Source organism: Acutalibacter intestini, from assembly GCF_034334985.1.
GTDB lineage: Bacteria > Bacillota > Clostridia > Oscillospirales > Acutalibacteraceae > Acutalibacter > Acutalibacter intestini.
On record NZ_JAWXXL010000012.1, the window covers coordinates 1 to 55,361 of the forward strand.

General features: G+C 54.5%; 59 protein-coding genes and 4 pseudogenes (1 of these 63 running past the window's edge). 36 read left to right on the forward strand and 27 right to left on the reverse strand.

Annotated features, from left to right (window positions below; all coding sequences use genetic code 11):
- The 11 genes from U8U68_RS10325 to U8U68_RS10375 all read left to right on the forward strand — a co-directional run.
- On the forward strand, positions 1–1,737 hold a 1,737-nt coding region (locus U8U68_RS10325), incomplete at its 5' end, for a VaFE repeat-containing surface-anchored protein (RefSeq protein WP_322200732.1).
- A 72-nt stretch (positions 1,738–1,809) separates the two neighbouring features.
- The gene (locus U8U68_RS10330; RefSeq protein ID WP_322200733.1) at positions 1,810–2,148 is read left to right on the forward strand and encodes a DUF3852 domain-containing protein; all 339 of its coding nucleotides are present in this window, start codon (positions 1,810–1,812) and stop codon (positions 2,146–2,148) included.
- A 112-nt stretch (positions 2,149–2,260) separates the two neighbouring features.
- A complete protein-coding gene (locus tag U8U68_RS10335) occupies positions 2,261–2,650 on the forward strand; it encodes a hypothetical protein (protein ID WP_322200734.1) in 390 nt (129 codons plus the stop codon).
- Positions 2,651–2,686: 36 nt separating this feature from the next.
- Positions 2,687–3,622 (forward strand): conjugal transfer protein TrbL family protein, encoded by a 936-nt coding sequence (locus U8U68_RS10340; RefSeq protein WP_322200735.1) that lies wholly within the window; start codon positions 2,687–2,689, stop codon positions 3,620–3,622.
- A gap of 13 nt (positions 3,623–3,635) precedes the next feature.
- Positions 3,636–4,019 (forward strand): hypothetical protein, encoded by a 384-nt coding sequence (locus U8U68_RS10345; RefSeq protein WP_322200736.1) that lies wholly within the window; start codon positions 3,636–3,638, stop codon positions 4,017–4,019.
- Entirely contained in the window at positions 4,016–4,282 is a 267-nt protein-coding gene (locus U8U68_RS10350; protein ID WP_322200737.1) for a hypothetical protein, read from the forward strand. Before U8U68_RS10345 ends, U8U68_RS10350 begins: the two co-directional genes overlap by 4 nt.
- A gap of 100 nt (positions 4,283–4,382) precedes the next feature.
- A complete protein-coding gene (locus U8U68_RS10355) occupies positions 4,383–4,973 on the forward strand; it encodes a hypothetical protein (RefSeq protein ID WP_322200738.1) in 591 nt (196 codons plus the stop codon).
- Positions 4,970–5,782: a class B sortase gene (locus tag U8U68_RS10360; RefSeq protein WP_322200739.1), complete on the forward strand. Its 813-nt coding sequence runs from the start codon at positions 4,970–4,972 to the stop codon at positions 5,780–5,782. Before U8U68_RS10355 ends, U8U68_RS10360 begins: the two co-directional genes overlap by 4 nt.
- Positions 5,783–5,806: 24 nt before the next feature.
- Complete coding sequence (locus U8U68_RS10365; protein WP_322200740.1) at positions 5,807–7,624, forward strand: TraG/VirB4 family ATPase; 1,818 nt, start codon at positions 5,807–5,809, stop codon at positions 7,622–7,624.
- Positions 7,569–8,489: a DNA cytosine methyltransferase gene (locus U8U68_RS10370; protein ID WP_322200741.1), complete on the forward strand. Its 921-nt coding sequence runs from the start codon at positions 7,569–7,571 to the stop codon at positions 8,487–8,489. Before U8U68_RS10365 ends, U8U68_RS10370 begins: the two co-directional genes overlap by 56 nt.
- Positions 8,482–9,060 carry a hypothetical protein gene (locus U8U68_RS10375; protein WP_322200742.1) on the forward strand — a complete coding sequence of 193 codons (579 nt, stop codon included), beginning with the start codon at positions 8,482–8,484 and terminating at the stop codon, positions 9,058–9,060. The genes U8U68_RS10370 and U8U68_RS10375 overlap by 8 nt, the downstream gene beginning before the upstream one ends.
- A gap of 2 nt (positions 9,061–9,062) precedes the next feature.
- On the opposite strand, the gene U8U68_RS10380 is transcribed toward U8U68_RS10375, so the two are convergent.
- A complete protein-coding gene (locus tag U8U68_RS10380; RefSeq protein ID WP_322200743.1) occupies positions 9,063–9,311 on the reverse strand; it encodes a hypothetical protein in 249 nt (82 codons plus the stop codon).
- 67 nt (positions 9,312–9,378) lie between these two features.
- Positions 9,379–9,600, reverse strand: coding sequence for a flavodoxin family protein (locus U8U68_RS10385; protein ID WP_322200744.1), 222 nt, complete (start codon positions 9,598–9,600; stop codon positions 9,379–9,381).
- Between the two features lie 86 nt (positions 9,601–9,686).
- Here U8U68_RS10385 and U8U68_RS10390 point away from each other — a divergent pair, with 86 nt between their 5' ends.
- From U8U68_RS10390 to U8U68_RS10450, 15 genes and pseudogenes are all read left to right on the forward strand, one after another.
- On the forward strand, positions 9,687–10,037 hold the full coding sequence (locus tag U8U68_RS10390) for a hypothetical protein (RefSeq protein WP_322200745.1): 351 nt from the start codon (positions 9,687–9,689) through the stop codon (positions 10,035–10,037).
- A gap of 18 nt (positions 10,038–10,055) precedes the next feature.
- Positions 10,056–10,754 (forward strand): hypothetical protein, encoded by a 699-nt coding sequence (locus tag U8U68_RS10395; protein ID WP_322200746.1) that lies wholly within the window; start codon positions 10,056–10,058, stop codon positions 10,752–10,754.
- An 11-nt stretch (positions 10,755–10,765) separates the two neighbouring features.
- Positions 10,766–11,050, forward strand: a complete 285-nt coding sequence (locus U8U68_RS10400; RefSeq protein WP_322200747.1) for a DUF6809 family protein — start codon at positions 10,766–10,768, stop codon at positions 11,048–11,050.
- 103 nt (positions 11,051–11,153) lie between these two features.
- Complete coding sequence (locus U8U68_RS10405) at positions 11,154–11,354, forward strand: DUF6103 family protein (RefSeq protein ID WP_322200748.1); 201 nt, start codon at positions 11,154–11,156, stop codon at positions 11,352–11,354.
- Between the two features lie 126 nt (positions 11,355–11,480).
- Positions 11,481–12,071: a Fic family protein gene (locus U8U68_RS10410; protein WP_322200749.1), complete on the forward strand. Its 591-nt coding sequence runs from the start codon at positions 11,481–11,483 to the stop codon at positions 12,069–12,071.
- A gap of 159 nt (positions 12,072–12,230) precedes the next feature.
- Positions 12,231–12,590: a hypothetical protein gene (locus U8U68_RS10415; RefSeq protein ID WP_322200750.1), complete on the forward strand. Its 360-nt coding sequence runs from the start codon at positions 12,231–12,233 to the stop codon at positions 12,588–12,590.
- Positions 12,587–12,883 carry a hypothetical protein gene (locus U8U68_RS10420; protein ID WP_322200751.1) on the forward strand — a complete coding sequence of 99 codons (297 nt, stop codon included), beginning with the start codon at positions 12,587–12,589 and terminating at the stop codon, positions 12,881–12,883. Before U8U68_RS10415 ends, U8U68_RS10420 begins: the two co-directional genes overlap by 4 nt.
- An 11-nt stretch (positions 12,884–12,894) precedes the next feature.
- A pseudogene (locus U8U68_RS10425) lies at positions 12,895–13,317 on the forward strand (ArdC family protein); the annotation flags it as partial.
- Between the two features lie 268 nt (positions 13,318–13,585).
- Positions 13,586–13,819: pseudogene (locus U8U68_RS22355) on the forward strand (reverse transcriptase N-terminal domain-containing protein); the annotation flags it as partial.
- A gap of 17 nt (positions 13,820–13,836) precedes the next feature.
- Positions 13,837–14,403 (forward strand): group II intron maturase-specific domain-containing protein, encoded by a 567-nt coding sequence (locus U8U68_RS22360; protein WP_367575807.1) that lies wholly within the window; start codon positions 13,837–13,839, stop codon positions 14,401–14,403.
- Between the two features lie 79 nt (positions 14,404–14,482).
- Positions 14,483–14,698: pseudogene (locus U8U68_RS10435) on the forward strand (type IV secretory system conjugative DNA transfer family protein); the annotation flags it as partial.
- A 744-nt stretch (positions 14,699–15,442) separates the two neighbouring features.
- Positions 15,443–16,276 (forward strand): reverse transcriptase domain-containing protein, encoded by an 834-nt coding sequence (locus U8U68_RS22630; RefSeq protein WP_437124423.1) that lies wholly within the window; start codon positions 15,443–15,445, stop codon positions 16,274–16,276.
- Positions 16,234–17,148, forward strand: coding sequence for a reverse transcriptase domain-containing protein (locus U8U68_RS22635; RefSeq protein ID WP_437124424.1), 915 nt, complete (start codon positions 16,234–16,236; stop codon positions 17,146–17,148). Before U8U68_RS22630 ends, U8U68_RS22635 begins: the two co-directional genes overlap by 43 nt.
- A gap of 309 nt (positions 17,149–17,457) precedes the next feature.
- Positions 17,458–17,955 (forward strand): annotated as a pseudogene (locus U8U68_RS10445) (type IV secretory system conjugative DNA transfer family protein); the annotation flags it as partial.
- Positions 17,956–18,052: 97 nt separating this feature from the next.
- Positions 18,053–18,325: a helix-turn-helix domain-containing protein gene (locus tag U8U68_RS10450; protein WP_322200752.1), complete on the forward strand. Its 273-nt coding sequence runs from the start codon at positions 18,053–18,055 to the stop codon at positions 18,323–18,325.
- A gap of 190 nt (positions 18,326–18,515) precedes the next feature.
- Here the strand turns inward: U8U68_RS10450 and U8U68_RS10455 are convergent, their stop codons facing one another.
- Entirely contained in the window at positions 18,516–19,742 is a 1,227-nt protein-coding gene (locus U8U68_RS10455; protein ID WP_322200753.1) for an IS110 family RNA-guided transposase, read from the reverse strand.
- Between the two features lie 268 nt (positions 19,743–20,010).
- On the opposite strand from U8U68_RS10455, the gene U8U68_RS10460 reads away from it, so the two are divergent.
- Positions 20,011–21,054 (forward strand): group II intron maturase-specific domain-containing protein, encoded by a 1,044-nt coding sequence (locus U8U68_RS10460; RefSeq protein ID WP_322200754.1) that lies wholly within the window; start codon positions 20,011–20,013, stop codon positions 21,052–21,054.
- Between the two features lie 52 nt (positions 21,055–21,106).
- Here the strand turns inward: U8U68_RS10460 and U8U68_RS10465 are convergent, their stop codons facing one another.
- The 9 genes from U8U68_RS10465 to U8U68_RS10505 form a co-directional block, all read right to left on the reverse strand.
- Positions 21,107–22,216 carry a hypothetical protein gene (locus U8U68_RS10465; RefSeq protein ID WP_322200755.1) on the reverse strand — a complete coding sequence of 370 codons (1,110 nt, stop codon included), beginning with the start codon at positions 22,214–22,216 and terminating at the stop codon, positions 21,107–21,109.
- Positions 22,213–22,986: a carbohydrate ABC transporter permease gene (locus U8U68_RS10470; RefSeq protein WP_322200756.1), complete on the reverse strand. Its 774-nt coding sequence runs from the start codon at positions 22,984–22,986 to the stop codon at positions 22,213–22,215. Before U8U68_RS10470 ends, U8U68_RS10465 begins: the two co-directional genes overlap by 4 nt.
- A complete protein-coding gene (locus U8U68_RS10475) occupies positions 22,983–23,846 on the reverse strand; it encodes a carbohydrate ABC transporter permease (protein WP_322200757.1) in 864 nt (287 codons plus the stop codon). The genes U8U68_RS10470 and U8U68_RS10475 overlap by 4 nt, the downstream gene beginning before the upstream one ends.
- A gap of 17 nt (positions 23,847–23,863) precedes the next feature.
- The gene (locus U8U68_RS10480) at positions 23,864–25,246 is read right to left on the reverse strand and encodes a hypothetical protein (protein ID WP_322200758.1); all 1,383 of its coding nucleotides are present in this window, start codon (positions 25,244–25,246) and stop codon (positions 23,864–23,866) included.
- Between the two features lie 63 nt (positions 25,247–25,309).
- The gene (locus U8U68_RS10485; protein WP_322200759.1) at positions 25,310–26,692 is read right to left on the reverse strand and encodes a hypothetical protein; all 1,383 of its coding nucleotides are present in this window, start codon (positions 26,690–26,692) and stop codon (positions 25,310–25,312) included.
- Positions 26,693–26,797: 105 nt separating this feature from the next.
- Positions 26,798–27,109 carry a hypothetical protein gene (locus U8U68_RS10490; RefSeq protein WP_322200760.1) on the reverse strand — a complete coding sequence of 104 codons (312 nt, stop codon included), beginning with the start codon at positions 27,107–27,109 and terminating at the stop codon, positions 26,798–26,800.
- Positions 27,110–27,493: 384 nt separating this feature from the next.
- Positions 27,494–28,801, reverse strand: coding sequence for a sensor histidine kinase (locus U8U68_RS10495; RefSeq protein ID WP_322200761.1), 1,308 nt, complete (start codon positions 28,799–28,801; stop codon positions 27,494–27,496).
- On the reverse strand, positions 28,801–29,532 hold the full coding sequence (locus U8U68_RS10500) for a LytR/AlgR family response regulator transcription factor (RefSeq protein ID WP_322200762.1): 732 nt from the start codon (positions 29,530–29,532) through the stop codon (positions 28,801–28,803). The genes U8U68_RS10495 and U8U68_RS10500 overlap by 1 nt, the downstream gene beginning before the upstream one ends.
- Before the next feature lie 58 nt (positions 29,533–29,590).
- Entirely contained in the window at positions 29,591–29,959 is a 369-nt protein-coding gene (locus tag U8U68_RS10505; RefSeq protein WP_322200763.1) for a helix-turn-helix domain-containing protein, read from the reverse strand.
- Positions 29,960–30,088: 129 nt separating this feature from the next.
- Here U8U68_RS10505 and U8U68_RS10510 point away from each other — a divergent pair, with 129 nt between their 5' ends.
- The 3 genes from U8U68_RS10510 (at position 30,089) to U8U68_RS10520 (ending at position 31,169) form a co-directional block, all read left to right on the forward strand.
- Positions 30,089–30,256: a hypothetical protein gene (locus tag U8U68_RS10510; RefSeq protein ID WP_322200764.1), complete on the forward strand. Its 168-nt coding sequence runs from the start codon at positions 30,089–30,091 to the stop codon at positions 30,254–30,256.
- A 103-nt stretch (positions 30,257–30,359) separates the two neighbouring features.
- Complete coding sequence (locus U8U68_RS10515; RefSeq protein ID WP_322200765.1) at positions 30,360–30,500, forward strand: hypothetical protein; 141 nt, start codon at positions 30,360–30,362, stop codon at positions 30,498–30,500.
- A 6-nt stretch (positions 30,501–30,506) separates the two neighbouring features.
- On the forward strand, positions 30,507–31,169 hold the full coding sequence (locus tag U8U68_RS10520) for an Rpn family recombination-promoting nuclease/putative transposase (RefSeq protein ID WP_322200766.1): 663 nt from the start codon (positions 30,507–30,509) through the stop codon (positions 31,167–31,169).
- Between the two features lie 272 nt (positions 31,170–31,441).
- On the opposite strand, the gene U8U68_RS10525 is transcribed toward U8U68_RS10520, so the two are convergent.
- Positions 31,442–32,497: a radical SAM family protein gene (locus U8U68_RS10525; protein ID WP_322200767.1), complete on the reverse strand. Its 1,056-nt coding sequence runs from the start codon at positions 32,495–32,497 to the stop codon at positions 31,442–31,444.
- A 475-nt stretch (positions 32,498–32,972) separates the two neighbouring features.
- On the opposite strand from U8U68_RS10525, the gene U8U68_RS10530 reads away from it, so the two are divergent.
- The 4 genes from U8U68_RS10530 (at position 32,973) to U8U68_RS10545 (ending at position 36,438) form a co-directional block, all read left to right on the forward strand.
- Entirely contained in the window at positions 32,973–33,242 is a 270-nt protein-coding gene (locus tag U8U68_RS10530) for a hypothetical protein (protein ID WP_322200768.1), read from the forward strand.
- Between the two features lie 313 nt (positions 33,243–33,555).
- On the forward strand, positions 33,556–34,623 hold the full coding sequence (locus U8U68_RS10535; RefSeq protein ID WP_322200769.1) for a zinc-binding metallopeptidase family protein: 1,068 nt from the start codon (positions 33,556–33,558) through the stop codon (positions 34,621–34,623).
- A 514-nt stretch (positions 34,624–35,137) separates the two neighbouring features.
- On the forward strand, positions 35,138–35,626 hold the full coding sequence (locus U8U68_RS10540) for a deoxycytidylate deaminase (protein ID WP_322200770.1): 489 nt from the start codon (positions 35,138–35,140) through the stop codon (positions 35,624–35,626).
- The gene (locus U8U68_RS10545; RefSeq protein WP_322200771.1) at positions 35,623–36,438 is read left to right on the forward strand and encodes a heparan-alpha-glucosaminide N-acetyltransferase; all 816 of its coding nucleotides are present in this window, start codon (positions 35,623–35,625) and stop codon (positions 36,436–36,438) included. Before U8U68_RS10540 ends, U8U68_RS10545 begins: the two co-directional genes overlap by 4 nt.
- A gap of 47 nt (positions 36,439–36,485) precedes the next feature.
- Here the strand turns inward: U8U68_RS10545 and gluQRS are convergent, their stop codons facing one another.
- The 10 genes from gluQRS to U8U68_RS10595 all read right to left on the reverse strand — a co-directional run bounded on the left by gluQRS (position 36,486) and on the right by U8U68_RS10595 (position 49,274).
- A complete protein-coding gene (gluQRS, locus tag U8U68_RS10550) occupies positions 36,486–37,406 on the reverse strand; it encodes a tRNA glutamyl-Q(34) synthetase GluQRS (protein ID WP_322200772.1) in 921 nt (306 codons plus the stop codon).
- Positions 37,407–37,747: 341 nt separating this feature from the next.
- Positions 37,748–39,001 (reverse strand): competence/damage-inducible protein A, encoded by a 1,254-nt coding sequence (locus U8U68_RS10555; protein WP_322200773.1) that lies wholly within the window; start codon positions 38,999–39,001, stop codon positions 37,748–37,750.
- On the reverse strand, positions 38,998–39,726 hold the full coding sequence (locus U8U68_RS10560; protein ID WP_322200774.1) for an alpha/beta fold hydrolase: 729 nt from the start codon (positions 39,724–39,726) through the stop codon (positions 38,998–39,000). Before U8U68_RS10560 ends, U8U68_RS10555 begins: the two co-directional genes overlap by 4 nt.
- Before the next feature lie 5 nt (positions 39,727–39,731).
- Complete coding sequence (locus tag U8U68_RS10565) at positions 39,732–40,601, reverse strand: GNAT family N-acetyltransferase (protein WP_322200775.1); 870 nt, start codon at positions 40,599–40,601, stop codon at positions 39,732–39,734.
- A gap of 163 nt (positions 40,602–40,764) precedes the next feature.
- On the reverse strand, positions 40,765–41,940 hold the full coding sequence (thiI, locus tag U8U68_RS10570; protein WP_322200776.1) for a tRNA uracil 4-sulfurtransferase ThiI: 1,176 nt from the start codon (positions 41,938–41,940) through the stop codon (positions 40,765–40,767).
- On the reverse strand, positions 41,937–42,626 hold the full coding sequence (locus U8U68_RS10575) for an HAD family hydrolase (protein ID WP_322200777.1): 690 nt from the start codon (positions 42,624–42,626) through the stop codon (positions 41,937–41,939). Before U8U68_RS10575 ends, thiI begins: the two co-directional genes overlap by 4 nt.
- 454 nt (positions 42,627–43,080) lie before the next feature.
- The gene (locus U8U68_RS10580; protein WP_322200778.1) at positions 43,081–44,223 is read right to left on the reverse strand and encodes a cysteine desulfurase family protein; all 1,143 of its coding nucleotides are present in this window, start codon (positions 44,221–44,223) and stop codon (positions 43,081–43,083) included.
- 5 nt (positions 44,224–44,228) lie between these two features.
- Positions 44,229–45,254, reverse strand: coding sequence for a D-2-hydroxyacid dehydrogenase (locus U8U68_RS10585; protein ID WP_322200779.1), 1,026 nt, complete (start codon positions 45,252–45,254; stop codon positions 44,229–44,231).
- Between the two features lie 342 nt (positions 45,255–45,596).
- Positions 45,597–47,516, reverse strand: coding sequence for an NAD(+) synthase (locus tag U8U68_RS10590; RefSeq protein ID WP_322200780.1), 1,920 nt, complete (start codon positions 47,514–47,516; stop codon positions 45,597–45,599).
- Between the two features lie 153 nt (positions 47,517–47,669).
- The gene (locus U8U68_RS10595; RefSeq protein WP_322200781.1) at positions 47,670–49,274 is read right to left on the reverse strand and encodes a VanW family protein; all 1,605 of its coding nucleotides are present in this window, start codon (positions 49,272–49,274) and stop codon (positions 47,670–47,672) included.
- A gap of 413 nt (positions 49,275–49,687) precedes the next feature.
- On the opposite strand from U8U68_RS10595, the gene U8U68_RS10600 reads away from it, so the two are divergent.
- Positions 49,688–50,815: an MGDG synthase family glycosyltransferase gene (locus tag U8U68_RS10600; RefSeq protein WP_322200782.1), complete on the forward strand. Its 1,128-nt coding sequence runs from the start codon at positions 49,688–49,690 to the stop codon at positions 50,813–50,815.
- Complete coding sequence (locus U8U68_RS10605) at positions 50,812–51,513, forward strand: DNA alkylation repair protein (protein ID WP_322200783.1); 702 nt, start codon at positions 50,812–50,814, stop codon at positions 51,511–51,513. The genes U8U68_RS10600 and U8U68_RS10605 overlap by 4 nt, the downstream gene beginning before the upstream one ends.
- 411 nt (positions 51,514–51,924) lie before the next feature.
- On the opposite strand, the gene argS is transcribed toward U8U68_RS10605, so the two are convergent.
- The 4 genes from argS to murI all read right to left on the reverse strand — a co-directional run.
- On the reverse strand, positions 51,925–53,610 hold the full coding sequence (argS, locus tag U8U68_RS10610; RefSeq protein WP_322200784.1) for an arginine--tRNA ligase: 1,686 nt from the start codon (positions 53,608–53,610) through the stop codon (positions 51,925–51,927).
- Between the two features lie 195 nt (positions 53,611–53,805).
- Positions 53,806–54,372, reverse strand: a complete 567-nt coding sequence (locus U8U68_RS10615) for a hypothetical protein (protein ID WP_322200785.1) — start codon at positions 54,370–54,372, stop codon at positions 53,806–53,808.
- Positions 54,369–54,803, reverse strand: a complete 435-nt coding sequence (locus U8U68_RS10620; protein ID WP_322200786.1) for a YwiB family protein — start codon at positions 54,801–54,803, stop codon at positions 54,369–54,371. The genes U8U68_RS10615 and U8U68_RS10620 overlap by 4 nt, the downstream gene beginning before the upstream one ends.
- A gap of 66 nt (positions 54,804–54,869) precedes the next feature.
- A protein-coding gene (gene murI, locus U8U68_RS10625) for a glutamate racemase (protein WP_322200787.1) crosses the window boundary here: on the reverse strand, positions 54,870–55,361 show its 3' portion. The gene runs 318 nt beyond the window's last position; 492 of the gene's 810 nt are visible here — the last part of the coding sequence; its start codon lies off the right edge, out of view — the gene reads right to left on this strand; it ends in the stop codon at positions 54,870–54,872.

Genomic DNA, 55,361 nt, shown 5'->3' on the forward strand with positions numbered 1-55,361 from the left:
AAGCTGGAGGTCTGCACCCATGCCGATATTGAGGACAAGGACCAGACTGTGACCTTCAGCGAGAAGCCGGAGATTAAGACCACGGCTACCGTAAACGGTGAGAAAAAAGTGGAACCCAAAGGAGAAATCACCATCACCGATACGGTCAGCTACACCGGCCTGACCCCCGGCAAGACCTATAAGCTGTCCGGCGTTCTCATGGACAAGGGCACAGGCGGCAAGTTGCTGGTGGACGGTAAGGAGGTCACCGTCGAGAAGGAGTTCACCCCTGAGAGCGCCAGCGGCACAGAGGAGATCACATTTACTTTCGATTCCTCTGCTCTGGCTGGCAAAGCCGTGGTCGTGTTTGAAACGCTGTACCATGAGGGCAAGGAAGTGGCCGTTCACGCTGACATCAACGACGAGGGCCAGACCGTAGAGTTCACCACCCCAGACAAGCCGGAAATCAAAACTGAGGCTACGGTAAACGGCGAAAAAGAGGTTGACCCCCTGGAGGAAGTCACCATCATCGATACGGTCAGCTACTCCGGCCTGGTCCCCGGCAAGCCTTATAGAATCAGCGGGATTCTCATGGACAAATCCACCGGGGAAAAACTGCTGGTGGATGGCAAGGAAGTTACCGCTGAAGTTGAGTTCACTCCTGAAAATGCCACCGGCACGGTGGAGATTCCCTTCACCTTCAATGCCTCCACACTGGCCGGGAAGTCCATCGTGGTCTTTGAAACCCTGTACCAGGAGGACGTGGAGGTGTTCGTCCACGCCGACATTAACGACAAGAGCCAGACCATCACCATCCGCGGCCTGGGCGTGCTTATCATCAAGAAAACTGCCGAGGACAACTTTGTGGAGGGGATCTCCTTCCTTATCACCGGCAAGAACTACTCCAAGAAGTTCAAGACCGATAAAAATGGCGAAATTCGTGTGGAGGGCCTGGCCCCCGGCGAGTATACCGTCACGGAGATCTCCGACAAGGTAACCGCCCGGTATGAGATCCAGGAAGGCAAAACCGTTACGATCACCACCGGCGACCTTGCCGAAGTGAAGTTCCACAACAAGCTGCTCCGGGGCCAGATCGTGGGCCGCAAGACCGATACCGAGGGAAATCCTCTGGAGGGCGTACTCTTCGGACTGTTCCCCAAGGACGCCAAGGAATTCACCCAGGAGAAGGCTGTGGCTACCGCAAAAACCGATAAAGCAGGAAAGTTCCAGTTTGACAAGGTACCCTACGGCGGCTGGCAGATCGTGGAGCTGGAGCCGCTGCCCGGCTATGTGCCTCTGGATGATTCCATTAAGGTCACGGTTGACAGCAGCACGGTCACCTTGGAGGATATTGAGAACGCCAAGACTCAAATCGTCATTTCCAAGGTGGATTCCGTCACGGGCAAGGAGCTGACAGGGGCCAAGCTGGAGATCCGGGACAAGGACGGTAAAGTCCTGGAAAGCTGGACCACAGACGGCAAACCCCACACCATGGACCGGCTCCCCGCCGGGGAGTATGTTCTGCACGAAGCCAGCGCCCCCAACGGCTACCTGCTGGCCGAGGACGTGAAGTTCACGGTCAAGGACTCGGACGAGGCCATCACCGTGGTCATGAAGGACAGGCCCAAGGACCATCCCGGAACCCCCAACACCGGCGATACCGGCTGGCGGCTGGCCCTGGCGGTGTTTGGCGTGAGCCTGGGCGGCGTGGTACTCTCTCTGGTTATCAGCAGAAAGAAGAAAAAGGGACAGGACTGATTATAACCTGCGGGAAGCCCTTCGCCGGAGCGGCGGAGGGCTTTTCCCTTATATCTCCAAGGAGGAAAATCTATGCAGAAAAGAATGAAAAGGCTGCTGTGCCTTTTGGCTGTTGTCATACTCACCATGTGCTGTTTTGCCTTGCCCGCTGCGGCGACCGGCGACGTGGCCGGGGCCGTGCAGTCCACCTGGACCTCGGCACAGGCCCAGATCAAGGCCATTGTAAACAATGTGGTATTCCCGGTCATTGACGTGGTGCTGGTCATCCTGTTTTTCGTCAAGGTGTCCACCTCGTATTTTGAATACCGCAAACATGGCCAGTTTGAGTTCGCCGCGCCTGCCATCCTGTTTGCCTGTCTGGTGTTCACCCTGACCGCCCCCCTCTATATCTGGGGCGTTGTGGGGATATAACGCCATGAGCGGGCATATCGAGGGAAGGGCCAGAGGGCCTCCTGACCGATAGCAGGAAACACAAACTCCAGTATACTATATCTATTAAATGAAAAGCGAGGTTAAAATCAACATGAATTTCTACGAAAAAGAACTCCGCGCTATGTTCGAGCGCGACCATACCATCAAGGATAAGCAGTTCGCCGGGCGGGTGCTGCTGGGCCGTTTGGGGGACAAGCTGCTGGTCAAGGTCCAGTTCATCCCCTCCCTGGCAGCCGACCACTACAACGCCCTCCAGGTCATCCTTCTGAACCGGGGCAAGGGTTTTGTGGACAAAGAAAACTTCCTGTTCCGGGACCTGATCGGCCCCCAGCGCCGGGAGGATCTGGGCGAGGTGGAGCCCCATGTGTGGGAATACGGAAACAAGCCTGCCTGGTTTATCCCTATCACCGAGGCCCAGCGCCGGAAGATTGCGGACACGGTCCTGGGTTACATTCGGCTCTTCCAGAGCGAGAACACCTAACGAATAAACATACGAAAAACGAAGGGGGCAATCAAAATGTTAGACTGGCTGGGAGGGCTCATCGGCAGCTTTGGCGGGGCCTTGGGCAATGTGTTCTCCACCTTTGGAGAGGGCATTGTGGACTCCATCTGGGACGGGCTGGTGGAGTGGATGCTCAAGTCCTTTTACGGCACCATTTCCGATGTGTTCACGCAGATCGGCGGCATGGGGGCGGAGATATTCGATTTGAGCTGGATCGTGGCCTCGGTCCGGCTGTTCGCCTGCCTGGGCTGGACCCTGTTCGCGGTGGGCATGATCGTGGCGGCGTTCGACCTGGCGATTGAGTACCAGAATGGCCGGGCCAATGTGAAGTCCACGGCGCTCAATGTCCTCAAGGGCTTTTTTGCCGCGAATCTGGTGACACTGGCGCCGGTGGAGCTGTACAAGTTCTGCATCAACCTGCAAAATGTTTTTCTCAAGGATTTGGCCGGGAGCTTTGTGGGAACAGTGGATTTCAACCTGGGGGACGTGGCCCTCAAGGTGCTGACCAGCGTTTTCGGGGGACCCACAGGGGTGGTACTCAACGGATTGTTCCCGCTGTGTATGCTCATAGGCTTATCTTATTGTGTGCTTAAGGTGTTCTTCTCGAACATAAAAAGAGGGGGCATTCTCCTGATTCAAATGGCGGTTGGCACCCTCTATCTCTTCTCTGTCCCGCGGGGTTATACGGACGGGTTCAACCAGTGGTGCAAGCAGATCATCGCCCTGTGCCTGACAGCCTTTCTGCAGACCACGCTCCTTTTCCTGGGCCTGCTGACGTTCCACGACAATATGCTTTTGGGGCTGGGGGTTATGCTGGCGGCTGGCGAGGTGCCGAGAATCGCCCAGCAGTTTGGGCTGGACAGCTCGGTTAAGGTCAACATGATGAGCGTGGTTCACGCTACCAGCACCGCCGTGAATATGACCCGAAATATCGCTCGGGCGATTGCGTAACAAGGAGGCCCACATGAAAAAGAATAATGAAATGGAGAGCCAAGACCTGCGGGTAGACAATGACATCCAAGTGTCCGAAGATGGACACTCCATCATTGCGTACCTGGAAACCTGGTTTGACGTGGAGCGCAAATTCGGCGTTGACCTGTCTGCGGAGGACGCCTGGTTGAATCTGAATGCCATGTACGATCCCTTTGCGGACAAGCTGGTAATGGCCTATGAGGTCAGCACCGATGATCATTCCGAGGTTCATAATTATACGCCCACTGAGAACGAGTCCGCGCTGGTTAAGGCCATGATAGCAGAAAAAATTCAGGAGCTATATAATCAGACGCCCCAGGAGTTCTGCCGGGAAGTCCAACAGGAAGATCATTTACAAATGGAGGAACAGACATGACCCAATACATCTACCCACAAAACCTCAAGGCCACAGCCAACCTGTGGCTGTGGAGCCTGCGGGATTTCGCCACAGCCTGTGTGGGGCTGTTGCTTTCTGTACTGGCGCTGACGCAACTGGGGCTGATTTCGCCCTTTGCCCTGACCGTGGCCTACGCGTTTTTGTCCATCCGGCTGGAAGAGATCACGGTGCTGGATTATGTGCGCTACGCAGGGAACTTCCTCCTGTTCAGTCAACAGGAATACACATGGAGGGCAGCGTAACCAGCAGCAAGTATGCTGCGCACCCAATCCGCGCACAAAATAATTTATTATCATTAAGCATGAGGCCCGCGTCACAGGTCTCATGTTACAGGAGGGTTCAATGAGGCAGAAAAAGAAAAAAGGCAACTCTACCCGCGCCCTGCTGGGCCTGGAGGGGTTCACAAACTATGGCATACAGACCGCCGGTGGGGAGCTGGCGGTTTTTCTTGTGCAGCCCACCAATATCTCGGTGCTGTCCCACGCTAATGTGGAGATCAAGATTAGGCATCTGCTCATGGTGTTCTCCGCCCATCCGGGCCTGGAGATCTCCTGCCTGGATTCCTGCCAGCGGTTTGACGATAACAAGCGGTTCATCAAGCAGCGTCTCCGGGAGGAAGAAAATCCGGCAGTGCGGCAGGTTCTGGAACAGGAGGGCGGCTACCTGGAATCCAAGCAGATCGAGATGTCCACAGCCCGGCAGTTCCTGTTTGTGCTGCGGTTCACCAAGGGGGAAAAGCCGGAGCAGGTGTTCCAGGCCATTAACCTGACGGAGAAGACCATCTCGGAGCAGGGCTTTGAAGTGCGCCGCATGGACCGGGAGGACCTCAAGCGGGTGCTGGGGCTGTACTTTGGCACCAGCATGACCGGAGAGGCGGTGGAGGACGTGGACGGCATCAAAAACTTTAACTTGGATAGGAGGCCGGATAGTTGAAGAAAGGTATCAAAGTATTGATAGGATTTGTGCTGGCGATTGCCCTGGCAGGTTCGGGATTCTGGCTGGTGCATCGGTTCATTGAGTCCAAGGAACAGCAGGCGAACTTCCGGGAGCTGGCTGAGTCGGTGTTATTGGAGCAGCCCTCCTCTTCTCCACCATTAACGGAGCCGGATGGAGCGTCCTCCAAGCCATCGCCAGCAGACCCTATGAGTCCCGCACAGGCCACACCCGCCCCAAGCCCATCGCCGGAGGTTCTGCACGATTTGGGGGCGCTCAAAGAGAAAAACGCTGAATGTGCCGGCTGGATCAGGGTGCCGGGGACGGATATCGACTACCCTTTCATGTGGACGCCGGAGGACCCGGAGCGCTATCTCCGGCGGGACTTCTACGGAAATTACTCCGATTATGGGGTACCCTTTTTTGACCACCGCTGTGACCTTTCCAGCGACAATCTCATCCTCTACGGCCACAATATGTTCGATGGGACCATGTTCACCGACCTGCTGTGGTATCGGGAACGGGAGTACATGGAGGATCACAGTCAAATCATTCTGGAAACGCCGGAAGGTGCGCGGGAGTACCGGGTGATTGCTGTGTGCCAGGCCAACTCGGTGAAATCAAAGTTATACCGGCACATCAATTTTACCGATGCGGCTGGCAAGGCTGACTTTCTGGACGCTGTTCGAGAGGACAGCGTCTTTTTTGCCGGCGCGGACAGCAAGGCCGGGAAATTCATCACTCTGTCAACCTGCGATGTGTCCCGGAGAAATGGCCGGGTCGCTGTGGTGGGCGAGCTGGTACAATAACATTCAAAACCAACAGGAGGCCATATGTTTCAGAAGAAAAAGAAAGACAGCCCGGAGCAGTTGGAGGCCATCGCGGTCAAGGATTTCTTTGACATGATTTTGCCCGGCGTGGTGAAGTTCATGAGCGACCACTACATCTGCGGGGACGCCTACTGCTGCGTGTGGGCCATCCGGGAGTACCCGCCCAGCACCGAGGCCCAGGCCATCCTCTCCCAACTGGCCGACCGGTCCAATATTACATTGCGGGTGTATAACCGGCTGGTGGACAGCATGGAACAGAGGAAGATCATCCAGAACGCTACCCGGCGAAATAAGCTCATGTCCGGGGGCACGGATGTGCAGGAAACTTTGGAGGCTGAGAATAACCTCAAGGATGTAATCGAACTGCTGGCCAACCTCCGCAAGAACCGGGAGCCGCTTTTGCACTGCGCGGTATACATGGAGCTGAAAGCCCCTTCTCTCCAAAAGCTGAAGGAACTCCAGTCGGACGTGCTCATGGAGCTGACCCGCTCCAAAATCAACATCGACCGGCTGAACCTCCGGCAGAAAGAGGGATTCCTCTCTGTTACACCCTTTGGGGCCAACCAGTTCGGGACCCAGTTCGAGCGGGTGCTGCCTGCCTCGGCGGTGGCGAATCTGTACCCCTTTAACTATTCCGGCAAGACCGATCCCCATGGGTTCTACCTGGGCCGGGACAAGTTCGGCACCAATATCCTCACCGACTTCGACCGCCGGGCCGATGACAAGACCAACTCCAATATCCTTATTTTGGGCAACTCCGGCCAAGGCAAATCACACTTGCTCAAGGGCATTGTTTCCAACCTCCGGGAGTCCGGGAAGTCCATTATCCTCATGGACGCGGAGTCCGAATACCAGGATTTGACCAACGCCCTGGGCGGGTGTTACCTGGATTTCATGACCGGCCAATACGTCATTAACCCCTTGCAGCCCATGAAGTGGGAGGGGGATTCAGAAAGAGAAATTGACGACGAGAACACCCCGGAGACCTTCCGCAAGACCAGCGCCCTGTCCCGGCATATTTCCTACCTCAAGGACTTTTTCCGGGCCTACAAGGATTTCTCCACCATACAACTGGACACCATTGAGTTCATGCTCCAAAAGCTGTACCGCAGGTTTGACATGGACGACCACACCGATTTTTCCTCTCTGCCCCCGGACCGGTTTCCCACCATGTCCGATTTCTATGACTTGCTGGAGGACGAGTACAACCTCTACGACCAGAAGAAAAAGAACCTGTTCACCGAGGAAACCCTACAGGAGATATGCTTGGCGCTGAACTCCATGTGCGAGGGGGCCGAGGCACGATTTTTCAACGGCCATACCAATATAAAGGATGACAAATTCCTTTGCTTTGGGGTCAAGGACGTGCTCAACACCAACAAGAGCCTCAACAGAGGACGGACAGCTCAGTCTGTTCGCCCAAGATGGTGCGTCTGGGAGAACGTCCCTGGCGCATATTCCAGCGGGGAGCCGCCCGGCGAGGATTTCCGCATTGTCCTGGAGTCCTTTGCCGGAATTGGCTGCGGTTCCGTATCTGTCCCTCGACCTGACTCCGGGAAGTGGAAATCTGCTGGGCGAATTTTACTGGGAGATACTTTCTCCCTGGCGTGGCGGACTTTGGACGCTCAATACTGGTCCGTCCCCCAGAGACGTGCGCGTGTGTACCTTATCGCAGATTTTGCAGGCCCATGTGCTCCCCAAATACTATTTGACAAAAATGGCTTGTTTGGGGATACTACGCAGGGCCAGGGAACGTGGGAAACCCTTGCCGCCACAACTGGAGACAGCGCTGAAGATACAGGCCAGGCTGATACCTCTTGAGATTCCCCCAAGGCTGCCCCAGGCATTTCATAACAACCAGCGGGAGGAAGTCATTGACCTGGGGGAAACAGCCGGAGCGCTTATGGCCACGACGAATATGCAGATGCAGACCTTTGTGTCCCAAGAGCAGCCCACTAATAAGGAAAGCACACTCCTGGCCTTTGCCATAAACCAGCGCAAGGAAGTGCGTGATCTGATAAATGTATCAGCCGCGCTTACCGCAAGCCAGGGTACGGAAATGCAGACCTTCATATCCGAAAAGCCGTTTACTGCCGGGTTCTGTGCCGGGGCCGGGGCCAAGGCTGGGAGCATTGGCTACACAGAAGAAGTGGCGCCAACCCTCAAGGCAAGCCCCAGCGGGAACATGATGCCCTCGGTGCTGTGCCTCAACGACCAGGGCGGCGGGAATATGGACCTTTCAGTGGAGTATGCCGGGACCCTCCGCGCCCAGGAGCATGGGCATCAGCCGCTGGTGTTTGAGAATCACGGCCAGGATTCCCGGTTTACAGGGCCTGTAGACATAGCGCCCTCCATCTGCGCCGGGGCTGGCGAGGGTGGAAACAACTTACCGTTTGCATTAGAGCAGGAGGTGATTGGGACCCTATGCGCCAGAGATTACAAGGGCGCGGATAATATTTATACAGAACAGAACAAGCTGGTGGTGGAGGGGCCACTTCTCATCAGGCGGCTGATCCCACTGGAATGTGAATTGCTGCAGGGATTTCCTTCCGGCTGGACGGAAGTCCCTGGAGCCTCGGATACCGCAAGGTACAAAGCCCTGGGCAACAGCATCGCCGTTCCCTGTGCGGAGTTTATCCTGGGCGGGATTGTAAAATACTTGGAAATGGAGGTTCTGTGTGGCTAAGAAAAATCAGGAAAACCCGCTGGAAGAACTGGAAAAAGCCTATACCCAATGGCAGCGGCTCTATGAAAACGGCGGCTCCGACCCTTTCTGGCCGGACGGCGTAAACCTCAATCTGGTGAGAAATCACATCATCTACTACAAAGGGCAGATCAAGGAAACCTGTCCTCTCTACATGGCGGATGAGATATATTTGAGAGATCTGCCGCCGGAAGTGGATCAGAACTACATGGCCAACACGGATAAAATCCGGGAACAGGCCCGGCAGTCACTAGGGGCATATCTGGCTGACCCCAACTACCAATACCTCCTACGCCACCGGGATAGCCTATCCCCAAAACAGAGCAAGGAACTGTGCGTAGGCGCTGTGCTTGGGTATGTGGCAGGGCTCCAGAAATCAATCGCCCAGGACAATCTGGTGGAGATGCGCCGCCACCGGGAACCGGAACGGTACCTGGAATCATTCCGGGACTGCGCGGAGAGGGTGCGGCAGGCGCTGGAATCCGCTGAACCTAATCTGTTTACTGTGGCGGCAGAAGAAAGTGATGAACTTGATATGGATATGACAATGTGATATTACAGTGCCCGGCCCAACTCATACGCCCTATGTACAGCCTCCTCACAGGTCTGCCCGGTGACAACTATCGGCTCCATCCTCTCAAAACCCCAGCCGTCAAAGGGTCGGAGCAGCGCCTCGTAATTGGCACGGTACTCTGGATTATCCGGCGCGCCTTGTGCGAAAATGGGGTACAGTTTTTTGCCTGGCCCAATCCTGCACTTCGCCTCCGGGCCCACACGGTCATGCAGGCAGAAATGGCGGTTCATGAACGACCACGCCTCACCCTGGGGGTAGCCCATATAAATTCCAGCGCCGAACACCACCGCGCCAGCGTCAGGAAGGGCATCGAAATAGGGCCGCAGAGCGTCCTGCTGGGCACAGAAACCGTCCAGCTTTTTTGCAGGTGTGGCAGCCTGTGCAGCCGCTTAACCCCTTGCCGATGGGTACCAGCAGAACCTCGTGGCCCGCCTCCTCCGCGCCTTGCAGGAAAGCTTTCACGGCCCTTTGGGAAAGGCTCTTGGGCAGACAGCTGCACGTTACGCCGATAATTTTCATGATGACATTCCTCCATGAAAACACTGTAAGTTACACAAAATTATAACATGGCGCAGCTATCGTGTCAACGCAAAGGAGTTGCTTATATGAGCGATCTAGGCCAACATATGGAGGCCATATCGTGTTTCAAGGAGAAGATCGCGTCCAACTGGCAGGCGTATCGTGAAAAGCTGCTTGCTCTGCCCAAAGAGGTCCTGAACGACAGGGCGGAAGAAATTGCCGCCGTAAAACTCAGCCGGGAGGTGCTGACCAGCCCCAGCCTTTCCAGGAACGACTTGGACTATCTGGTCCGGTTCTCCGATCCTCTCCAGGTGGTCGCCGAGAGCTGGCTCAGTGAGCAGGACGGAGATCAGAGCGCAGCTCTCGACCATGCGCTGTGGGAGCTGCGGGACCGGCAGGACGCAGAGCAGTTGTATGAGATGAAGCAGACCATGTAAAATAGGAGTGATCAAATCATGCAGATCGACAAAAGAAAGGTCAGGGCCGCTTATCTTAACAAATTGAAAGACAGTTGGCAGAAATATAATTCCTGGCTGGAGAACGCCTCCTCCCCCGTTCTAAGAGAGCGTTCCCGGGAGATCGCGGCGGTCCGGGCCTGCTATGACGCCCTAGCCAAAGGTCCAGCCAGCAAGGAGGAAATGCTCTATCTCCTCCGTTTCCGCGACCCGCTGATGGCCGTAAAACACGTTTATCTGACCATGCAGGAGGACGTGCTGGCAGAGGACGTGTTCGAGGTGGTTTCCGTTATGCAGGACGTTCCGGATACAGACTCGCACTTTGCCTTGGACGAGGAATGGGCAGAGCGGGACGACCCGGAGCTGCGGAAAGCCTTTCGGGAAAAGGTGGAGAGGTGCTGGAACTGGTTCTGCGATGACATCCAGGACTGTACCCCTCTGGAGCTGCTGAACCGGGCCAGGAAACTGGAGGCCGCAAGGACCAGCTACATCCTGCTGAAGAAACCGGCGCTGCCCTTGGAGTGCATACAGTATTTGATTCGGTTCAAGGACCCGCTGAGAGTTACCTATGAGGAATGGCTGGAGTCAACCGCTATGTACGGAGCAGGTGTGCGGTTCGGCATAGAGCTGATGCTGGAGCTTCCCAGGGCGGCAAGGGTCAGGCCGGTGATTCGGCTGCGGGTTAAGAAAACGCAATGAGGTGATCAGCTATGTCTGAAAAGAAGTCCTTGTTGGATAGTCTCTATGATGGCGAGATATTCCCTGCTGAGGACATCGTGCCCCAATCGGACGAGTATCAGGAGGCCGTGGACAAGCAGAGCAGGATACAGAGCAGACTGGAATCCAAGCTGCCAGAAAAGCATCATGCGCTGCTGGAAAGGTTTGTGACCGCCATAGAATGCACCCACACCATTGAACTTCGGCAGACCTATGCCGAGGGGGTCCGCTTTGGGTTCCGGCTCATGCTGGAAACGCTCTGCGGCAGGGACAAATAAAGCTGCTTATAGACCACGGCATGGACTTTGAGGCGTTCGCCTTCCAAGTCAAGGGGCAGGACAGTAAGGAAATATCAGAGCAACTAAGATTGGAGCTGTTAAAATGGAAATCAGCATTACAGTCCAGATGGACAGCGAACGCTATAAGGCGTTGAAGAAATACCTCAAGCGCAAGGCCAACTCCACTGTGGAGCAGGAGCTGGAATACGCATTGACCCGCCTTTACGACAAGTACGTCCCGGTTACGGTGCGGGAGTATTTGGAGGAAGGAGACGAGGACGCCGGCGAGGAAAGCGGGGACTGACATGGAGGCAATTAGCAGAGAGTTCGCCTTCCATGATCTGACACAAAAATAAGTCAAGAAGGGGGACGGAGAGATCCGCTCCCCTTCTCTTTATTCCAATAAAAAACGAAAGGAGCCAAGACCCCAATGGAAACCTACGATAAAATTCTGGCCATGTGGAGGACCCACAAGCTGGAGGTTGGCGCTGACATTGACCGGGCGCTGGATAATTTCAAGACCAGCTTTGCCTTTCAGTCAGGGCGGCTGACCAACCCTCAGATCACCTATCACGACACCGTGAGCATCTTTGAGAAGGACAGCGTTGCCGAGTACACTGGCTTGGTGCGCTCCCTGTTGGAACAGCGCAATCAACGGCTCTGCTATGAATATACCCGCGCCAAGCTGGTGGAGCGGGCGCTCCTGGACATTCCCTTGGTGCTGGAGGTCCACAAACTGCTCACCAATGGCACCTATAATCAAAGTCACTATATCGACAACGGCGAACGCCCCGGCGAGTTCAAGAAACACGATTACGGAGTGGGCCTGCATGAAGTGGGCGTTCCCGCCAGCCGTGTGGAGCGGGAGGTGGGAGATCTGCTGGGCGAGGTCAACGGCTACACAGGCCCGTGGACCCTTATGGCAGCGGCCTACCTCCACGCCCGCTTTGAGCACCTCCACCCCTTTGCCGACGGCAATGGCCGGGTAGGGAGGACGCTGGTTAACTACTACCTTATGTAGGGGTTGCGGTTCTGGATTTTTGAGATTTTAGGGGTTGCAGACCTCGAAAATGGCGGTATTTCAAGCGTTGTTCCGGGGTTGCGCCCCAGAAGGAGGTGAGCGGCAATTTCACTGCCAAAAGGAAAGGTCAAGTTCGCGTTATGGGTCAGGCCGGAAACAATGGACCGGGTAACCGAGTGGTATCAGCAGCTTGACTGCATCAGCAAGTCGGAGTTCATTGAGAAGGCCGTCCAGTTTTACGTCAGCCATCTCACGGCGGAAGACGGCGGCAGCTATCTCCCCCACGCCTTCCTCTCCACCATGAAAAGCATTGTCAGCGAAAGCACCCGGCGCATCTGCAATATCCTCTTCAAGCTGGCGGTGGAGCTGGCTATGCTCATGAATGTGATCGCCGCCACCCACAGGATCGACCGGGAGACTTTGGACAGGCTGCGGGGGGAGTGCATAAAGGAAGTCAAAAAGACTAACGGCAGTTTTACGCTGGATGACGCCGTGGAATGGCAGGAAGGAGGCAAATGAACAACACTGGCCCATTAAATTACAGAGGGGGTGAACAGATGGAAGAATTATTGTGGGAGATCATTAAGAAAATCCATGGAGAGTTCCTTGAGAAAATTCGTGGAGAGGTCCAGGAGATTATAAATAAAGAGTTCGATGAACTCTTCGAGAGCATGGCTGAAGAAACCGATGACTATACAAATATCACTATGCAAACTGAGGAGAAAAATAATGTCCAAGCCCCATCTGAACAGCAGACAACCGAGGAAAACGTAGAGCAGGAAGAGGACATAGGCCCTGCCATGCTTATGTGAGGAGGGATTAAATGAGAGGAACTCCTATCGAGCTTACATCAGATAATTACGCCGGCCGGCTCAAAGAGATCACCGACCGCTTGGAGCAGGGGGTCGCAGATTTGTTTGACAGCGACCGATACAAAGAGTATCTCCGGGTGATGTCCCGGTTCCACCGCTACAGTTTCAACAACACTCTGCTGATTGCCATGCAGTGTCCGGGGGCCACCAGGCTGGCTGGACTCCAGAGTTGGAAGAAGTTCGGGCGGCACGTTAAGAAAGGCGAGAAGGGCATCAAGGTGATTGCGCCCACGCCTTTCAAGAAAACTGTGGAGGAAGATGGAGAGGAAAAGGAGGTCGTGGTGCCGCGCTACAAGGTGGTATCCACATATGATGTGAGCCAAACCGAGGGAAAGCCTCTGCCGGAGATCGCCAGCACCCTCACCGGCAGCGTGGATAGCTAAGGTGTGCCGTTGGGGGTGCGGGTAAAGGAACATGGAAAAAGCGAACGCTGCCCTGTAATGGGGCGGATAGGGATTGAATCGTAAAATATTCGACAACATTATCCCACGCGAAAGCGGGCAGACTTCCATGCGGTCTTTCTTTACAAGAGAACTTACAGAATTTTCGAAAGGAGAAAAGCAAATGGACAGGAAACTGTGTGCATCTCTTGACGGCGCTGGCCCGTGGTCTGAAATCGATTGAGACTATGCGGAATCTGCCGTTAGAAAACTGCAAGCACGTATTGTAAAGGCTCAAAAGGAAGGCAGGACCGGCAGGGTGAAAGCCTTGCAGCGACTACTGACCACATCCTTTTTCGCCAAAGCTCTGGCGGTGAAAAGGGTGACGGAAAGCACAGGAAAACGAACTGCCGGGGTAGACAGTGAAATATGGTCTACACCCAAAATGAAGTATGAAGCAATTTTCAGACTGACGCAAAAAGGTTACCATGGCTGATTCGCAAGCTGAATCCCATGATTCGCGGCTGGGTCAATTACCAGCGGTTCAATGTGTCTGCTGTGGCGTTTGAATATGTAGATTATCAAGTGTTCAAATGTCTGTGGGCTTGGTGCAGGCGCAGGCATCCAAAGAAAAGCAAGACATGGATAGCCACAAAATATTTCCACCGTATCGGCAACCGCAGCTGGACATTTTCCGTTCCTACAAAGCAGAAAATGAGCAATAGGGAAACTCTCTATATCCGGCTGATATATGCAACAGATACGGATATTATCCGCTTTACAAAAATCCGCAACCGTTCCAATCCATTCGATGCGGATGACCAAGAATATTTTGAAAAACGCAACACCGAGAAAATGCGCAATAGTCTGAAGGGCAGAAAGATATTGGCGAAACTCTTCCGCCAGCAGAAAGGTTTGTGTCCTGTTTGCGGAAAGAAAATCACCGTGGACACGGGATTCCAGGTTTACGACGATAAAGAAAATCGCCAAAACCCCAAGCAAATGCTTCATCCGGAATGCTATAGAAAGGTTCGTAAAAATGATGTTTCCTTTGAGCCGGTTCCCGAAGGGGAGCTTTGAAAGGCTTGAGCCGTATGAGGGGAAACTCTCATGTACGGTTCTTAGGGGAGGCTCCGGCAGTAATGCCGGGGTCTTACCCGACCAAATCCTGTGCTTCGATACAGAGATAGATGCCGAGCGGTTTTGCAACGAGAAGTGTGCCGTGTTCGTTATTTTACCGGAGGAAAACCCTAATTCGTTTTTTATGATTTCGCTGATCATCCAGCAGCTCTACCGGGAGATTCTTTCTGTTGCCGATGAAAACGGCGGCAAGCTGAAAAACAGGTGTATTTTCTTCTGCGACGAGTACGGCACCAGTGCGACACGTTTCTAAGTGAAAAGCTTAGACACAGGTTTAATTGAGCAGAAAATTGAAAGGAGTTTCTATGAAGGACTTGTAGAACTGATATCCCGATAGGTGGAATGAAGGAGTAACGCCCCCAAACGCCTACCTTGAAACTGCGACAGGCGGGGAGCCGTGCAATAGGCGCTCTGTCTGAGAGCTCGCAAAGTCGGCAGAAGTTTGTCCAAACAGGGCTGTTGTAATTTAGCCGCTGTGGAAACCGGCCTGGAGACAGGCTGTGCAGATGATATGCCGGAGGTCTATAAAATACCCATGGTGAGAATGTCTTTTAAGACTGACGAAACCCCGAATGAACGGCTCTAGACGTATGGGCGGCAGAAATGCCGCTGCCGTATAATTGCGGTGTATGTGAGGGTGAGTAAAATTTCGTACTATGAAAGTCCTTACACTATTACAGGTAGTGTCCAGCATACAGGGCCAAAGGGCAGCCTAAAGGTATATGTACAGATAGGGATATCGGAACGTGGAAAGGCCGGAGCATGGAGCGGATTGCACCGCTGTGAAATGCTGGCAGGGAATCCATAACCTGCCTTTGTCCGGTTGAGAGTGATGCCACAGTACCTGTGAAGCGGCGATAACAAGCCGTGGAGGGATAGGCATTAGTCGTATTATGTGAACAAAATAAAGTTCGATTCATTTCATAGGTTCGAGTAAGACTAAGAAAAGCCGACTTCCCTTTGGAGGTGTTGGCTGACTATGGCAACAAACAAAAAACCGAAAAAGCAAAAGCTAAGAAACGCGGAATATTATGACCTTCAATCTGTGTTCGACAGACTGTATTCAGAAAGCAAAGGTGGCAAGGTGTTTACTAAAATTATGCCGCTGGTACTTTCCGAAAACAACATCCGTCTTGCTTACCGCAACTTGAAAAAGAACAGCGGGTGCAAGACAGCGGGGACAGATAAAAAGACCATCAAAGACCTTGAAACGTGGAAAGAGCCCGACCTGATACACTATGTGCGCAAACGCCTGGAATGGTATGTCCCCCAGCCTGTTCGTCGGGTGGAAATACCCAAAGATAACGGCAAAACACGTCCGCTGGGTATACCCACCATCATGGACAGGCTGATACAGCAATGCTTCCTGCAAGTGCTGGAGCCCATATGTGAAGCAAAATTCCATGACCGCAGTTTTGGGTTTCGCCCGAACCGCAGCCAGGAAAACGCGGTTGCGGTAGCTTATTCTCTAGCCCAGCGCCAGGGCTTGCATTTTGTTGTAGACCTTGATATTAAAGGGTTCTTTGACAATGTGAGCCACGGCAAGCTGCTCCGGCAGATGTGGATGTTGGGTATCCGGGACAAAAAGCTTCTATCCATTATTTCCTCTATGCTGAAAGCGGAAGTAGCTGGAATAGGCTTCCCGGAAAAAGGTACCCCGCAAGGCGGAGTGATTTCCCCTTTGCTCTCCAATATCGTGCTCAACGAATTGGATTGTGTGGATAATACTTCAGCTTCGCTGAAGTATACAGCCAATGGGAAAATATGCCCATGCGCAAAAACTACACCCACATTCGAAGCGATAACGGCGTAGCGGATAAGGGATATGTATACCATGTTTTAAGGGAAAAGACCAATTTGAAAGAGTGCTACGGTTTGCGTTATGCAGACGATTTCCGTATTTTCTGCCGGAAACGGCAGGATGCGGAAAGGCTGTTTATTGCCACGCAGAAATGGCTCAAAGAGAGGTTAGGGCTGGATATCAGCCCGGAGAAATCCCAAATCGTCAATTTGAAACGGCGCTATTCAGAGTTTCTCGGCTTCAAAATAAAGGTCTGCAAAAAGGGCGAAAAGAACGGCAAGCCCAAGTATACGGTGGTCTCCCATGTTTCGGATAAGCGCAAAGAGAAAATCAAAAAGCGTGCCGCTGAAATGGTAGGAAAAATCAAGTTCCCCGCAGATAAGTTTGAGGAACACAAATTCATTATGGACTACAATTCCTATGTGATGGGAGTTCATAATTATTATCGCATAGCGACCCATGTAAGTCAAGATTTTGCGGAAATCGGCTTTCCGGTCAAACGGACTATGAAATGCAGATTAGGTCAGAGATTAAAGCGTAAGGGGAATACATTACCCCCATTTGTTCAGCAAATGTATGGTAAGAGCAAACAGCTCCGCTACATCAGAGGGCTGTTTGTCCTGCCGATATCCTTTGTCCAGACAAGGCCGCCAAAACACAGGCCCCGGGATTGGTGCGTGTATACACCAGAGGGCCGGGCGGCAGTCCATAAAGCGTTGGAGAAAATCAATATCCCCATCCTGCATTATTTGATGGAACATCCTGTAAGGAATGAGAGCATTGAGTACAATGATAACCGTCTAGCGCTCTATTGCGCCCAGCAGGGAAAGTGCGCTATAACGGGCAAGCCCCTTGAAATTGGCGATATTCATTGCCACCATTAAGTTCGTAGGGTTGATGGCGGCAATGACAGTTACTCAAATCTTATTCTAGTTTGCAGGGATGCACACATCTTGCTCCATGCCATGTGGGAATCTACTATAGAACACTATGTGGAAAAGCTGGCTCTAAACGCAAAGCAAAAGGATAAGCTGAACAGATTAAGAAAGCGTTTGAATCTTGATCCAATCTAAAAACTTGGTTGTTGAAAAATCGATACTTTATAGAAATTCCATGATACGATGGAACGCCGGATGAGCGGAAACGCTCATGTCCGGTGTGAAGCGGGGGAAAATCCGGAAATGATTTCAAAGGATTACCTATCGCTATTTCCAAAAATTGAATCCGCTGAAATGATGTTCTCCGCATCCCGCTCCCGCCGCCTGAGCATTGTGCCGGTCATTCAATCCCTGGGGCAGCTTGAGAAGAACTACGGCAAGGAGGGCGCGGAAATCATAATCGATAATACCCAGTTAACCATCTTCGGCGGCTTTGCGCCTAACAGCGAAACCGCCCAGGTGTTGAGCAAATTTCTGGGCAGCAGGACGGCGCTCTCTGGTTCCGTCAGCCGTGGAAAGAAAGACCCCAGCCAGTCTCTCCAGATGATCGAGCGCCCACTCATGACAGCGGACGAGTTAAAGTCTATGCCCAAGGGACAATTCATCGTGATGAAAACCGGCACAAATCCCATGAAGGTCAAACTGAAACTTTTCTTTAAGTGGGGCATTGCGTTCGGGAAACCGTACCAGGTGCCGGATCAGGGCAGCAGGCCGGTTCGGTATGCCAGCAGGCAGGCGCTGATGGAGGCCATTCATGAGGCGTTCCCCCGTCTGCGTCCCAGATCGCGGCCAGCGGCGATTCCACAGGAGCAGCCCGCCAAAGTGATTACAGAGCGAAAGGATGCTGACAATGGGTAGGCTGGAAAATATTTATCGGAGCGATTTGCCCAAGCGTGCAGTCCTTGTGTATATGTACCTGTCAGACCGGTCGGGGAAGGAGGGGCAGTGTTTTCCCTCTGTCCCCACCATAGCCCGGCAGACGAAACTATCAGAGGCTACTGTACACCGGGCGATTAAGGACTTGGAGAAAGGAGGTTTCCTCTATGTCACAGGCCGTCAGCGGCCCAATGGCGCGGATTCCTCGAATCTCTATACATTGACGGATGCTGAACCGGGGTGGTGATTTTGAAAAAAACACTCACAAGGGAGTACTCCGGGTTTTCGCTGACACCGGGAGGGTCTCATAGTGACAGCCTGCAAATAAAAAGTCAAGCCCCCTAAGCCAAAAAATGAAAGAAAGTGGATGGAAAAAGTGAACACAGCAAACAGACTGCCGCCCAAAAGCGGCAGTCAGGAAGAAAAGATTGTTTCTGTCAGTCCGTCAAAGGCTCGTCCCAAAGACCTTTCTCTTTAAGAGAATCCCTGACCCTGCCATAGTAAATACGCAGGAACTTGGTGCCTCCGGCGGTCATGTAGACGTAGAACGGTTTGCCCTCAGAACGCTTCTTGTCCAGGAATTGGTACACAGGATCGTCAACGGGTTTCAGTTGAAGCAGAATGGACATGATGACAAACAAAGTCTTGCGCAGGTGAGGAGAACCGCGTTTGCCGATTCTGCCCTTATTGGACTCTTTGGAGCCTGAATCGTTTCTGCCCGGGTCGATGCCTGCAAAAGCTACCAGAGAACTCTTTTGTGCAAAGCGGCGCACATCGCCAATCTCCGCCATGAGCTGGGGGCCGGCAGAAAGGCCGACGCCGGTCATGGCCATGACGGCCTCATACTCAGGGAGCTGGGATGCCAACCGGTTCATTTCAGCACGGAATACTTCGGCAGTATGAGAGATAGTGTTAAGCTGAGTTATAGCCTCTCTCACCAGCAGCTTCGTGGTATCCGACTTTGGAACCAGAGGAAACAACGTCCGGACATTCTCGTGAATCTCAGCGGCTTTTGCCGCACTGAAATTGTAGCCATGGCGCTTGCACCACTTCTGGTATTTCACGGTAAAAGCGTTCAGGCTGAGCTTTGCGACACAGTCCACGTGCCAGAAAGCTTGGGCAAAATCTACCCACTTCTGGCTGCCGTCCGGTCGCACAGGGCTGCTGAACAGAGAGCGCACACCGGGGTAGGACTGCTCCATCAGGGCAATCAGATTGTTGGAACAGGCTATACGGTTCTTGCTGGCCAGATGGAACTGGCGGTTAAGGGTTTTGAGTTGGTAACGTATGGTATCCATAGGTGTATATTGCCGCAGTTCCTCCCAATTGTCAAGGGTGTATCTGGCAATTTTCTTGGCGTCCGCCTTGTCGGTTTTGACGCTGCGAAGAGAATTGTCGCCATAGTTCCTGATCAGCAGGGGATTGACCGCTGAGACCCACAGGCCGCTTTCGTGCAGTACATTGGCGATAGATTCATAAAAATTGCCGGTGTGCTCCATAACTACCCTGACTTCACCGTCCAGGGCTCTCAACTTCTCTAAGAGGCTGGCAAATCCCTGGCTGTTGTGCGTCACATTGAACGGGCGGATCACAATATCCGTCTTTGACCGGAGCACCGCCACGGTGCTCCACCCATTTGAAACATCCACTCCCACAGCATACATTTTGGATTCCTCCTGATACCTTGATTACAACGGTAATCCATCCTTTTCTCATCACCGATTCCATCTGTTTGCTGACCCGAGCGGCTGCTCTACCTGCACAAATCGAACGCTGCGAATGGGGGGATGGCTGACGGACTTTCCAACGAGCGCTTCGCTCTTGGAGTTGAAAGTCAGACCATTGCCCCTCCATTCTAACAGCTTTGGCATGAGATGTCCCAAGCCTGTGGCTGGCTGCCACATATATGGGGCAAATATATTGTAACAGGAGTTGATTTTCACCCACAAACGCTCTCAGAAGTCCCTGATAGACTCTATCAACCGCAAGCTCTCCGGCTGGGCCTCCTATCACCGCTACTCTAACGCTAGGGCCGCGTTCCGGGAGATTGATGAACTGGTGGAGGGCTGCCTCTGGAAAGCAGCTTTGGTCCGGCATCCTCGAATGAACCCGCCGAAACTACGGGCAAAATACTGGTACACAGATTCTCAGGGCAGGAGAGCTTATACTCTGCCTAATAACAAAAGTGTGCGTGTCCGGCGTTTGTCAGAGGTGCTGTTGGTGGCTTGCTATGAGAAAGTCCTGCTAAACAAGAATCCCTATATGGACGTGGAATATTTTCAGCGCCGCCACGAGAGAAAAAACGTCATCGGAGCAACGGGTAAGTATCAGGATGTTTGGAAACGGCAGAGAGGCCGGTGCTATTACTGCGGTAGGCCGATCCTGCTGGACCAACTCAGAGATGTGGTGCAGCTTGACCTTGCCTTACCCGATGTACCCTCTAATCTTGCGTATGTCCATGAGATGTGCAAAGCGAACGAGCTGTCCGTGGCGGAAGTTTTAGGTGATGTGAGCGTGTATACCCACAGGGAGCTGTTGGACGGAGCCCAGGAGATTGCCACTTCCCAGGGCCCGCAGGCAAGGGAAAAGCTGGCAGGCCCCCTGCGGGATAACTGGCTGTTTATGCCGCTCAAAAAGTGGTTTGCCAAAAGAACCGAGGCGTCAATCACACTTACATTTAAGGAAATAGAGCGCATTTTGGGCCGGAAACTTTCACCGTCCGTAAGAGAATACCCCTCCCGCTGGTACACCCGGCCCGACCAGAACGCCATGGCGGAGGCTTGGGTGACAGAGGGCTATACATTAACATTGGGTGACTTGGATTTGAAACGTGAGAAAGTGACCTTCCGCAGAGCAGAGGAAGGTATGTCCCACGCAAAACTTCCAACCTGGCTGACTGTGGGAAGAATCCCGGATGAGGTTGCGGCGGAGATAGAGGGGTTCTTTGCATATATAAAGAAAAAGTATGGGCTGTAAAAAAGGGCGCCGCAAAAATTGCGGCGTCCTCCCATTTTTCATCCTCCGTCAGTTACCGCCATTCCCCCCGGCGCATCCTCTTAACGCAGATCTCCTCCATATAAAACTCTTCCACCCGCGCAATCAGGTAGCCGATCCCCGCGCCCACGGCCATAAACCCAAGGCTGCAAAAGAGTGCGACCGTCTGCATTATAACCAGCCGGTTTCCTCTCTCAAACTGCTCCCCAAATCGCTCCAGGGCCGGGAAGGAGCGGCCGAAATCGTGGCCGTAATACCACAGGTCCGTGATCTGCTCCGGCGGCAGCAGGGACGAGGGCAGGCTGACAAAGTGTAAAATTACCGCGATTCCTCCAAGGAGCACAATGCTGACGCCAACGCTCATGGGCCACATCCGGGGATACTTTTTGGGGAGCTGGTTCTCATACCAAGCATAGCCCCACATCCAGAACAGGATGACAAATATCATGAGCAGCAGGCCCGTGCAGATGAAATTGCCCTGGAACTGCTCCATAGCTGACAAGCTATAGATCCTGGCCCCGGAAAGCTCCGGCACAAGGCTCTTGGCCCGGCCCTCCATGAAGGGCTGCTGGTCAGATTCCACGGACAGCAGTAGGGCGTTGCCGTCCTGGGCCACGATCTCCACGCCGCTGGGGAGATGATCTAGCTCCGGCGCGTCCTCCGGGAACACGGCAAGCCACTGATCGGCGGCTTTGTCCCCGCCCCGGATTACCTCCACCAGCTCGCCATCGGTCAGCGTTTTTGAGGCATACTGGACATACTCTCCCCAGCCGCCATTGTCTAGGAGTACATTGTCCTCGTCCATAGAGAACCCCTGTACCTCCCGGACCCGCACCCCAGCCTCCCAGCCGGTACCCTCATAAATCTCGTAAAGGTGCATCCCACCTTCGCTGTCCGGTTGCAGGCAGTCAAGAGGCAGCTTTGCCGGGGAACCTGAGCTGTAGCTGTTTTCGGCACTCACAGTGGTGACCTGCGGGGTCATCAGCTCCTGGTTTTTAACAGCGAAGAGGGTGCAGGCGGCAATCAGCCAGAAAACCAGGGCCGACACCCACAGGGCTTTCTGCTTTAGTGTGGTAGGTTTCCAGGGCGGCCGGTCACTAAACAAATACCTCTCATACGGGTCGTTTTTTTCTTTCTTCATCATTTCACCTCCGCCAAGACGATGCCCTCCACCAGTTCCCGGTTAAAATAGGTAAACAGGAACAGGGGAGGCAGTACTACCAGAATGCAGCAGACCAGTTGTAGAGTCGGGTCAGCGGGCGGCACATATGCCAGCGCCACCGAGAGGGGGTAGCGCAGAAAGTCCTTAATGTAGGCGATGGGCTGTTCTACCATGTTCCAGCCGTCCAGAAAGGAGAGCAAAGTCACGCAGACCAGCCCGCTGGTGTTCATGGGCAAGATGATTTTTGTCAGCAGACGGAACAGCCCGCAGCCGTCCAACTTGGCGGCGTCAATGATGTCGTCGCTCACCGACTTGAAACTCTGGGTCAGGATGAAGGTGCCCAGAGGTACGAAGATGGACGGAAGAATTAGAGCGGAGTAGGTATCCAGCAGGCCCAATTTGTCCAGCATGATGTAGTTGGGGGCCAAGGTAACCTGCAGGGGCAGGACCATAAGAATCATGAGCACAAACAGGATGGCGTCCCGCCCCTTGAACTCACACTTGGCAAACCCGTAGCCCGCCAGTACAGATACCACAAGCTGTCCCGCCGCGATGCACAGGCAGATGCCCATGCTTTTCCAGAACCGCAGCAGGTATTGGGGCGAACCCAGGAACACATCGTAATAATAGTCAAATGTGATGCCGCCGCCAGCAGGCAAAAAGCTGAGAATCAGCACATAGCAGAAGGGGGCGATGGAGATAACCGCCAGCAGAATGGCAAACACCTCACCCGGTTTGATTGCTTTTCTCATGCCCGGAACGCCTCCTTCCTGCGGACGAACCCGTAGAACACCGCGAACACCACCAGAACCACAACCAAGAGCAGCACCGAGGCCACGGACAGCTTAGCGTAATTCAGATTCTCAAAGCTGTTGTTTAAGAAATGCTGGAGCATGTAGATGTTCTCGTTGGGATGGGTACCGCCGATGAGGAAAATCTCTCGAAAACACTTGAAGGCGTTGATCAGCGAGAAGATGATGGCAAAGAACACCGAGTACCACATCTGCGGCGTGGTGATGTAGAAGAACTTCTGCCAACTGGATGCCCCGTCCAGATCGGCGGCGGAGTACTGCTCCTCCGGGATGGTGACAAGCCCGGCCAGCAGCAGAATCACACTGTAGCCGGTGTTTTTCCATAGGTACAGGAGCAGTACCACGCCGAAAGCCGCAGGCCCGCCCAGCCAGTCCACCAGGGGCAGGCCCAGGGCATCGGCCACGCTTGGCACCAAGCCGGAATCGGCAAAGAGCAGCTCCACCAGAATGACCGCGCCCACAACCGGCATGATGTAGGGAAACAGGAACACAGATTTGAGCAGTTTGTGCTTGTTAGCATGTTTCTGCATGAGCAGGGCGATGGCGTAGGCCAGCACCATGATGAGGGGCAGAGCTGCAGCTAAAAAGCGCATGGTGTTGCCGAATGCCAACTGGAGCATGCGGTTTGAGGCCACATCCTGGTAGTTGATAAAGCCGATAAAATTACTGGCCCCACCGCTGCCGGTGGACATGGAGTACTGCACCACCAGCACGAAGGGAATGCCATAGAACAGCAGGCAGCCGATTAAGAGTGGGCTGATTAGCAGCCAGCCTTGCAGAGTTTCTCGTTTCTTTTTCATATGGCTACACCTATATTTTAGCTTTCTGCCAATTCCATATTCATTCGCATATATGCGTCATGAATCATTGTTTCCTTCGATTTGGAGGTTGATGTGGTCAAGTCAATATACAGTTGCTGTAATTCTCTTTCTAAAGGTGTAGCAAATTCAGAGAACGTGATATTATCCCTGACCGCACAGAACTCATTATAGAGGGGGTCGGGCATTGTCCATTCCTTGTTATTGCCCGTACTGACAGAGGTTCCCTGCGTCATCAGTCCATCCAAAGTGGGTACTGCATTATCATATGTCATAAATGCATATAGTTTTGACCTTTGACACTCTTCTCCAAGCAAATAATCCACCACGGAAAACGCTGCTTCTGGGTTCTCGGCATTGGCATTGATTCCCACAAAACTTGTGACAGTTGCCATATATCCTCCATTGCGCGAATAGAGGGGAACTAAAGTAAATGAATCATCATTCTTGAATGCCTCATTATAGTCATTCAATTTAAAAGAATCCAGAACCTTCAAGTTGAAGCGGAAATGGGGAATAGTATTATCGTTGTCCAGCGTTTGATGATTTGTTATTTTTTCACAAAATCGAGTCAAATCTTCTTCTGAGAAAGCTAGCTTGTCATTCTCAAAGTCGGCAAGCGGCGCCAACGCACTCCCCATAAGAGTAGATGTGTCTGATACCGCGGCAACACCCAGCGCAGTATCCTGAAAAAACATATCATCCCATTTCATTTCTTTTGACAAAGCGCTTTTCACATCACTTTTTCGAAAAAGTGTGGTCGGGACAGTGTACGTCATTGGCAACAACATTTGTCCCTTCTCTGTTCTCCCCGCTTTCATAACAACCTGCGTCAGCTTATCCCATTCCATGTGTTTTGCCGTCTTAATATAATTATCTAGTGGCAAAAACATATTTCGTTTCATGGCCTGTTGGGGAAACCGAAAGATTGGCTCAACATAATGCACTTGAAAATTGTTGTCTTTATCAAAATGAAAACCAATACCACTGAGACATACAAAAACATCTGGTCCTCCACCTGCCATGATCTCTGTCCGCAAATTCGAAAGATATATGTCACGCTCTTCGCCACATTTCGGAGGGAATTCTAGCTGAATATTCTCCGATCCTCCAGCATCTTTTATCGCAGCAACAAGCCCAATGGTTTTTTCTCCTCCAGCTGAAGGAACAGCCTTATATTTTCTTAATTCGTCTTCAACATCAAGATACAAGCTACTACCGAATTCTACATCAACAAGAACCCGGAGAGAACGATGATCTTCAACTGGATTGTCCGACATCTGTGAATTGTTGAGGTTTGATTTTTGCCCTAACTCACCACATCCGGCAAATTGGGAGATTAGTAAACAGATGGCAAGAATACTTAATATATACTTTTTCATAAGAATTTGACTCCTCTTGTTAAATAGCACAAACAATAGACTTAGAAAACCTAAGCCTATATTTTAGCTTTCTGCCAACTCCATATTCATTTTCACATAAGATTTATGAATTTCTTTTTCTAGATCAGAACCTTCTTGTTGTAATGATTTATTTAAATTCCACACTTCTTTACATAGACTCGTGCAAAAATCTGCCCCAGAAAGCCCGTCTCTTAAACCTAAAAATTCATGATAATCATTTTCTCGCATATGCCACTTTTTGTGAACAGCACTTACTGGTTTCTCTTCTGTCATCAGTCCTTCCATAATAGGAACAGCATTATCATATGTCATATAAGAGTAAAGAATTGAGCGCTGACACTCCTCGCTCATCAGATAGTCCACCAGAAAGAAAGCATCATCTGGACGGAAGGTATTGGCATTAATACATGTAAAACTGGTGACGATGGCACGATAACCACCTCCTCGAGTATAAATAGGAATATATGTATATTCATTTCCTCGCCCAACTCCAGGTTGTTCTGTATTAATTATTTCATCATTTAAGTCAACTTGCATCCATCCACGAAAATGTGTAGGTGTATTTTCACTTTCTAGGAATTGCCTTTCTTTAAGTCTTGTGAAAAAAAACAATCTCATTTCCTCCTCGGATATTGCTAGTGTATCGTTGTTAATATCGATAAATGGCTCCAAAGCCAAAGCTATATAAGCAGATTCATCTAATACTCCAGCTATCCGCATAGCAATGTTTCCAGAAAGCATTTCTTCCCATGTCATGTTCTGAGAAAGTTCATGCTCCACATCATCTTTAGGAAAAGCTGTGGCTGGAATAGTGTATGTCATTGGCAACAATAGCTGCCCTTGCGCGGTATGTCCGGCTTCCATTATAGTGGAAGTTAATTTGCTCCATTCCATAAATTGTGAGTTGGGAATATAGGTATCAAGTGGTAAAAACATTCCTCTCTTCATAGCCTGCTGTGGAAAAGGGAAAATAGCATCTTCCATAATATATTGGCGAGTGGTACTGTCATATTTGCCTCCGAACCCACTTATACACACAAAAACATCTGGCCCTTTTCCTGCCATAAGTTCTGTTCGAAGACGTGTCAGGTAAAATTCTCGTTCAACGCCACATGAAGGCGGAAACTCGAATGTTATATCCTGGGGGCCGCCGTTCATTTTAATGACAGATTGGAAGTTTCGAGTAATGACATTACCTCTTCCATCTCCTTCTGTAAGGTAATGGTTTAGTTCATCCTTTATGTCCAACGACAGACTACTGCCAAACTCAACATCGATAAGCAGTCGAAGTGGATTAGTATTAGGTACATTTTGTTTACTTCCCTTATTACTACTTTGACACATCTCCTTTGACGCCATAAAAACAATAATTAGTAGCAGGAGTAAAATGAGAATTACTTTTGGGAGAAAAAGACTTTTTTTCATAAAGCAAATCCTTTCACCGGCATTGTAAACACGCAGCTATACCTGATGTTTTTGAACAGGTACAGCTGCGGATATTATTTTACTTTTCCTAATTTTGAATAGCCATTACAATTTACATACGTCGGCTAATTCAATTGGTAGGCCCATCGAATAGCGGTGGTTGCACTTGCTACACCAATATGAATGATCCTCATAGGTCACTTTGTGGGGATGGTGTGTTGATGATTTCTTGCAAATGCGATATTCAGTAGTAATTGAGGTGTTGATAATAATTTCGACAGTGTTGCCACAATAAGCGCAGTGTCCTCCTATTGTATATAATTCTTCAGCTTCGGGCGTTGCAGCCATAGCGGGAATGGCAAAGATACCGATAGTTAGCACCAGAGCCATGAGCAGAGAAACCAGCCTTTTTGTCATAAGTACTACATCCTTTCTTCATCGTCAAGCAAGCGAAACGTACTTGCTTTGCGTTTTATCCCGCGCACCTAAGTACCCGGGGCGGACAGGAGCCGAAACGCTCCCGCAGAGACGCGCCGCAAACTCCTTTCGAACATCGCGTTGGCCAACGCTGGTTGAATGAAAACCGGTCTGCGGTTCGGGTTTCGTTCAACTGCTCAAAGTTTAGCAGGAGAAAAAGAAAATTACAACCCCCTTTGCGCGAAATGACAAAAAACGCGACAGAATGGTATGTCGGTATTTCTGTATCGATTAGAGCGACCACAATATATTGTGGTCGCTCCATATATCCATAGAAGCCCCTCTCCCATAACAGAGAGGGGCTTCTATGGATATATAGGTTGATTATTCGTCGCTTTTTAACAACACCGAGATATGAAACAGCTTTGCTTCCCAGTCATAGTCGTGGTTGATGGAGCCGCCATATTTATCTACAATAGCGTCTACACTTTTAAGCCCAATGCCGTGCTGCTCTTTATCTAACTTGCGGGTCAAGTATCCGTTGCGGCCATCTTCAATAGGAGGTTCATTGCATGGATTTGTCAGGGAAAGAAACAGATCGGTTCCCGCCGGGCTGTCAACTCTCAGCGCCACATAGGGCTTTGGGGCGCCCTGAGCAGCGTCCACGGCGTTTTCAAGTAAATTGCCGAACAGCGAGGTGATATCGTTTGGAGCAAGAAAATCATACTCCTTATCCCGCACATCCACCTGGAAGTCTATTTCCTTTTCACGGCATATCTCACCATAATGGGACAGTACCACGTTTAGCATAGGATTATCGCAATAGCGTACTTTGTTTTGCAGCGCTGGCAACTCCTTCATCCTGTTAACATAGTCTACCACAGAATCCGTCCCTTGCTCCTGGGCAAGCCCTTTTATTGCGGTTAGGTGCCTTCGGATGTCGTGGATCAGCACTCTCTGCCCATTGTATTTTTCCTCCAGAACTCTGAAATAAGTTTCTTTGGCTTCATCCTTTTGTTTCTCCATCTGCAGGGCAAGGTACTGTTGGCTGACTCTTTGACTATATTGATACCCTGCAAATAGCAATATGTTTGCAAAAAGCAGAATAAGCGAGCTTATGAGCATCAGGTTTTCAATGTGCAGCGGGAGGTGGACGGCCATCCCAGTATAGAACATCACCACTATAACGCATATCGTGGCAAGAGAAAAAAAGGAAAAGAAAAGCGAGACTGCGCCAACATCTCCTTGGCCGGGGTTAGACTTTTTTGCAATAAGAAGACACAGCTTTGTAGCTAAAAAATAAAGGAGCTTACTGCACACAGCAAGAATCATCAAAGTAGAGGCGTTGGTTTGATAATGGTCATAATTGCCTAAGCTAGATCCCAAGATTAAAACAATGACAAATTCCAATCCGATTGAGAAACACGTCAATAGTCCGGCGTGAAAAAGTCCAGATTTCCAAGAGCAGGAATGGAGCCGGTAAAGAAGCGCAAAGTTTATAAGAGTAAACATCAAGGTGTTGACCCAAACATACGCAAAATTAAATATTAGAAAAGCAATGCCATACCCAAGTATGTGAGCGAGAACGCTTATCCAAAGGGAATATCTCCTTTTGTACAGCCCCGAAAAGTAGCTCCATGCCGTAATGCCCTCTGCTATGTATATGCAAAAATAGACAATCCTCATATCCATTATGACATCGCCTCCAGGAACAGAAGATATGCGTCTTTGAGCTCCTGATACTTGCGCCGGGCTAAGAAAGACTCCCAAATTCTCCCATCCGGCGTTTTAAGCTGGATAGAATCGTGGGTATATGACAAAATGTATTTAAAGTTTATTATGTAACTTCGGTGTGGCCGGTAAAAGCTCTTATACTTTAAAAGCCTGTCCCAATATTTCGCGTTTTCTACGGACTCCAGAGAGCGGGAAAGCGTATGGACCCATACCTTACGGTCCTCATTCTCAATCATGACGATCTCCTCCGATGAGCAAATAACAGTCTCTTCTTTCGTTTCTATGCTTATTTTCTCCGCGTCCATACTGATTTGATACAGAGCCTCCTTCATGTTTCGGAACAGGCGCGCCTTGTCAATGGGTTTAGAGAGATAGCGGAACACATGAAATTTCATAGCGTCATCCAAATAGTCAGGAAAAGAGGTGACAATAAATATCCTCACATTGGGATTCATCTCTTTTAAAAGCGCTCCCGTGAAGATGCCATTTCGTCCGGGCATCTCCACATCAAGAAAGACAATGTCGGCCGGCGCAACAGACGGAGCAGCCTCAGAAACCAGCAAGTCATCGCCGCTGCTGTAAACAGTGTAGTCGGGCTGGTTAAGATGAGCGGAGTGAAAGTACTCGCGCAAATACTTTTTCAGCAGCTTTAACACCTGTTCATCGTCATCGCAAAGAACGATCCTCATATAACCACCCCAGTACTGTGTGATAATAAAGTGATTATATCATGTCATCCCAGGAATGTCATCCATTTTCTGGATTTCGCTTTCTCAGCAGCTCAATAATACCGGCTGCTAACTCCTGGTCTTCCCGTGTGCATTGATTAAGGCCATCTACAACACCCTTGGGGATATTGTTTGCCCGCAGAGTTCCTCCTAACAGATAATCTGGGTTCACTTTTAGCTCAACGCAAAGTTTGATGAACACATCAAAGCTGATACGGTCCTTTGCGTGTTCAATGCCTGACAGATGCTGTTGTGAGATACCAAGCCGCTCGGCTAGATCAGCTTGTTTTATCTTATTTTTCCTACGGCGATGCGCTACTCTGCGTCCAAACAATGCTGCGTTAAATATAGTTATTTCATTAAGACCGTCTATGAGTTCTTCCTCCACAATATGTTGTGTGTATCTTACCACACAAATAAAACAAAAGAGAATCAAGTATAGGCGCTAATATCGTCTCTATATTAAAAACTGGAATTTTTCCCTTAAAAATATAATAACACAAAGGAGAAAATCGCTATGGAAAACACAAAGACTATGACCGTCCAACTGCCCGAGGAAACCTATCAGCGCATGAAAGCCTACCTCAAGCGGCACAAGGTCAAGCAGAAGGATTTTGTCGTCGGGCTGGTACAGGCGGAGGTGGAAAAAGATGACAGCACCGTGCCGGAAGGCGGCAATGAGTAGGCGAAAACAGTTGCTTTTTTCGCAAGATTCGGGTATAATGTACTTAAAGGAAGAGCGCTTTTAAGTACTTGGATTTTTATCATAATATAAAGAGGTGATTCCCATGAGCATAAGCATAGATGATATTTCTCTCGCCAACGACCTGGTGTTTTCAGAGGTCATGCGCCGGCCAGAGAACGTCAAGCCGTTTCTTGAAGCGGTGCTTGAGAAGAAAGTTGCGGAGATCACCTATATCGAGCGTTAGCAGGACATGAAGGACGGCGTCAACCTGCATGGCGTCCGGCTGGATGTGGCTCTGGCAGATGCTGACGAAACGCGGTATGATATCGAGATGCAGACCGGCCACGCCTATGATTTGGAGCGGCGCATCCGATTCTACCAAAGCAGTATTGACAGAAGGACCCTGGAACCGGCTGAGAGCTACCGGCAGCTCAGAGAAAGCTACATTATTTTCGTCTGCACGGACGATTATTATGGTCGGGGACTGGCGCTTTATAAGCGTAAATCTGTGATTGATGGCGCTGAGGACTTGACGTATGAGGACGGCTCACATGCCTACATTCTGAACGCCGCGTTCACGGTCCAGAACATGAATGAACCGGCGCTGGAGTTTTTGCGGTATGTCAACGCCAGGTACCGCAGGCTGGCCATTGACATTTCCGGTTCAGACTACTTGACACAGATTGACCGGGCGGTGGAGGATATCAAATCCGACAAGGGAAAGGTGGAGAAACTTATGACCCTGGCGGCGAAGCTGAAGGATGAACGGTGGATTGGGCGGCAAGAGGGAGCACATGATGCCCATGTTGGCATGGTAAAAAAGTTACTGGCGCGGGATATGTCTTTGGAAGAAATTGCTGACATTTGTAGCCTTGATTTGGACGAAGTCAAAAAAATCGCGGAGGGTGAATAGGATATTATCTTCCGTAGCGACCCTTCATAAAAGTGGCATCTTTTAAGTCAGAGTTTGAATGACGGTATTTCAAAAGTCCGGAAAGCCGCATAAATACTGGCTTTTTTAGCCCTCCGATGGCCCCAGGCATCTTTTAAGCATGGTAAGGCCAAGGTTACACATCTTAAAAGATGCCACCCCGAAAATTCCCCGGAACCCCGGGGGATTTTCGCGTTTATAGGGCCAAAAGGGGCCGGCAGGAAATCGCCGGGCACTTGGACAGGCTGGAAATTTCATACTATAAGCCTTGTGGGAACCTTCCATTCGCTGAATCCACGATAGAGTACACTGGGAAAGTCGCCGTAAAGCGTGTCCTGCGGTAAATCCGACAACGCCCGAATCAGGGCCTCTTTAGGGGGCAAGACCGCCATATCATAAAACGCCCCATAGTCCCGGTTTCCCGGCAGCGCAGTGATGGCCTCTGCCGCAGCCGGCAAATCCAAGCTCCGTAAATCCCCCATACAGTGGGTTTCACAGCCAGAGTTGCCCACATATAGCCTGCAATCCTGATGCAGCGATAGGTATAACTCCTTCTGGTCCTCTGCAAACAAAGCCGGCAAATCCAGTCCATGATTCAGCCGGTCAGCCGCATAGGCGGCCGTGCTCCGCCGCGCTTTTTCCAAAATTTCAGATTCATCCTGACCCCATTCCGCCAGATAGGGCCGCAGGCGCTCTAAATCCCCCAGTGAGGCGCGGTATGGCTCAAAGTATGGCATATTCCGGTGGGGAGTGTAAATGGGGATGGCAAAATAGACAAAATTGGGCTGGAGTCGTTTGAGAAAAGCGGAGATACGGTCCGCGTCCTCTGGGAAGAAGCGGTTCAGCATAAGAGAGACATTTAGCTCCGCATCCTCTGATTTGAGGAACTCCCCAGCCTTGGCCGCGGCTTCGTAAGAGCCGATTCGACGAGTAATCTCATCATGATGGGATGAAGCCCCATGAATGGTAATGCCGAACTCCCGGTAACCGCGGTCCAAATAGGCACGAATCACTTGACGGCGGTCTTCCCGGTGCATCAATCCCATTCCAGTGGTCATGCCGTGGTGATAATTTTGTATATGGACTGTCTGCGAGGCCGCGGAAAGAATCTGGTCAATCTGCGGGTGGTTCATAGGCTCATGATCTAGAGTAAAGCTGACCTCATCCGTGCAGTAAGCGGCAAGAGCGTCCAGCTTTTCTATACACATCAGCGCGTCCTCCACCGGCATGATAGGGCCGGGCCCGCCATTAACATAACAGTGGCGGCAGCGGGTATTGCACCCGGCCACCAGAAAATCAATGTTTATCATGTTGGCCATCCTCCTGTTTGCATAAAAGCATCCCCATCCAATATTATATCATTTTCGCTTTTTCCGCAAGTCCTGGGAAAAGTAATACTGCGTTCATCCACAAGTATTATTACAATCGGTCGATTGCTGACGGGGATACTTTGAAGCTCATTCGGGAGGGAATCACGACCAAGTACAGGAATAAAGCTCCAGTCGATGCTGGAAGAGCTAAAAACGCCGGAGGGTTCTTTTAAAAAGAGGAATATTTATGCGCATCCGCAAGGCCGCCGGCGCTTGAAATCCATCCCGTGATTTTCGATGTTCTTATGGGGATAAAGGTTGCTGTTGACCAGAAGGTGCTGAAAAATCAGTGTATGATGGACAACCACGCTTACTTTACTCGTGAAATCCTGCCAGGAGATCATTCAGCGTTGCCACAGTAGAGGAGTACCGCCCACTGCAAGTCAGGTAAAGTTCATAGAAGGCTGTATTTTCAGTGAATCCTTCGCAGAAGGACATGGACAGCATAATGCCAACCGAACCCATTACCATCCGAACAAAAAGGAGGACCGACGATCTGAACGCCATCTGTGCCAGCTTTGGCCTGGGTGGTTCTCCGGGGGGATACAAAATTATCACACAGGTATTCCTGTATAAGTACTTCCGCGATAAGTTTACCTACCAGGCCCAAAAGGTGGAGCCTTCCTTGTCAGGGGCCGCCAATATGCAGGAAACTCTTAAACGCGATGCCCGGCAATTCATATGAAATGCTTTTGATGGTGGTAGGCGGCAAGAGACCAATATACCACTGGAAATCCATCATGTCAACCAAGTGGAGGACCTTATCGGTTTCGGATTTACGATGCAGTTTTCAGTGCATTTAGTACAATTTTATCGGCCCATATCGTACTTGGTCGTGTAATAGAAGCTTTTGGTCTCCAGCGGCGAAGAGGCGGATGCGTTCCCCTTTGGCCCCGCCAGATTCTCCCCTTGCCAATCCCACGGGAGAGATGTATAATAAAGCATATACTGCCTTTGGGACCAAAGGTCCCAGGAAAGCGTGAAAAGAGGGATTCCGTTTGAATAGAGAATTTTTAAAAGATCTGCTGGCCACACCATCGGTCAGCGGCTATGAAGAGGCCATCCAAGAAAAAGCCCTGGCCTATGGCAAAACCTTTGCACACACACAGTTTACAGATCCCAGCGGCAACGCGGTCTCTGTGGTGAACCCAGACGCGGAACGCAAAGTGCTGCTCTGCGGGCACATTGATGAAATCGGTTTTGTGGTGACAAATATTGACGAGTCTGGCCGCCTGCATCTCATGGGCGCTGGGGGCGTCCGGCCCCGGCTATACCTGGGCTCCCCCGTGCAGGTTTGGCATAACGGGAAGCTGGTCAGCGGAGTAATAGCCACCTCCGGCGATTTGCTGGAAAGCAACAAGACCAAGGTCTCTGACCTGCTGGTAGACATTGGCGCCAAGGATAAAGAAGAGGCCCTGCAAGCTGTAGCTGTGGGTGACCCGGTGTGCGCGGACGTGCAGGTGCGGGAGCTCCTGAACCACCACTTTACCTGCCGGGCCCTAGACGACCGCACTGGGGCTTTTGTGGTGCTGGAGGCCGCCAAAAAGGCCGCTGCCAAAGGGGCAAATATAGGCATTTACGCGGCCACTACCGTGGGAGAAGAAACCACGGGCCGGGGCGCGTACTATGCGGCTGCCCGCATTCAGCCAGACTGCGCCATTGCTGTGGACGTAACTTGGGCCAGCGACGCCCCAGGGACCACCCCCAACGACACCGGTGACGTAAAACTGGGCGGCGGGCCCGTGCTGTGCATGGCCTCCTCGGTCAATAAAAAGATGAACGCCCTGCTCCGCCAAGCCGCGGAGGACCTGAGCATTCCCCTCCAATGGGAGATTGCCACGGGCCGCACCGGCACAGACGGCGACACCGTGAACCGGACTGGCCTGGGCATTCCCATGGCCCTGGTGTCCATTCCCCTGCGGTACATGCACAGCTCGGTAGAGGTGGGCAGCTGGCAGGATCTGGAGCAGTGTATTGAACTACTCAGTGAATTTCTGGTACGGCTGGGCCAGGAAGAGGGCTTCGACTTTTGCCCAATACAGCCAGGATCTATAAATGGCCAGTAAAAATCCAGTACACGCGGGGGCCAGAAGCCGCCAAGTCCCTGCCAGGGTTTTGGACTAAGCCTCTGGCACACCGTAAACTGGCCGAGCCGGCCGACGGGGCGCAACGCCCCACAGCCTTGCCGCAGCCAGGGCTCTCTGCCAGCGGTAGCCCTATCAGGATATAAAAAAGTGCGCTTTGCGCGCTAGGGCTTGTTTGAAAAATCGAAAACGTCATCTTTTGGGGCCAGAAGAGGCCACTTTCTACGTCGAAAATCCTCGTCAATCGCCAGAGTGACGTAGTTAGCGCAGCTAACTACAGCGGTTCTTCTCCTTGAAATTGTCCCCTTCTGGCCAAAAATTCGTCATTTCCTCTATTTTCAAACAAGCCCTAGACGGACATTTTCTAAACAAAAGCACCCATAAAAATAGGGCGTTTATTACGGAGCCGCCTTCAGCAAAGCTGCGGGGCGCCGCTTTACGCCCTTGCGCATTCCACGGCGCTAAGCTAAGCGCCTAGTTTTGAAAGGAGGTCCTCATGGAACGCCGCGATAAAATCAACTACTATTTGGACCTGGCCGAAACCGTCTCAAAGCGCTGTACCTGCCTACGCAGGCGCTACGGCGCGGTGATTGTGAAAAACGACGAGGTCATTTCCACCGGCTATGTGGGCGCGCCCCGGGGCCGGGCCAACTGCACGGACCTGGGTTTTTGTCAGCGGGACAAGCTTTCGATCCCCCGGGGCCAGCGCTATGAGCTGTGCCGCAGCCTCCACGCCGAGGCAAACGCCATTATCAGCGCCTCTCGCCGGGACATGATCGACGCCACCCTCTACCTGGTGGGCACCGAGGTGGCTACAGGCCAGTACATTAAAAACGCTGTTTGCTGCGCTATGTGCAAGCGCATGGTGATCAACGGCGGCATAGCCCAGGTGATTGTCCGGGACGACTTAGAACACTACCGGATCATCCAGGTGCGGGACTGGGTGGAAAACGACGACTCCCTTAGTAAGGAGATGGGCTATTGAGGGGCTGGGCCGCAGCGTCCCCAAGCTTGGCCCAAAGGGGACCCGTACCGGCAAAAAAGAGCGGCCGTTATCAGCTGCTAGATACCCTGCGGGGGCTGCTGGTCCTAAACATGATTGCCTACCACGCGCTGTATGATGTAGTGCACATCCTTGGCCGCCCCATTCCCTGGTATACCAGCTGGCCAGGCTATGTATGGCAGCAGGGCATCTGCTGGGGGTTTATTTTTCTCTCGGGCTTTTGCTTTCGGATGTCCCACCACCCGGTACGCCACGGGCTGGTGATTTTGGGCGCGGGCGTGGTTGTCAGCCTAGGTACAGCGCTGTTCATGCCTTCCGAGCTTATCCTCTTTGGGGTGCTGTACCTGCTGGGCCTGGCGGGGCTCATCCAGTGCGGGGTGTGGACCCTGTGGAACCGCCTGCGCCTGCAGCCTTTCCCTGCGTGGCTGGGCCTGGTTCTCTCCACAGGGGTGTTCTTCCTCACCCGGAACGTGCCCAAGGGCTCTCTTGGGTTTGAGGGTTTGGTGCTCTGCCCTTTGCCGCCGCAGCTGTACAGCCTCCCGGGGCTGGCGGTGCTGGGCTTGCCAGGGCCTGGCTTTCACTCCTCGGACTATTTTCCCCTGGCCCCCTGGCTTTTCCTGTACCTGATGGGGTATTTCCTATGGTGCATGGTGGGGCACAAAGGCAAAATCATGGCCAAGTTAAAGCCCGGGCTAGGCCCTCTGGCCTTTGTGGGGCGGCATAGCCTGCTAATCTACCTGCTGCACCAGCCAGTGCTAATGGGTATTTTTACCCTGGTGGGCGCGCTGGGGTAAGGAGCGAACTGCACTTGACAAACTGGGGAATTACACGGCGCATGGCCCTAAAACATCTCCCCTGGCAAAAAAACATCCTCCTTTGGCACCCTTTCCCAGTCAAACCCCTTTACCAGTTCTTGCGGCGAATGGGGCTCCGGCCTGTCCAGCTGGCCAGCTAAAAAGGCCAGCTTCCCCACTATCTGTTGGGGAGACACGCCCCGGGCCCCCAGGGCCTCCAGGCTCACGTCTCCGTCTCGCTTAGAGAGCCTCCGGCCGTCCGGGGCCAGCAGCATGGGAATGTGGGCAAACTCTGGGGGATCCAGCCCCAACAGGCGGTATAGGCGCAGCTGCCGGGGGGCCGAGCCCAGCAGGTCCCGGCCCCGCACCACCTCTGTCACCCCCATGGCTCCGTCATCGGCCACCACGGCTAGCTGGTAGGCAAACACCCCGTCGGACCGGCGCAAAATAATGTCCCCGCAGTCTTTGGCCAGGTCCTGGCTTTGGGGGCCATAGTGCCGGTCCATAAAGGCCTCCTGCCCGCTAAGCCTTAGCCGCAGGGCGGGACTGCGCCTCTGTTCCAGCCGCGCCGCCTCTTCTAGGGAGAGCCTCCGACATTTGCCAGAGTAGATATAGTCCCCGTCCGCCGCGTGGGGAGCGTTTGGGGCATGGAGCTCTGCCCGGCTGCAAAAACATTTATATACCAGCTCTTGGGCATTGAGCTTATCAACGCACTGCTGGTAGTATTGGCTTCGGTCCGACTGCCAGTAGGGCCCCTCATCCCAGTCCAGGCCCAGAAATTCCAGATCCCGCTGAATCTGCTCCCCATAGGCCCGGCTGGTACGCTGGGGGTCCAGGTTTTCCATGCGCAGAATGACCCGCCCCCCCTGGGACCGGGCCGAAAGCCAGGCCAGCAGGCAGCTGAACAGGTTGCCCAGATGCATTCGCCCACTGGGGCTGGGGGCAAAGCGCCCCACCACATTGCTCATATAAAAAGACCGCCTTTCAGGGGCCGGGGCAGACCCGGCTCTTTTTTCTATTTTACAGAGCGTTTCACCGGTTTCTGGGCCAGGGCCATCACGCGATTTTACACGCATTTCACAGTAACCACATTTTCCCTTGCATCCTTCCCTCTCGCTTCACGTCCTTCTTCTTTAGGCAATACCGCACAATTCTAAGTACCGTATTACGCAGTCAGATTTTTCTTCAGAGGGTACAGATTGAGCGCCGTCCATCTCACCATTGACCAGCGAAAGCTGTGCGCTATCACGGAAAATCTGCAAGCAAGACGGTGCTTAAGGCGCCACCCGCGAATGGTGCGGGGTTGCCTTTAAAGCTCCACCACCGGCAGGCCTTGCAAATACCTGCGCACCATATCCAGGGCTTGGCTGGCCGCGCAGTGCCTATGCCAGGCCCGCTCCTTTGTACGGCCCAGGGGACGGCGCTTTGCCACCCAGGTATTTTTTCCGTCGGACAGGGCAATGTACACCAGCCCCACGGGCTTTTCTGGGGTACCGCCCTCCGGCCCGGCAATGCCTGTAATGCCCACCCCCAGGCTGCTGCCGCTGGCCTGGACAATCCCCTCTGCCATGGCCCGGGCGGTTTCTTGGCTGACGGCCCCATGCTCCTCCAGGATCTCGTGGGGCACCCCCAGCAGCTGCTCCTTCACCTCGTTGGCGTAGGTGACGCAGCCCATATGGAACACCGCCGAGGACCCGGAAATATCGGTAATCCGCTTGGCCAGCAGCCCGCCTGTGCAGCTTTCCGCAGTGGCCAGGGTCTTGCCCTGCTGGGCCAAAAGCCCCACCACCAGCTCTTCCAGGCTGTCCACATCCACGCTGTACACAAAGTTTCCCAGCCGCTTTTTGATTTCGTCAATTAAGGGCTGGCACAGCCGGTCCGCCTCTTTGGTGGTGTGGGCCTTGGCAGTTACCCTTAGGTAGCATTCGCCCTCATTGGCGTAAGGGGCCAGGGTGGGGTTTTCACCGTTCATCAGGTCGTCCATCATTTGTGCTACCGGAGCCTCACCCCTGCCGTAAATGTGCACGTTATGTGAGACAATGGTGTATTCCTGCCTCTGTTTAAGATAAGGCACGGCGTAGTTGTGCAGCATGGGGGCCAATTCGCTGGGAGGCCCGGGCAACATAATAATGGCGCAGCCATTCTCCGCCTGAAAAGCGCAGCCTGGGGCCGTGCCGTTATCATTTTGCAGCACCGTGCAGCCCTCTGGCAGCCAAGCCTGCTTTGCCTGGTTTTCGCTAACGTGTTTCTCGTTAAAATAATTTTCAATACGCCGCAGGCTCTCTTCATGGAGCGCCAGCTTTTTTCCAGCCGCGGCGGCGGTGGTCTCTTTGGTCAGGTCGTCGGTGGTGGGACCCAGGCCCCCGGTCATAATAAGCAGATCGCTTCTGGCTATGGCCCCCTCCACCGCCTCCTTTAGGCGCTGGGGGTTGTCCCCCACCACACTGGTGTGCATCAGGTCGATTCCAAGGGTAGAAAGGGCCCTGGCCACAATGGCGGCGTCTGTGTTTACCACCGCGCCCAAAAGCAGCTCGGTGCCCACGGAAATTATTTCTGCGTTCATCCTATCATCTTTCCTTCCGATTTCAATATTTCATCCAAAAAGCGCTCCACCTCCCGGTTAAACCGCTCCGGTTTCTTTGACGCCAGAAAGTGGTCCCCCGGCAGGATGGCCAGCCGGGCGTTGGGAATATGGGCGGCGATTTCTCGAGTATGGGCTGTCTTTACCATATCTCTGGTCCCGGCGACAACCAACGTCGGGACCGAAATGTTTCCCAGCTCCCGGGGCTCGATATTTGGCTCATGGACCATCAGCCCCAATATCTCCGCGTTGCGCCGTGCCTCCTCCGACCTACTCGCGAACCGCTTGGCAAGCCGGTACCCCAGCTCAATGGGAAGCTGCACCCGCCTCTTGATTCCCCGGGTATTCAGGTTCCCGCCGTTCAGAATCAAAGCCCGCAGCCTGCCCGGATACTGAAGCGCAAACTTCATGGCAATATTCGCCCCATCGGAAAAGCCCAGAAGGATAGGGGCCTCAATACCCATCTCATCCAGAAGCCCCTTGAGGTCCCCCGCGAACTGCTCCATGGTAAAGGGGGCGGTTCCTCGGGGAGATCTGCCGTGGCCCCGGGTGTCTACCGCAATGACCCGGCAGCGGCGGGAGAAGAACTCCATCTGGTGGCGGAAATAGCCGCCGTCCTGGCCGTTGCCGTGCAAAAGAATCAGAACGGATTCTCGGATAGAGGGCCAGCCCGCTCCCTCTTCCCGGTAATGCAGGCTGATATCCACACGCTTTACCTCCTCCAGTAGGTCCAGGGAATTCCCTTCTCATACCCGATCTTCCTATAAAAGGGATTCCCCCCGCCGGTCATAACCTCCGCCCCCAGGGGCCGCAGCCGCCGCCATAGCTCCGAAAGCGCCGCAGCGGCCAGGCCCTTATGCCTGTAATCTGGTACAGTACACAAGGGCTCCAGATACGCCAGCTTGTTTTCCGGCACCCACCACATCCCGGCGTAGCACACGTATTCTCCGGCCTTATTCATTACAGCCACGTCGTACTGGGGGGTAGCGTGGGGGGCGTTCACCAGGTCGTAGGCATACTCATACTCCCCGTTCCAGGGGCCCTCTTCCGCCTCGTGGTCAAAGCCCTTCCAGCAGCACCCGCAGGCCTTGGCCACGTCCACCCCGCCCATCTCTGTAAAACGAAACTCTGGGGGCAGGGGGTAGTCCAGAGGCTTCGTACAGTCGTACACCAGGTTTTCATAGCCCTCAGCTTTGGCAAAGCCCGCCGCTTTTGCCGCTTGTTCGAACTCCCGCTGGTTCCCCACCAGCACCAGGGTCTGCTGGCTGTCTGTTTGGGGCATATTCTTCTGGGCGTACTCCACCATCTCTGGGGCTAGGGCCTCGTACCCCTCCCGCAGGCTGAAATAGATGTCGCTCACCGGGTTTTCGTAAAAGCAGAAACCCACTATCTTCTCCCCGTCCTTCCACATCCGGCAGCGGTGGAGGTAGGACTTGTCCATCCAGCTGGACACTAGGGCGTACTCCCAAAAGGGCGCGGGTACACCGCCCCGGTAGTCCGGGGAAAAGACGTCCAGCAAAAACCGGTACACTTCCATGTGGTCGCTAAGTATGCTGAACTGTTTTGTTGTGATTTGGCTCATAAAGCGCTCCTTTCTCATTCCAGAACGGCATTTTGGCCTCCAGCGGGCGAAGCGTTGACTTTGCAACTCTTGGGCTCTGTCTTAAGAATCCGCAGGGCGCCTAACGCGCCGTAACCGCGTCTTTGCCGTATCTTTCAGCGCTCAGTTATACTCTGTGGTTATGCTAATATGCGTTGATATGTGTGGTCCGTACCTGGGCCAGGCCCTCCTCCAGCAGAGCCTCCCCGTCTATGGCCCCTTCGCCCCGCTCCACCTGCTCCAGGCTGGGCTTGGTTTTGGGGTGCCGGGGGGTGAAGATGGTGCAGCAGTCCTCGTAGGGCTCAATGGAGATATCGTAAGTGCCTATCTTCCGGGCAATCTTCACAATCTCCGCCTTATCGCTGCCAATCAGAGGCCGGAACACCGGCATGTCCACCACCGCGTCGGTGCAGGCAATGGCCTGTAGGGTCTGGCTGGCCACCTGGCCCAGGCTCTCGCCTGTAATCAGCGCCAGGCAGCCCTCGTCCCGGGCCACGCGCTGGGCAGCCCGCAGCATATACCGCCGGAGGATCAGGGTGCCCAGGTCCTCTGGACAGCGGTCCCGGATCTCCTCTTGCAAGCGGGTCAGCTCCACAGTGACCAGCTTGATGCGCCCGGCGTACTCACTGACTTTTTTCAGCAGCCGCACCACCTTTTCATGGGCCATCTCACTGGTATAGGGCGGGCTGGCAAAGTGGATCGCGGTCAGCTCCACCCCCCGCTTGGCCATGGTCCAGGCCGCCACCGGGCTGTCCAGGCCTCCGCTGATGAGGATGGCCGCCCGGCCCCCCGCGCCCACCGGAATGCCCCCGGCCCCCGGCTTGGCGTCCGCGTGGACAAAGGCCGCAGCCTCCCGCACCTCTACCCGCACAGTGACGTCGGGGTGGTGCACGTCCACTTGCAGGTGGGGGTACCGCTCCAGCAGATAGCCCCCCACCTCCATAGAGATTTCCGGGGACTTTAGGGGAAATTTCTTATCGCTGCGCTTGCACTCCACCTTAAAGGTCCTGGCGTCCTCCAGCTCCTCTTGCAGGTATTCCGCCGCCTTTTGCTGTATGGCGGGCAGGCTTTTTTCCGCCGCCCCGGCCCGGGTATAGCCCACCGCGCCAAAGATTTTGGCACAGCGCTCCTGGGCTAGGTCCATATCAGCTAGCTCGTCCTTGGGCTCCACATAGATGGTGGACTGCCGGGACTCCACAGTAAACTCCCCGGCGTCCCGCAGGCGGCGCTTGATATTCTTGATCATCACGTCCTCAAAGCTCCGGCGGTTCAGGCCCTTTAGGGCGATCTCCCCCAGCTTTAGCAAAATTACTTCGTTCATAAGCTCTCCCTTTCGGCAAAGTCCACAACCTGCCGCAAATTGTTGATCGTCCACGGGTCCCCGCCGCCCTTCCGGTCTATGAGAAAGGCCGTAAAGCCTAGGGCGCGGGCCCCGTCCGCTTCGGGCGGGTAGTCGTCCACATAAATACTCTCTTCCGCCGCCACCCCCAGGGCCTTTAGGGCGGCGTTAAAAATGATGGGGTCCGGCTTCATGGCCCCCACCAAAGAGCTGGCGGTAAAGCTGGTAAAGTACCGGTGCAGGCCGCAGTCCTCCAGGGTCAGCTCCAGCGAGGGCGGACAGTCGCTGATAACCCCCATTTTATAGCCCCGGCCCTGAAAGTATTCCAGCGCCTCCACGGTCTCCGGGTAAGGCTGCTTTTTCAGATACCACAGCTTTTCTACCAGCAGGTCCACCCGCTGGGCGGTTTTTTCGGTGATGCCCATATCCTCAAACACATACAGGTACCACTGGCGGAAAAAGGCCAGCTCTTCCTCCACCGTCTTATAGGGCGCGAAGGAGAAGCCGCCCTGCTGTACTTTGTCAAAAAATCTCATAAAGTACGGGTAACTGGCGTCAAATTCCCTCCCGCTCCACTCTTTCAGCTTTTGGTCCCGAAAGACGGTCCAGGCGGGGTCGTTATAGACCAGGGTACCATCCCGGTCAAAGAAAATGGCCTTATATTTCATGGTGATCTCCTCTCTGGTTTTGGGGGCACGGGCTCCTTTTTAGAGACTTTGGCCGCCGTGCCCAGGGCGGGGCGGGGCCTTTGGGTGACTGCCTGCGAGTAAGGCCGCTGCGGTGCCTGTCTCCTGTTTCTTTTGGGGGATTTTTGGCCCCGTGCCCAAAGAGCGGGCCGGGTTGTGGCGGGGGCACATTTAAGGGGCTGGCATCTATGGGGCCGCTGTTTCGGCGGCTTACCGCCGAAAGGCGCTACTATAAGGCGGCGCGGCTTCTGTGCTTTCACGTCACCTTTGGGGGCCGTTTGGGGCTGCATCCCCCCTCTTTTTTGCCTTGTCGCGCCGCAAGGGATTAAGGTCAAGGCCGCCTCCGGCGGCCAGGGCTTCTCGCCCTGGACCCCGGCAGGAGGTGGCCCCCCTGCACCCGCTCTTTCGCTCTATGCCGCTGGGGGCTATCTCCCGTCTATTTTTCCTTTGCCAGCTGCGCTAGCCCGGCCTTTACGCCCTCTATCAGGGCGTCTACGTCCTCTTGGGCACTGAACCTCGAAAAACTCACCCGCAGGGCAGAGGCCACCCGCTCCCGGGGCAGTTCCATAGCTGTCAGCACATGGCTGGGCTTTCCCTTCCCGCAGGCCGAGCCCGAGGACACATACACCCCCCGGTCCGCCAAGAAATGCAGCATGGTCTCGGCCCGAACGCCCAAAGCGGAGAAGTTCAGGATATAGGGCAGCCCTTCCTTTGGCGAGTTCATGGCCACGCCCTCTATTTGTTCCAGGGCGTTCCACAGCCGTTGGTGCAGGGCCTGTACCAGCGGCAGGGTCTCCCGCTGGGGCGGGGCCAGTTCCACCGCCCGGGCAAAGGCCCCAATCAGGGGCAGGCTTTCTGTACCCGAGCGCAGGCCCCGTTCCTGTCCGCCCCCAAAGGCTCTGGGCAGCAGGCGTGTGCCCTTTTTCACATACAGCGCTCCCACGCCCTTGGGGGCGTGGACCTTATGCCCGCTGACTGTACACAGGTCCACCCCCAGCTTTTGGAGGGAGAAAGGCGTTTTACAAAAGGCCTGGACGCAGTCCGTGTGCAGCAAAGCCGGAGCCCCGCCGCGCTTAATAGCCCGTGCGGCGGCCTGCACTGGCTGAAAGGCCCCGGTCTCGTTATTTACCAGCTGGATGCTCACCAGCACAGTATCCTGATCGATAGCGGAAAAGAGCGCTTCCTCCGCTACCCGGCCCTGGCTGTCGGGGCGAAGGTACGCGGCCTGAAAGCCCATAGCCTCCAGCTCCTTTACGGTGTTCAGCACCGAGTTGTGTTCCACCGCCGTGGTGACAATCTTATTCCCCAGCCGCTTTCTGGCCAAGGCCGCGCCAAAAAGGGCCAGGTTGTTGGCCTCTGTGCCCCCGCTGGAAAAGATAATCTCCTCGGGCTTTGCCCCCAGGCGGCAGGCCACTGCCTCTCGGGCAGCCTCCAGCTCCCTCTTGGCCTCAAAGCCCTTGCTGTGCAAAGAGGAGGGGTTTCCGTAGCGATGGGTCATTAGGGCCACCGCCTTGCCCGCGGCCTCGGGCAGCACCGGGGTGGTGGCCGAGTTGTCTAAATAGTGCTCCACTTTTTCCATATCCCTCATCCCAGCTTTCGGTACCCTGTGGAAAAGTCCACCTGGTTTTTCAGGGGCGCGCCAGAGAGGAAGCGGCCCAAATTCTCCACAAAAATTTCGATAATCCGCTGGTGGGTCTCCCACAAATGGTAGCCCCCAGAGACATGGGGCGTAATCACCGCCGAAGGAATACTCCACAGCCGGTGGCCGGGGGGCAGGGGTTCCGGGTCGGTCACGTCCAGCCCCGCCCCCGAAAGATGCCCCTTCTCCAAAGCGTCGCAAAGGGCCTCAGTGTCCACAATATACCCTCTGCCCACGTTCAGCAGCACCGCGCCCTGCTTCATTTTGCCAATGCGGGCCCGGTCCAGCAGGCCCCGGGTGGCGGGGGTGCCCGGCAGGGTAACAGCCACCACATCGGCCTGGGGCAGCAGAAGGTCTAGGTCGTCCATCAGGTGGACCTCGTCCGCATACTCCGGCTTTGAGGTATCGCTGCGCCGCACCCCGATCACCCGGGCCCCCAAGGCCTTGCACAGCTGGCCAAAGGCCCCGCCAATGTCTCCCATGCCCAGCACCAGCACCGTGGCCCCATACACAGAACCCACCTGGCCCTGGCTGCCCCACTGGCCTTGCAGCTGGGCGTCCCGGTACAGGTGCAGCTTTTTCTCTATCATCAGCAGGGCGCCCAGCATATGCTCGGAGATAGCGAGTCCATAGGCCCCGGTAGCGTTGGTAAGCAGCGTCCCCTGGGGCAGGGACCCAGGACGAACGTACCACTCCACCCCGGCACTGCTGGTCTGCATCCACCGCAGGTTAGGGGCGTCCGCCAGCAGGGCGGGGGAAACATTTCCCAAAATTGCATGGGCCCAGACCACATCTTCCTGGGTCAGAGGGTCAGCGGGCAGCAGCTGGGGAAACGGCAGAGACCCGCCCCGGCCAGAGGGCAAGTCCTCTCCCAGCCGAAAGCGCACAGAACAGGGCCCGGCGGCGGCCAGCAGGCTTTCTTTTTGTTCCGCCGAGACAGGCACAGTAACCAGGATATTGGGAGAATTCATAGAAGGAACTCCTTTCAGGATCAAAATATGGGAAACCGCTGCAGCGGCGAGGTATTGGGGCATTCAAAAAATTTCTACTGATGCGGGCCTTACCCAGCGGAAGCCTTTGGGCTCTCCGGTTTCTGGAGCCGCACAAAAGGGCTTCTGTACGGAAGAGGTATTATGCCAGCGGGCCGCTGTTTTGCTTTACCGAAAGGCGTTGGTTTTGGGCCGGGCGGCGCCGGTGCACCCTTTTCCCCTTTTGTCTACTGGCTTCTTCCCGCCCAATACCTTGAGGGCTCCCCGCCCTCAAACTCCCGGGAAGGGGCCTAACGCCCCTTCACCGCGCTCGCGTCTCTTCTTTTACAGTTGGTCAATCTCTTTCAGCCACAGGGCCGCGCTGGCGTCGCTGGGCATTCTCAGGTCGCCCCTGGGCGACACTGCCACTGTGCCCACCTTGGGGCCGTCCGGCAGGCAGGACCGCTTAAACTGCTGGCTAAAAAACCGCCGGTAAAAGGTGCGCAGCCAAGTTTTCACGGTGGCCGGGTCATACTCTCCGGCAAAGGCCCGGCAGGCCATGCGGAAAATTTTCCCCGGGCCAAAGCCGTGGCGCAGCAGGTGGTATAAGAAAAAGTCGTGCAGCTCATAGGGCCCCACCAGCTCCTCGGTCTTTTGGGCAATCTCCCCGTCCTTGGGGGGCAGCAGTTCAGGACTCACCGGGGTGGCCAGCACGTCCAAAAGGGCTTCCCGCAGGGCCCCCTGGCAGCGGCCAGCCTCAAACTCCACCAAGTGCCGCACCAAAGTTTTCGGCACTCCGGCGTTCACCGCGTACATGGACATGTGGTCCCCATTATAGGTGGCCCAGCCCAAAACCAGCTCCGAGAGGTCCCCGGTGCCCACCACCAGCCCGTTCCGCTGGTTGGCCATGTCCATGAGCACCTGGGTGCGCTCCCGGGCCTGGGCATTCTCAAAAGCCACGTCAAAGCGGTCCTCCGGCTGGCCAATGTCCGCAAAGTGCTGGCGCACGGCCTTTTCAATGGAAACCTCCTCAAAGCCCACCCCCAGGCCCTGGGCCATGCGCTGGGCGTTGCTCTTGGTCCGGCTGGTGGTGCCAAAGCAGGGCATGGTGATGGTTAAAATCTCCTTCCGGCTTAGGCCCAGCTGGTCAAAGGCCCGCACAGTCACCAGCAGGGCCAGGGTGGAATCCAATCCCCCAGACAGGGCGATGAGAGCGGTTTTGCAGCCAATATGCTTCAGCCGGGTGGCTAAGCCCTGAGCCTGTAGGTTTAAAATCAACTGGCAGCGCTCCTCCCGGCCGGAGCCTGGGTCTGGCACAAAGGGCAGCCGGGGGAACGCGCGGCTGGGAACAAAGGCGGCCAAGGTAGCCTCCTCATACAAAAAGGGCGCCTGGAACGCACTGGTTAGATCAGCCTCTTCCTGCCAAACATTGGAACGGCGGCGCTCCTGTGATAGACTCTCCAGGTCCACTTCCGCCAAGGTAAGGCCTGTGGAGAAGAGCGCGCTCTCTGCCAGCAGTCCGGCGTTTTCGGCAATGATGTTGTGCCCCGCGAACACCAGGTCTCCAGTGGACTCCCCCGCCCCGGCGTCTGTATACACGTAGGCACTGATGGTATGGCCGGACCAGGTACGCACCATGTCCTGGCGGTAAGCGGCCTTGCCCGCCACCTCGTCGCTGCACGAGGGGTTAAAAATCAGGGTGGCCCCGTTTTTGCACAGCCGGGCGCTGGGAGGCGCGGGGCCCCACAGGTCCTCGCAAATCTCCACGCCTACAGTAAGCCCCTCCACATTGCCGCAGGGGAACAACAGTCCCTGGCCCAAAAGGGCCTTCTGCCCGGCAAAAGAGACCTCCCACCCCTCTTGGGGAGCAGGCGCGAAGTAGCGGGCCTCGTAGAACTCGCCGTAGTTGGGGATATGGCTTTTGGCCGGCAGGCCCAGCAGCCGGCCCCGGAGGAACACAGCGGCGCAATTAAACAGGGAAGCCCCCACAGCCACCGGAACCCCCACCACACAAAGAATATCCAGGTGGGCGGTCTCTTCCATCAGCCGGGCCAGGCCCTGCTGGGCGGCGGCGATGAGGGTACGGTTCAAAAACAGGTCGCCGCAGGTATAGGCTGTCACCGAGAGCTCTGGAAAGCACACCGCCCCGCAGCCTTTAGCGGCAGCCTCTTCGATAAGCTTTTTAATTTGGCAGATGTTGTGGTCCACATCCGCCACCCGTACCTGGGGGGTGGCCGCAGCCACCCGAAAGAATCCGTCTTGCATAGGGGCATCTCCTTTTAACTAATAATTTTTGAGTTGAACTAGGGCCCGTCCGGGAACGTCAGTTTCCGCCCGAGGCTCAAAAAAGAGGAGGGGCACAGCCCCTCCCCTTTACCGCCTTGCATCCATCAAAATCAAGCTCCGGGCGCGCCCGCCTTACCAGTCCTCGTTCCCGCTGTCCCCGTCGCCATCCCCCTCGCCGGGGTCCACAGGGTCCGGCTCAGAGTAGGGCGGTTCTGTGGGTTCTGGGGTGGGCTCGGGTGTAGGCTCTGGGGTGGGTTCCGGGGTAGGCTCCGGCGTGGGCTCATTGGTCGGCGCCGGCGTAGGCGAAGCGGTGGGCGACGGGCTGGGCGAGGCCTGGCCCACCGTGCCGCTGCTCTGGCTGGTGTCAATCTTGCTTGTGTCCGTGCCCTCGCCCACAGCGAAAATCATCCCCGTAGAGCCATAGTAAGAATCCGGCAGGTTCTCGGTTTTGACTACTTCGCCATTTTTATAGAAAGTCCGCCAGGCGCTGGCATAATAGCCGCTGTTGCCAGAGGATTTGCGCACAAACTGCCCCTTTGCCAAAGAGCTGTCCACCCGGAACTCCACCGAGCCCCTGGGGGGCTCGCTGCCGGTCTGTTCAGACCCCAGCTCTATGTTGTCCCACTCCTCCGGGAAGCAGCCATAAAACTTCACGGTCAAGGTTACATCGTCCATCCAAGAGGCAATGTATACTGGGTTTTTCAAAACATTTTTAAAACGAAAGTCAATGGAGCCATAGTCCACAGTGGCGTCCAGACCAATGGGACAGTAGCCAGAGGGCACCGCGTGGCAGTCCCGCTCCACCACTTCCATGCCAGCCATCATGGCCGCGTTATATAGGGTGGTGGAACCCTGGCAAATGCCGCCGCCATAGGTCATCACGCTCAGGCCCCCCGCCAGGCCCCCGGCAGGCAGCCAGCCGTTGTTGGGGTCTGTGCTGTCGCCAATGGTCTCGTTATAAGAGAACACTTGGCCGGGCTTTAAAATGGTGCCGTTTACGTGGGAAAGCGCTAAGCTCATATTGCTGTTCCCATTAGAATTATTGTTAGAGACTGTGCTATAAGTGGAAAGCAGCTTAAAATTCTCCTGCAAATACTTCTTGGTCACCTTTGGCACTGTTTCCACAAAGGTGGCCTGTATGGCCCCTCCGTGCTTTTGAGCCAGCAGCTGCCGCACGCTTTGCAGGGTGGCGGTCATGTCCACTCTGCTGCCCTTTTGCTCCTCGGAAAAAACAAATTCCCCGGCGTCGGTATTATACTTATCAATGGCCGCGTCTTTGGCCTGGACATGGCACGCCTTGGCAGCCTCCTGCAGCTTCTGCTTGCCCTGGTCCGAAAGGTCGGTGACAAAGGGCAGCTCATATTTTTCCGCACTGCGAGTTTTCAGCATTTCGGGCAGTACCAAGTCCAGAACGTCCTGGGTGGCAAAGTCCGGGCCTTTTAACGAAATGGTGTCGTCCTTAAACTTCACGCTGATCTCCATGGATTCCAGCACCTCGTCCAGGGCATCCTTGGCCACTTCCAGGGCCTCTTCCACAGTCTTGCCCCCAATATTTTTACCGCCAATACTGGCCCCTTCTGGGAACAGGTTGGGGTCCCCGGCAGAGGAGGTCATTTGGCTTACGTCTCCATCCAGCTCCTTTTCCTGCTGGGAACAAGCCCCCAAGGCCGCCGCGATCAGCAGCGCGGCGCAGAAGGCAGCGGTTCTTTTCCATACGATTTTTGTGGTTTTCATCATCTATACGTCCTTTCCCCCACCGGGCGGGTACACTAAAGCCTTTTGAAACGTTCTTTGCCCAAATCCGGTTTACATATTATTATACAATGGTCTACTGGAAATGTAAAGGTGCTAATTTATGAAATCTTCTTTTTGCTTTTGCCCGGGTGGCAGCGGAGTCTTACGAATAACTTACGCTTTCGCAATTCACTGGAAAAACCCCCTTTTCCATGGTATAATGTGTTCTGACGAACCCCCGGAGAAGCCCTGAAGCGTGGAACGCTTTTCTTTTGCCGCGCAAAAGCGCCGGCTTTCTCCAATTGGATTTTTTAGGTAGGTATAATGCAGGGCAAAAACGCGCGTTCGCGTTACCATATTTTAGAATAACAACCATATTGGGAACACCAGGGAACTGTCTGTAAGGAGAGAATAGAATGAAGATTATGCTTTTAACCGCCGCCACTGGGGGCGGCCATATCCGTGCCGCCAATGCGGTGGAAGCGTACATCCGGGAAAATACTAGCTGGGAAGTGCAAAACGTGGACTGCCTAAAGGCCGTGGGCCGCCTTTTGGACAAAACCGTGTGCGACAGCTACCTGTTTATGGCCAAAAAGGCCCCCATGCTCTTTGGCCGCCTATACAAGCGCACCAATAAAGAGAACCGCTTTTCCAGCCTGGTGCCAAAGCTTAGCGGGCTCTTTAGCAACCTGCTGTACCCGGCCATTGCCTCTTACGAGCCGGACGTGATCATTACCACCCATCCCTTTGCCACCGAGATGGTGGCAGCCCTAAAGGATGACGGCCTGGTGGCCGCGCCCCTAATCTGCATTATCACAGACTATGGGGCCCACCGGGCCTACATTGCCGAAAGCGTGGACAGCTACGTGGTGGCCAGCGAGGACATGGTCCCCGAGCTGATGGACTTTGGCGTGCCGAAAGAGAAAATCCATCCCTTTGGCATCCCGGTCCACGGGGAATTCTTCGACCGCCAGGATCAGGCCCAGCTGCTAAAAGGCCTGGACCTGGACCCCAGCCTGCCCACCCTGCTGTTTATGGCCGGCAGTTTCGGCGTTTCCAACATCATCAAGCTCTACCGGGACCTGGCCGAGACCCAGGTGAAGATGCAGATCATTGTGATCACGGGCCGCAACCAAAAGCTGTTCGACGCCTTTGAGAAGGAGATTGCCGAAAACCCCGGCATTCCCACCCGTCTGCTGTTCTTTACCGACGAGGTAGAAAAGTACATGCACGCCGCCGACCTGCTGGTTACCAAGCCCGGGGGCCTTACGGTTTCCGAAGCCCTGGCCTGCAACCTGCCCATGGCCGTGTTCGACGCCATTCCCGGGCAAGAGGAGGATAACGCCAACTTCCTGAAGACCCACGACATGTGCGTACGCATTGACAAGGACGGCGACTTTGCCGGGGAGATTTCACAGCTCCTTCAGGAAAAAAAGCGCCTACAGGCCATGCGGGAAAACTGCGCGGGCTTTGACAAGTCCCAGTCCATTCCCAATATGCTAAGCCTCATCCAAGAGCTGGTGGATAAAGAGGTGCGGGTATGAGCTTTTCAAAGGAGGACTACCAGGCCCTTTTGGCAGAACTAGAGGCCCTGGCGGACCCCAAGTACCGGGACTTCCACCAGGGGCTGGTGCCTGGCACGGAGATTGCCTATGGGGTGCGGGTACCCCAGCTGCGCCAGCTGGCCCGTTCTATCCTTAAGAAGGACCCCGCTGGATTTTTGGTTGCGGGGGCGCCGGCCAGCTACGAAGAAAAAATGCTTCGGGGCATGGTCATTGCCGGGATGAAGCTGCCCCCAGAGGAAAAGCTGCCCCTGGTGCGGGACTTTCTGCCCCTCATCGACAACTGGGCGCTGTGCGATACCTTCTGCGGCAGCTTTAAGCTGAAAAAGCCGGAGGAGAAAGCCGCCTTTTGGCGGTTTATCCAGCCTCTGTTTTCCTGCGGGAGGGAGTACTTTGCCCGGTTCGCCGCGGTAATGTTCCTGGGCCATTTTGTAGAAGCGGACTACATAGAAGAAGGCCTATCCCTGCTGGAGGCCATGACCCAGGAGCAGTACTATGTGCGCATGGCTGCGGCCTGGGCGGTGTCGGTGTGCTACGTGAAGTTCCCGGAGGAGACCCTTACGCTGCTTCAGCGCCGGAGCCTGCCAGCCTTTACCCAGAACAAGGCCATCCAAAAGATACGGGAGTCCTACCGGGTTGCCCAAGAGGACAAGGAGATGCTGTTGGGCTATAAGATTTGACGGGCTGGGAGGGCGCTAGGTAAGGGGCGGGGGATATACCGGCCTCTCTTCTCTGGGGGAGCCCCGTGCTGCGGGTCCGCTGTTTCGGCGGTGTTCCCCACCGGCGAAAGACGCTGCCTTGGGGGCGGCGCTTGCCTGGTTCTCCTTTTTGATCCGGGTGGGCCGGGCCGGGGGCGTGGAACCACGTTTTCTTTGCTTCGCGCCGCCAAGGTCCTGGGGCGCCGCCCCAAACCCCGCCAGGGCTGCTCGCCCTGTACCTCGGAAGGCGCCTGTCTCGTCTGCCGGCTCGGTCGGGTTAGAACGATTGCCACTGGCAATCTTCCCCGCGCCTTCCCCGCGTCTGTTTGCTTTTTTGGCCTTTCCACATAAAAAAACGGCATCGCCCTTTTGGGGCTTTGCCGTTTCTTTATTTTACATGGTATCCGGGGCTGTCACCTTAAACAAGGCCAGGGCGTTCTCCAGCACGGTCTTGGCCCCTATGCACACCATCAGCCTGGCGGCCGCCAGGGGCTCTTCGCTGCCCTTTACCCGGCAGGCGTTGTAGAACTTGTGGAACAGGGTAGACACATTCACCACATACCGGGTAATGCGGGCCGGGTCCAGAGCCCGGGCCGCCCCGGCTACCTCGCCGGTATAGGCCGAGAGCAACCGGATAAGCTCCATCTCCTCTGGGGCGGCAAGCAGGGCCAGCTCCTCTGCGGTACAGGGCCTGGGCCGGATGCCGTCGGCCTCCAGGTTCCGCAGAATGCTGCAAATTCGGGCATGGGCGTACTGCACGTAGTACACCGGGTTCTGGGCGTCCTGTTTTACCGCCAGGTCCAGGTCAAAGTCGATTTTGGTGTTTGGCTCGTAGGAGTTGAAGAGGAACCGGGCCGCGTCCACCGGCACCTCGTCCAGCAGGGTGGCCATGGTGATGGCCTTGCCGCTGCGCTTACTCAGCTTCACGGCCTGGCCATCCCGCACCAGGTTCACCATCTGCATCAGCACTACCCCCAGCCGGGAGGCGTCCACCCCCAGGGCCGCCACAGCCCCCCGCAGCCGGGGCACATAGCCGTGGTGGTCGGCGCCCAGCACGTTGATCGCTAGGTCAAAGTTCCTGGTCACCAGTTTATTGTAATGATACGCAATGTCCGGCACCACGTAGGTGGGCACCCCGTTGGAGCGCACCAGCACAAAGTCATCGCTGCCGAACTCGCCGCCCCTAAACCACAGGGCTCCGTCCTTCTCATAGGTAACGCCCTTCTCCTTCAGCAGCTCTACCACCCGGCTCACGGCCCCGCTCTCATGAAGGGTGGACTCGTGAAACCAGTTGTCGTACTCCACCCGGTAACGCAGCAGGTCGTCGTGGAGCACCTGGATATTCTTGGGAATGGCAAAGCCCACCAGGGCCGCCCGGCGCTCCTCGCCGGGGCGGTTTACATACTGGTCGCCGTACTTCTCGGCAAAAGCCTGGGCGTTCTCCACCACGTCCGCTCCCAGGTATCCGTCCTCCGGGAAGGGGAACTCCGGCTGGAACAGCTGCATATACCGGGCTTCAATGGAAAGGCCGTAGCGGTTCACTTGGTTCCCCGCGTCGTTTACGTAAAATTCCCGCTCCACCTGGTAGCCGGCCGCCTCCAGCACAGCGGAAAGCGCGTCTCCCAGCACGCCGCCCCGGGCGTTGCCAATGTGCATGGGCCCGGTGGGGTTGGCGGAGACATACTCCACCAGCACCCGCCTGCCGCCGCCAAAGGCGCTTTTGCCATAGTCCGCGCCCAGTCGGGCAATGTCCTGTAAGATCTCCCCGTAAAAGCGGGGATGGTACGTGAAGTTCAGGAACCCGGGCCCGGCGATCTCAATTTTCTCAAAATAGCTGCCGGAGAGGTCCAGGTTATCGGCAATGGCCTGGGCAATCTTTCGGGGCGCGGCGTGGAACGCCCTGGCCCCGGCCATGGCGGCGTTACAGGACCAGTCCCCGTGGGCGCGGTCGGCGGGCACTTCCAGGGCGACGGCGGGGGGCTCGGCCTGGGGAAGCTGGCCGGAGCGGACGGCGGACTCTATAGCGGCGGCAATGGCCTGCCGCAGCTGAGATTTAGCGGTTTCTACGATTTGAGACAATTTTATCGTTCCTTTCCATTACAATTATCCTTAAGGAACCACTGAATAAATCCTGCCTAACGGCTTGGCACGCAACGCGCTTGCATATTTCCCGTCATAGGGCACAGCTTTTGCTTTCCAACCGCAAGCGATCTATGCACTCTGACGAAAAATCTGACTGCGCAATTTGCGCACCAGATTGAATTCAGTGGTTCCTTAACATTCACAACGCAAGCCAAGCAACATGGCGCGGTCAAGGGGCGGGGAAGCCGCCAGCAGCAGTGGTTCTGACCCGGCCCAGGCGGCAGCCAAAACAGGCCCCAAGGTCTCGCCGTAGAACGCGCCTCTTTGCGCCCGCAGGCCTTCCAATATTCCCACGGTCTCCTCCCGGCTGGCGGCTAAGTTGCGCCGCAGCTGGTCCAGGGTCATTCCCTGTCCATAGTAATAATCGGTCAGATAGTCCTCCACCCCATAGACCTCAAAACCCGCCGGAAGCTTCTCAAAGGGATACTCCAGCGCCCGGGCCCGGGTAAGCTTGGTGGATAGGCTCACGCAGTCCAGGTTCAGTTCCACGTCGCACAGCCCCGACACCGAGATCACCGGGATGGGATAGTGGGCAAGCCGGTACGCCCCCTGTTCATTTTTATAGTAATGCCCGTTATACCACCCCGCCTCTACCGGCAGCCCCAGGGTCTCCAGGGCTTTTTGCAGCCGTTCCCGCCGCTGGCAGAGCCCGGCATATAAACAGTCTAAGGCTTCTAAGTCGGCTTCTAAGTCCATCATAGGCAGCTCCCAGGCAGGGGGCTGACCTCTACCAAAAGCTCGTTGCGGCTGGATAGGTTGGAATCAATGTCCAGGGTATACTTGATCTCCAACGAACCCCCGGTTTGGTCCAGGGCCTGGCGCAGTTCGCTGGTAAACACCCCCACGGTCATGGAGCCAAAGCCCGTGTCGTACAGGCACAGGTGGCGGCGTCCCTTTTCCAAAATCAGCCGGGTGGTGGACCCGGCCCGCATCATGGTCACTTTGCCGGGCTCCACTTTTAAAACAGCCGTGTGAGAAACGCGAGGGTCCTCGTCGTCGTACTCCTTATAGGCAATATACCGCACGTCGTCCCGCTGGGTATAAGAACCCGTGGTGGAAAGCACCACCTCGCCGGTGTCCTCCGCGTAGATCTGACGGCCTTTGATATTAATATTATAATCCTCTCGCATCTTCCCGCCTCCTTTACCACTTTGGGGGTTGGTTTTTTATTCTGTTCTGTAAGATTTTCTTACGCTTCAGGCCCCTGCTTCCAGGTCTACCTGTTTTCCCTCCACAGCATGGCCCAAAAACAGCTGGGCCACTGCCCCGAAGTTTTCCGGCGCGTCGCTAACATAATACTCCGCCCGCCGGGGCTGTTCCGCCCCGCACAGCATCTCCTGGGTCTCCAGGTACCCGGCCAGGGCCAGGGCCGCCTCTCTTCCGCTGTCCACCAGGGCCACACCAAGCCCCATTGCCCGCTGGATAGTCTCCCGGATCAGCGGGTAGTGGGTGCAGCCCAAGATCAGCGTATCCACCCCAGCCTCCCGCAGGGGGGCCAGGTACCGTTCCGCCACCAGCCGGGTCACCTCTTCCTCCGGTTCCACAAAACCGTTTTCCACCAGGGGCACAAACAGCGGGCAGGCCTGGGGATACACCCAAAGCCCCGGGTCCAGCTCCTTTAGGGTGCGTTCATAGGCCCCGCTGTGGATGCTGGCGCTGGTACCGATCACCCCCACCCTGCGGTTTCT

What these genes read in the sequence shown, in the direction of transcription:
- U8U68_RS10555 (WP_322200773.1), bottom strand. Translation starts at nt 39,001, where the DNA reads ATGAACGCAGAAATAATTTCCGTGGGCACCGAGCTGCTTTTGGGCGCG.
- U8U68_RS10380 (WP_322200743.1), bottom strand. Translation starts at nt 9,311, where the DNA reads ATGAACCGCCATTTCTGCCTGCATGACCGTGTGGGCCCGGAGGCGAAG.
- U8U68_RS10515 (WP_322200765.1), top strand. Translation starts at nt 30,360, where the DNA reads ATGAGCATAAGCATAGATGATATTTCTCTCGCCAACGACCTGGTGTTT.
- U8U68_RS10345 (WP_322200736.1), top strand. Translation starts at nt 3,636, where the DNA reads ATGAAAAAGAATAATGAAATGGAGAGCCAAGACCTGCGGGTAGACAAT.
- U8U68_RS22635 (WP_437124424.1), top strand. Translation starts at nt 16,234, where the DNA reads ATGCGCAAAAACTACACCCACATTCGAAGCGATAACGGCGTAGCGGAT.
- U8U68_RS10405 (WP_322200748.1), top strand. Translation starts at nt 11,154, where the DNA reads ATGGAAATCAGCATTACAGTCCAGATGGACAGCGAACGCTATAAGGCG.
- U8U68_RS10600 (WP_322200782.1), top strand. Translation starts at nt 49,688, where the DNA reads ATGAAGATTATGCTTTTAACCGCCGCCACTGGGGGCGGCCATATCCGT.
- U8U68_RS10490 (WP_322200760.1), bottom strand. Translation starts at nt 27,109, where the DNA reads ATGACAAAAAGGCTGGTTTCTCTGCTCATGGCTCTGGTGCTAACTATC.
- U8U68_RS10595 (WP_322200781.1), bottom strand. Translation starts at nt 49,274, where the DNA reads ATGATGAAAACCACAAAAATCGTATGGAAAAGAACCGCTGCCTTCTGC.
- U8U68_RS10390 (WP_322200745.1), top strand. Translation starts at nt 9,687, where the DNA reads ATGAGCGATCTAGGCCAACATATGGAGGCCATATCGTGTTTCAAGGAG.
- U8U68_RS10365 (WP_322200740.1), top strand. Translation starts at nt 5,807, where the DNA reads ATGTTTCAGAAGAAAAAGAAAGACAGCCCGGAGCAGTTGGAGGCCATC.
- U8U68_RS10590 (WP_322200780.1), bottom strand. Translation starts at nt 47,516, where the DNA reads ATGCAAGACGGATTCTTTCGGGTGGCTGCGGCCACCCCCCAGGTACGG.
- U8U68_RS10410 (WP_322200749.1), top strand. Translation starts at nt 11,481, where the DNA reads ATGGAAACCTACGATAAAATTCTGGCCATGTGGAGGACCCACAAGCTG.
- U8U68_RS10495 (WP_322200761.1), bottom strand. Translation starts at nt 28,801, where the DNA reads ATGGATATGAGGATTGTCTATTTTTGCATATACATAGCAGAGGGCATT.
- U8U68_RS10330 (WP_322200733.1), top strand. Translation starts at nt 1,810, where the DNA reads ATGCAGAAAAGAATGAAAAGGCTGCTGTGCCTTTTGGCTGTTGTCATA.
- U8U68_RS10510 (WP_322200764.1), top strand. Translation starts at nt 30,089, where the DNA reads ATGGAAAACACAAAGACTATGACCGTCCAACTGCCCGAGGAAACCTAT.
- U8U68_RS10385 (WP_322200744.1), bottom strand. Translation starts at nt 9,600, where the DNA reads ATGAAAATTATCGGCGTAACGTGCAGCTGTCTGCCCAAGAGCCTTTCC.
- U8U68_RS10465 (WP_322200755.1), bottom strand. Translation starts at nt 22,216, where the DNA reads ATGATGAAGAAAGAAAAAAACGACCCGTATGAGAGGTATTTGTTTAGT.
- U8U68_RS22630 (WP_437124423.1), top strand. Translation starts at nt 15,443, where the DNA reads ATGGCAACAAACAAAAAACCGAAAAAGCAAAAGCTAAGAAACGCGGAA.
- U8U68_RS10565 (WP_322200775.1), bottom strand. Translation starts at nt 40,601, where the DNA reads ATGAGCCAAATCACAACAAAACAGTTCAGCATACTTAGCGACCACATG.
- U8U68_RS10340 (WP_322200735.1), top strand. Translation starts at nt 2,687, where the DNA reads ATGTTAGACTGGCTGGGAGGGCTCATCGGCAGCTTTGGCGGGGCCTTG.
- U8U68_RS10475 (WP_322200757.1), bottom strand. Translation starts at nt 23,846, where the DNA reads ATGAAAAAGAAACGAGAAACTCTGCAAGGCTGGCTGCTAATCAGCCCA.
- U8U68_RS22360 (WP_367575807.1), top strand. Translation starts at nt 13,837, where the DNA reads ATGATTCGCGGCTGGGTCAATTACCAGCGGTTCAATGTGTCTGCTGTG.
- U8U68_RS10620 (WP_322200786.1), bottom strand. Translation starts at nt 54,803, where the DNA reads ATGCGAGAGGATTATAATATTAATATCAAAGGCCGTCAGATCTACGCG.
- U8U68_RS10480 (WP_322200758.1), bottom strand. Translation starts at nt 25,246, where the DNA reads ATGAAAAAGTATATATTAAGTATTCTTGCCATCTGTTTACTAATCTCC.
- U8U68_RS10605 (WP_322200783.1), top strand. Translation starts at nt 50,812, where the DNA reads ATGAGCTTTTCAAAGGAGGACTACCAGGCCCTTTTGGCAGAACTAGAG.
- U8U68_RS10585 (WP_322200779.1), bottom strand. Translation starts at nt 45,254, where the DNA reads ATGAATTCTCCCAATATCCTGGTTACTGTGCCTGTCTCGGCGGAACAA.
- U8U68_RS10485 (WP_322200759.1), bottom strand. Translation starts at nt 26,692, where the DNA reads ATGAAAAAAAGTCTTTTTCTCCCAAAAGTAATTCTCATTTTACTCCTG.
- U8U68_RS10450 (WP_322200752.1), top strand. Translation starts at nt 18,053, where the DNA reads ATGGGTAGGCTGGAAAATATTTATCGGAGCGATTTGCCCAAGCGTGCA.
- U8U68_RS10420 (WP_322200751.1), top strand. Translation starts at nt 12,587, where the DNA reads ATGAACAACACTGGCCCATTAAATTACAGAGGGGGTGAACAGATGGAA.
- thiI (WP_322200776.1), bottom strand. Translation starts at nt 41,940, where the DNA reads ATGAACGAAGTAATTTTGCTAAAGCTGGGGGAGATCGCCCTAAAGGGC.
- U8U68_RS10395 (WP_322200746.1), top strand. Translation starts at nt 10,056, where the DNA reads ATGCAGATCGACAAAAGAAAGGTCAGGGCCGCTTATCTTAACAAATTG.
- U8U68_RS10580 (WP_322200778.1), bottom strand. Translation starts at nt 44,223, where the DNA reads ATGGAAAAAGTGGAGCACTATTTAGACAACTCGGCCACCACCCCGGTG.
- U8U68_RS10455 (WP_322200753.1), bottom strand. Translation starts at nt 19,742, where the DNA reads ATGTATGCTGTGGGAGTGGATGTTTCAAATGGGTGGAGCACCGTGGCG.
- U8U68_RS10575 (WP_322200777.1), bottom strand. Translation starts at nt 42,626, where the DNA reads ATGAAATATAAGGCCATTTTCTTTGACCGGGATGGTACCCTGGTCTAT.
- U8U68_RS10470 (WP_322200756.1), bottom strand. Translation starts at nt 22,986, where the DNA reads ATGAGAAAAGCAATCAAACCGGGTGAGGTGTTTGCCATTCTGCTGGCG.
- U8U68_RS10350 (WP_322200737.1), top strand. Translation starts at nt 4,016, where the DNA reads ATGACCCAATACATCTACCCACAAAACCTCAAGGCCACAGCCAACCTG.
- U8U68_RS10355 (WP_322200738.1), top strand. Translation starts at nt 4,383, where the DNA reads ATGAGGCAGAAAAAGAAAAAAGGCAACTCTACCCGCGCCCTGCTGGGC.
- U8U68_RS10400 (WP_322200747.1), top strand. Translation starts at nt 10,766, where the DNA reads ATGTCTGAAAAGAAGTCCTTGTTGGATAGTCTCTATGATGGCGAGATA.
- U8U68_RS10525 (WP_322200767.1), bottom strand. Translation starts at nt 32,497, where the DNA reads ATGATAAACATTGATTTTCTGGTGGCCGGGTGCAATACCCGCTGCCGC.
- U8U68_RS10500 (WP_322200762.1), bottom strand. Translation starts at nt 29,532, where the DNA reads ATGAGGATCGTTCTTTGCGATGACGATGAACAGGTGTTAAAGCTGCTG.
- U8U68_RS10335 (WP_322200734.1), top strand. Translation starts at nt 2,261, where the DNA reads ATGAATTTCTACGAAAAAGAACTCCGCGCTATGTTCGAGCGCGACCAT.
- gluQRS (WP_322200772.1), bottom strand. Translation starts at nt 37,406, where the DNA reads ATGAGCAATGTGGTGGGGCGCTTTGCCCCCAGCCCCAGTGGGCGAATG.
- U8U68_RS10415 (WP_322200750.1), top strand. Translation starts at nt 12,231, where the DNA reads ATGGACCGGGTAACCGAGTGGTATCAGCAGCTTGACTGCATCAGCAAG.
- U8U68_RS10540 (WP_322200770.1), top strand. Translation starts at nt 35,138, where the DNA reads ATGGAACGCCGCGATAAAATCAACTACTATTTGGACCTGGCCGAAACC.
- U8U68_RS10520 (WP_322200766.1), top strand. Translation starts at nt 30,507, where the DNA reads ATGAAGGACGGCGTCAACCTGCATGGCGTCCGGCTGGATGTGGCTCTG.
- U8U68_RS10615 (WP_322200785.1), bottom strand. Translation starts at nt 54,372, where the DNA reads ATGATGGACTTAGAAGCCGACTTAGAAGCCTTAGACTGTTTATATGCC.